This window comes from Pontibacter sp. LHS2 (assembly GCF_058932845.1).
In genome coordinates this window covers 346,030-402,244 of the sequence record NZ_JBZYWG010000002.1, presented here as the reverse complement: position 1 = coordinate 402,244, position 56,215 = coordinate 346,030, and the positions used below count along the sequence as shown (strand labels likewise).

The 56,215-nt window shown below is 49.8% G+C and carries 56 protein-coding genes and 1 tRNA gene (2 of these 57 running past the window's edge); 22 read left to right on the top strand and 35 right to left on the bottom strand.

Going from position 1 to position 56,215, the window contains the following annotated elements; translation table 11 throughout:
* A protein-coding gene (locus tag AC5FX6_RS10440; protein ID WP_493596995.1) for a LytR/AlgR family response regulator transcription factor crosses the window boundary here: on the top strand, window positions 1-681 show its 3' portion. It extends 60 nt beyond the left edge of the window; the window shows 681 of its 741 coding nt (coding positions 61-741); its start codon lies off the left edge, out of view; the stop codon is at window positions 679-681.
* Between the two features lie 190 nt (window positions 682-871).
* A complete protein-coding gene (locus AC5FX6_RS10435; RefSeq protein WP_493596994.1) occupies window positions 872-1,906 on the top strand; it encodes a hypothetical protein in 1,035 nt (344 codons plus the stop codon).
* A 15-nt stretch (window positions 1,907-1,921) separates the two neighbouring features.
* Here the strand turns inward: AC5FX6_RS10435 and AC5FX6_RS10430 are convergent, their stop codons facing one another.
* Window positions 1,922-2,296, bottom strand: coding sequence for a cupin domain-containing protein (locus AC5FX6_RS10430; protein WP_493596993.1), 375 nt, complete (start codon window positions 2,294-2,296; stop codon window positions 1,922-1,924).
* 107 nt (window positions 2,297-2,403) lie between these two features.
* Between AC5FX6_RS10430 and AC5FX6_RS10425 the strand changes: the two genes are divergently transcribed.
* Both AC5FX6_RS10425 and AC5FX6_RS10420 read left to right on the top strand, forming a co-directional pair.
* Window positions 2,404-2,787 (top strand): hypothetical protein, encoded by a 384-nt coding sequence (locus AC5FX6_RS10425; RefSeq protein ID WP_493596992.1) that lies wholly within the window; start codon window positions 2,404-2,406, stop codon window positions 2,785-2,787.
* A 184-nt stretch (window positions 2,788-2,971) separates the two neighbouring features.
* Window positions 2,972-3,502: a ferritin gene (locus AC5FX6_RS10420; RefSeq protein WP_493596991.1), complete on the top strand. Its 531-nt coding sequence runs from the start codon at window positions 2,972-2,974 to the stop codon at window positions 3,500-3,502.
* Window positions 3,503-3,583: 81 nt separating this feature from the next.
* Here AC5FX6_RS10420 and AC5FX6_RS10415 read toward each other — a convergent pair whose 3' ends face one another.
* Together AC5FX6_RS10415 and AC5FX6_RS10410 are read right to left on the bottom strand one after the other, a co-directional pair.
* Entirely contained in the window at window positions 3,584-3,868 is a 285-nt protein-coding gene (locus AC5FX6_RS10415) for a (2Fe-2S) ferredoxin domain-containing protein (protein ID WP_493596990.1), read from the bottom strand.
* Between the two features lie 362 nt (window positions 3,869-4,230).
* On the bottom strand, window positions 4,231-5,013 hold the full coding sequence (locus AC5FX6_RS10410) for a hypothetical protein (RefSeq protein ID WP_493596989.1): 783 nt from the start codon (window positions 5,011-5,013) through the stop codon (window positions 4,231-4,233).
* A gap of 161 nt (window positions 5,014-5,174) precedes the next feature.
* Here AC5FX6_RS10410 and AC5FX6_RS10405 point away from each other — a divergent pair, with 161 nt between their 5' ends.
* A complete protein-coding gene (locus AC5FX6_RS10405; RefSeq protein WP_493596988.1) occupies window positions 5,175-7,646 on the top strand; it encodes a S9 family peptidase in 2,472 nt (823 codons plus the stop codon).
* A 100-nt stretch (window positions 7,647-7,746) separates the two neighbouring features.
* Here the strand turns inward: AC5FX6_RS10405 and AC5FX6_RS10400 are convergent, their stop codons facing one another.
* Complete coding sequence (locus AC5FX6_RS10400; RefSeq protein ID WP_493596987.1) at window positions 7,747-8,514, bottom strand: peptidylprolyl isomerase; 768 nt, start codon at window positions 8,512-8,514, stop codon at window positions 7,747-7,749.
* Between the two features lie 416 nt (window positions 8,515-8,930).
* Between AC5FX6_RS10400 and AC5FX6_RS10395 the strand changes: the two genes are divergently transcribed.
* A complete protein-coding gene (locus tag AC5FX6_RS10395) occupies window positions 8,931-10,151 on the top strand; it encodes a S8 family peptidase (protein ID WP_493596986.1) in 1,221 nt (406 codons plus the stop codon).
* Between the two features lie 57 nt (window positions 10,152-10,208).
* Here AC5FX6_RS10395 and AC5FX6_RS10390 read toward each other — a convergent pair whose 3' ends face one another.
* Window positions 10,209-10,712, bottom strand: a complete 504-nt coding sequence (locus AC5FX6_RS10390; protein WP_493596985.1) for a GNAT family N-acetyltransferase — start codon at window positions 10,710-10,712, stop codon at window positions 10,209-10,211.
* Between the two features lie 129 nt (window positions 10,713-10,841).
* On the opposite strand from AC5FX6_RS10390, the gene AC5FX6_RS10385 reads away from it, so the two are divergent.
* Entirely contained in the window at window positions 10,842-11,840 is a 999-nt protein-coding gene (locus AC5FX6_RS10385) for a zinc-binding dehydrogenase (protein ID WP_493596984.1), read from the top strand.
* Window positions 11,841-12,023: 183 nt separating this feature from the next.
* On the opposite strand, the gene AC5FX6_RS10380 is transcribed toward AC5FX6_RS10385, so the two are convergent.
* Entirely contained in the window at window positions 12,024-14,222 is a 2,199-nt protein-coding gene (locus AC5FX6_RS10380; protein ID WP_493596983.1) for a S9 family peptidase, read from the bottom strand.
* Between the two features lie 126 nt (window positions 14,223-14,348).
* On the opposite strand from AC5FX6_RS10380, the gene AC5FX6_RS10375 reads away from it, so the two are divergent.
* Complete coding sequence (locus AC5FX6_RS10375; RefSeq protein WP_493596982.1) at window positions 14,349-14,600, top strand: acyl-CoA-binding protein; 252 nt, start codon at window positions 14,349-14,351, stop codon at window positions 14,598-14,600.
* 46 nt (window positions 14,601-14,646) lie between these two features.
* Here the strand turns inward: AC5FX6_RS10375 and AC5FX6_RS10370 are convergent, their stop codons facing one another.
* From AC5FX6_RS10370 to AC5FX6_RS10355, 4 genes are all read right to left on the bottom strand, one after another.
* Window positions 14,647-15,069 carry a putative signal transducing protein gene (locus AC5FX6_RS10370; protein WP_493596981.1) on the bottom strand — a complete coding sequence of 141 codons (423 nt, stop codon included), beginning with the start codon at window positions 15,067-15,069 and terminating at the stop codon, window positions 14,647-14,649.
* A 29-nt stretch (window positions 15,070-15,098) separates the two neighbouring features.
* The gene (locus tag AC5FX6_RS10365) at window positions 15,099-15,323 is read right to left on the bottom strand and encodes a CDGSH iron-sulfur domain-containing protein (RefSeq protein WP_493596980.1); all 225 of its coding nucleotides are present in this window, start codon (window positions 15,321-15,323) and stop codon (window positions 15,099-15,101) included.
* A gap of 138 nt (window positions 15,324-15,461) precedes the next feature.
* Entirely contained in the window at window positions 15,462-16,262 is an 801-nt protein-coding gene (locus tag AC5FX6_RS10360) for a hypothetical protein (RefSeq protein ID WP_493596979.1), read from the bottom strand.
* Window positions 16,263-16,496: 234 nt separating this feature from the next.
* Window positions 16,497-18,935 carry a GAF domain-containing protein gene (locus AC5FX6_RS10355; protein WP_493596978.1) on the bottom strand — a complete coding sequence of 813 codons (2,439 nt, stop codon included), beginning with the start codon at window positions 18,933-18,935 and terminating at the stop codon, window positions 16,497-16,499.
* A gap of 240 nt (window positions 18,936-19,175) precedes the next feature.
* Here AC5FX6_RS10355 and AC5FX6_RS10350 point away from each other — a divergent pair, with 240 nt between their 5' ends.
* Window positions 19,176-19,808 carry a hypothetical protein gene (locus tag AC5FX6_RS10350; protein WP_493596977.1) on the top strand — a complete coding sequence of 211 codons (633 nt, stop codon included), beginning with the start codon at window positions 19,176-19,178 and terminating at the stop codon, window positions 19,806-19,808.
* A 91-nt stretch (window positions 19,809-19,899) separates the two neighbouring features.
* Here the strand turns inward: AC5FX6_RS10350 and AC5FX6_RS10345 are convergent, their stop codons facing one another.
* Window positions 19,900-20,175 carry a hypothetical protein gene (locus AC5FX6_RS10345; RefSeq protein ID WP_493596976.1) on the bottom strand — a complete coding sequence of 92 codons (276 nt, stop codon included), beginning with the start codon at window positions 20,173-20,175 and terminating at the stop codon, window positions 19,900-19,902.
* A 158-nt stretch (window positions 20,176-20,333) separates the two neighbouring features.
* On the opposite strand from AC5FX6_RS10345, the gene AC5FX6_RS10340 reads away from it, so the two are divergent.
* From AC5FX6_RS10340 to AC5FX6_RS10325, 4 genes are all read left to right on the top strand, one after another.
* Window positions 20,334-20,948, top strand: coding sequence for a deoxynucleoside kinase (locus tag AC5FX6_RS10340; RefSeq protein WP_299987013.1), 615 nt, complete (start codon window positions 20,334-20,336; stop codon window positions 20,946-20,948).
* A 114-nt stretch (window positions 20,949-21,062) separates the two neighbouring features.
* The gene (locus AC5FX6_RS10335) at window positions 21,063-22,730 is read left to right on the top strand and encodes a DUF8614 domain-containing protein (RefSeq protein WP_493596975.1); all 1,668 of its coding nucleotides are present in this window, start codon (window positions 21,063-21,065) and stop codon (window positions 22,728-22,730) included.
* Between the two features lie 5 nt (window positions 22,731-22,735).
* Window positions 22,736-23,191, top strand: coding sequence for a hypothetical protein (locus tag AC5FX6_RS10330; protein ID WP_493596974.1), 456 nt, complete (start codon window positions 22,736-22,738; stop codon window positions 23,189-23,191).
* 229 nt (window positions 23,192-23,420) lie between these two features.
* A complete protein-coding gene (locus AC5FX6_RS10325) occupies window positions 23,421-23,642 on the top strand; it encodes a hypothetical protein (protein WP_493596973.1) in 222 nt (73 codons plus the stop codon).
* Window positions 23,643-23,806: 164 nt separating this feature from the next.
* Here the strand turns inward: AC5FX6_RS10325 and AC5FX6_RS10320 are convergent, their stop codons facing one another.
* The 5 genes from AC5FX6_RS10320 to AC5FX6_RS10300 all read right to left on the bottom strand — a co-directional run bounded on the left by AC5FX6_RS10320 (window position 23,807) and on the right by AC5FX6_RS10300 (window position 28,496).
* Window positions 23,807-24,946 (bottom strand): NAD(P)/FAD-dependent oxidoreductase, encoded by a 1,140-nt coding sequence (locus AC5FX6_RS10320; RefSeq protein WP_493596972.1) that lies wholly within the window; start codon window positions 24,944-24,946, stop codon window positions 23,807-23,809.
* A gap of 2 nt (window positions 24,947-24,948) precedes the next feature.
* Window positions 24,949-25,206: a hypothetical protein gene (locus tag AC5FX6_RS10315; RefSeq protein ID WP_493596971.1), complete on the bottom strand. Its 258-nt coding sequence runs from the start codon at window positions 25,204-25,206 to the stop codon at window positions 24,949-24,951.
* Window positions 25,203-25,856 carry an alpha/beta hydrolase gene (locus tag AC5FX6_RS10310; RefSeq protein WP_493596970.1) on the bottom strand — a complete coding sequence of 218 codons (654 nt, stop codon included), beginning with the start codon at window positions 25,854-25,856 and terminating at the stop codon, window positions 25,203-25,205. Before AC5FX6_RS10310 ends, AC5FX6_RS10315 begins: the two co-directional genes overlap by 4 nt.
* Window positions 25,857-25,913: 57 nt before the next feature.
* A complete protein-coding gene (locus tag AC5FX6_RS10305; protein WP_493596969.1) occupies window positions 25,914-26,861 on the bottom strand; it encodes an alpha/beta fold hydrolase in 948 nt (315 codons plus the stop codon).
* A 147-nt stretch (window positions 26,862-27,008) separates the two neighbouring features.
* Complete coding sequence (locus AC5FX6_RS10300) at window positions 27,009-28,496, bottom strand: APC family permease (RefSeq protein ID WP_493596968.1); 1,488 nt, start codon at window positions 28,494-28,496, stop codon at window positions 27,009-27,011.
* A 338-nt stretch (window positions 28,497-28,834) separates the two neighbouring features.
* Between AC5FX6_RS10300 and AC5FX6_RS10295 the strand changes: the two genes are divergently transcribed.
* Window positions 28,835-29,038, top strand: coding sequence for a hypothetical protein (locus AC5FX6_RS10295; RefSeq protein ID WP_493596967.1), 204 nt, complete (start codon window positions 28,835-28,837; stop codon window positions 29,036-29,038).
* On the opposite strand, the gene AC5FX6_RS10290 is transcribed toward AC5FX6_RS10295, so the two are convergent.
* The 4 genes from AC5FX6_RS10290 to AC5FX6_RS10275 all read right to left on the bottom strand — a co-directional run bounded on the left by AC5FX6_RS10290 (window position 29,035) and on the right by AC5FX6_RS10275 (window position 31,165).
* Window positions 29,035-29,511, bottom strand: a complete 477-nt coding sequence (locus AC5FX6_RS10290) for a hypothetical protein (RefSeq protein ID WP_493596966.1) — start codon at window positions 29,509-29,511, stop codon at window positions 29,035-29,037. The two genes, AC5FX6_RS10295 and AC5FX6_RS10290, sit on opposite strands and share 4 nt — an antisense overlap.
* Window positions 29,512-29,624: 113 nt before the next feature.
* Window positions 29,625-29,987 carry a Rieske (2Fe-2S) protein gene (locus AC5FX6_RS10285; protein ID WP_493596965.1) on the bottom strand — a complete coding sequence of 121 codons (363 nt, stop codon included), beginning with the start codon at window positions 29,985-29,987 and terminating at the stop codon, window positions 29,625-29,627.
* An 8-nt stretch (window positions 29,988-29,995) separates the two neighbouring features.
* A complete protein-coding gene (locus AC5FX6_RS10280; protein ID WP_493596964.1) occupies window positions 29,996-30,367 on the bottom strand; it encodes a DUF3221 domain-containing protein in 372 nt (123 codons plus the stop codon).
* Window positions 30,368-30,481: 114 nt separating this feature from the next.
* Window positions 30,482-31,165: a hypothetical protein gene (locus AC5FX6_RS10275; RefSeq protein WP_493596963.1), complete on the bottom strand. Its 684-nt coding sequence runs from the start codon at window positions 31,163-31,165 to the stop codon at window positions 30,482-30,484.
* A 410-nt stretch (window positions 31,166-31,575) separates the two neighbouring features.
* Here AC5FX6_RS10275 and AC5FX6_RS10270 point away from each other — a divergent pair, with 410 nt between their 5' ends.
* The 3 genes from AC5FX6_RS10270 (at window position 31,576) to AC5FX6_RS10260 (ending at window position 36,102) form a co-directional block, all read left to right on the top strand.
* Window positions 31,576-34,107, top strand: a complete 2,532-nt coding sequence (locus AC5FX6_RS10270) for a PIG-L family deacetylase (protein WP_493596962.1) — start codon at window positions 31,576-31,578, stop codon at window positions 34,105-34,107.
* 151 nt (window positions 34,108-34,258) lie between these two features.
* Complete coding sequence (locus AC5FX6_RS10265; RefSeq protein WP_493596961.1) at window positions 34,259-34,402, top strand: hypothetical protein; 144 nt, start codon at window positions 34,259-34,261, stop codon at window positions 34,400-34,402.
* Complete coding sequence (locus AC5FX6_RS10260; RefSeq protein WP_493596960.1) at window positions 34,399-36,102, top strand: sodium:solute symporter family protein; 1,704 nt, start codon at window positions 34,399-34,401, stop codon at window positions 36,100-36,102. The genes AC5FX6_RS10265 and AC5FX6_RS10260 overlap by 4 nt, the downstream gene beginning before the upstream one ends.
* 510 nt (window positions 36,103-36,612) lie before the next feature.
* Here the strand turns inward: AC5FX6_RS10260 and AC5FX6_RS10255 are convergent.
* The 12 genes from AC5FX6_RS10255 to thpR form a co-directional block, all read right to left on the bottom strand.
* The gene (locus AC5FX6_RS10255; RefSeq protein ID WP_493596959.1) at window positions 36,613-37,530 is read right to left on the bottom strand and encodes a class I SAM-dependent methyltransferase; all 918 of its coding nucleotides are present in this window, start codon (window positions 37,528-37,530) and stop codon (window positions 36,613-36,615) included.
* Between the two features lie 81 nt (window positions 37,531-37,611).
* Window positions 37,612-38,490, bottom strand: coding sequence for a DUF2911 domain-containing protein (locus AC5FX6_RS10250; RefSeq protein WP_493596958.1), 879 nt, complete (start codon window positions 38,488-38,490; stop codon window positions 37,612-37,614).
* Window positions 38,491-38,593: 103 nt separating this feature from the next.
* Window positions 38,594-39,118 carry a hypothetical protein gene (locus AC5FX6_RS10245; protein ID WP_493596957.1) on the bottom strand — a complete coding sequence of 175 codons (525 nt, stop codon included), beginning with the start codon at window positions 39,116-39,118 and terminating at the stop codon, window positions 38,594-38,596.
* Between the two features lie 162 nt (window positions 39,119-39,280).
* Window positions 39,281-41,101 carry an ABC transporter ATP-binding protein gene (locus AC5FX6_RS10240; protein ID WP_493596956.1) on the bottom strand — a complete coding sequence of 607 codons (1,821 nt, stop codon included), beginning with the start codon at window positions 41,099-41,101 and terminating at the stop codon, window positions 39,281-39,283.
* Window positions 41,102-41,412: 311 nt separating this feature from the next.
* Window positions 41,413-42,885, bottom strand: coding sequence for a sodium:solute symporter (locus tag AC5FX6_RS10235; RefSeq protein ID WP_493596955.1), 1,473 nt, complete (start codon window positions 42,883-42,885; stop codon window positions 41,413-41,415).
* A 52-nt stretch (window positions 42,886-42,937) separates the two neighbouring features.
* A complete protein-coding gene (locus AC5FX6_RS10230) occupies window positions 42,938-43,954 on the bottom strand; it encodes an MBL fold metallo-hydrolase (protein ID WP_493596954.1) in 1,017 nt (338 codons plus the stop codon).
* Window positions 43,955-44,114: 160 nt separating this feature from the next.
* Window positions 44,115-44,762 carry a hypothetical protein gene (locus AC5FX6_RS10225; RefSeq protein ID WP_493596953.1) on the bottom strand — a complete coding sequence of 216 codons (648 nt, stop codon included), beginning with the start codon at window positions 44,760-44,762 and terminating at the stop codon, window positions 44,115-44,117.
* Window positions 44,763-44,867: 105 nt separating this feature from the next.
* A complete protein-coding gene (locus AC5FX6_RS10220; protein WP_493596952.1) occupies window positions 44,868-45,371 on the bottom strand; it encodes a hypothetical protein in 504 nt (167 codons plus the stop codon).
* A 2-nt stretch (window positions 45,372-45,373) separates the two neighbouring features.
* Window positions 45,374-47,209, bottom strand: coding sequence for a M61 family metallopeptidase (locus AC5FX6_RS10215; RefSeq protein ID WP_493596951.1), 1,836 nt, complete (start codon window positions 47,207-47,209; stop codon window positions 45,374-45,376).
* A 58-nt stretch (window positions 47,210-47,267) separates the two neighbouring features.
* Entirely contained in the window at window positions 47,268-47,912 is a 645-nt protein-coding gene (locus AC5FX6_RS10210; protein WP_493596950.1) for a class I SAM-dependent methyltransferase, read from the bottom strand.
* A gap of 17 nt (window positions 47,913-47,929) precedes the next feature.
* Complete coding sequence (locus tag AC5FX6_RS10205; protein ID WP_493596949.1) at window positions 47,930-48,421, bottom strand: CinA family protein; 492 nt, start codon at window positions 48,419-48,421, stop codon at window positions 47,930-47,932.
* Between the two features lie 34 nt (window positions 48,422-48,455).
* The gene (thpR, locus tag AC5FX6_RS10200; RefSeq protein ID WP_493596948.1) at window positions 48,456-49,028 is read right to left on the bottom strand and encodes an RNA 2',3'-cyclic phosphodiesterase; all 573 of its coding nucleotides are present in this window, start codon (window positions 49,026-49,028) and stop codon (window positions 48,456-48,458) included.
* 92 nt (window positions 49,029-49,120) lie between these two features.
* On the opposite strand from thpR, the gene AC5FX6_RS10195 reads away from it, so the two are divergent.
* The 5 genes from AC5FX6_RS10195 to AC5FX6_RS10175 all read left to right on the top strand — a co-directional run bounded on the left by AC5FX6_RS10195 (window position 49,121) and on the right by AC5FX6_RS10175 (window position 54,280).
* Window positions 49,121-49,828 (top strand): phosphatase PAP2 family protein, encoded by a 708-nt coding sequence (locus AC5FX6_RS10195; RefSeq protein WP_493596947.1) that lies wholly within the window; start codon window positions 49,121-49,123, stop codon window positions 49,826-49,828.
* 124 nt (window positions 49,829-49,952) lie between these two features.
* Window positions 49,953-50,034, top strand: a tRNA-Leu gene (locus AC5FX6_RS10190).
* Between the two features lie 176 nt (window positions 50,035-50,210).
* Window positions 50,211-53,087 carry a hypothetical protein gene (locus AC5FX6_RS10185; protein WP_493596946.1) on the top strand — a complete coding sequence of 959 codons (2,877 nt, stop codon included), beginning with the start codon at window positions 50,211-50,213 and terminating at the stop codon, window positions 53,085-53,087.
* A gap of 125 nt (window positions 53,088-53,212) precedes the next feature.
* Window positions 53,213-53,593 (top strand): GxxExxY protein, encoded by a 381-nt coding sequence (locus AC5FX6_RS10180; RefSeq protein ID WP_493596945.1) that lies wholly within the window; start codon window positions 53,213-53,215, stop codon window positions 53,591-53,593.
* A gap of 126 nt (window positions 53,594-53,719) precedes the next feature.
* A complete protein-coding gene (locus AC5FX6_RS10175) occupies window positions 53,720-54,280 on the top strand; it encodes a SixA phosphatase family protein (protein WP_493596944.1) in 561 nt (186 codons plus the stop codon).
* A gap of 2 nt (window positions 54,281-54,282) precedes the next feature.
* Here AC5FX6_RS10175 and AC5FX6_RS10170 read toward each other — a convergent pair whose 3' ends face one another.
* From AC5FX6_RS10170 to AC5FX6_RS10160, 3 genes are all read right to left on the bottom strand, one after another.
* A complete protein-coding gene (locus tag AC5FX6_RS10170; protein ID WP_493596943.1) occupies window positions 54,283-54,714 on the bottom strand; it encodes an RDD family protein in 432 nt (143 codons plus the stop codon).
* Window positions 54,715-54,811: 97 nt separating this feature from the next.
* Complete coding sequence (locus AC5FX6_RS10165; RefSeq protein WP_493596942.1) at window positions 54,812-55,315, bottom strand: methylated-DNA--[protein]-cysteine S-methyltransferase; 504 nt, start codon at window positions 55,313-55,315, stop codon at window positions 54,812-54,814.
* Between the two features lie 106 nt (window positions 55,316-55,421).
* Window positions 55,422-56,215, bottom strand: the 3' portion of a protein-coding gene (locus AC5FX6_RS10160) for a c-type cytochrome (RefSeq protein ID WP_493596941.1). The gene runs 214 nt beyond the window's last position; only the last 794 of its 1,008 coding nucleotides appear in the window; its start codon lies beyond the right edge, outside the window — the gene reads right to left on this strand; the stop codon is at window positions 55,422-55,424.

Here is a 56,215-nt window from a genome sequence, read left to right as displayed (position 1 = left end):
TTTGTGGAACGCCTCGACAACTTGGAACTGGTATGCCGCTGCAGCAACGCTGTGGAGGCTTACAACTGCCTGCAGACTGAGCACATCGACCTGATGTTCCTGGACATCCAAATGCCTAAACTCACAGGTATAGATTTCCTCAAGTCTATACCTAATCCGCCGAAGGTGATCTTTACGACTGCTTACCGCGACTACGCCCTCGACAGCTACGAGCTCAACGCCGTGGACTATCTGCTCAAGCCCATTGCTTTCGACCGTTTTCTGAAAGCCGTAGGCAAGGTGACACCCGCCGAGCCCAAAGGTATAGCTCCGGCGTCTTCAGTATCTATTACTCATCCCGAACCAGATTACAAAGAAGCTTTTATATACCTGAAGGCCGATAAGAAAATGGTAAAGGTGATGCTGGCGGATATCCTTTACATTGAAAGTCTGAAAGATTATATCCGGGTTAAGACTGATACGAAAGAGATCATTTCGTACCAAAAGATATCTTTTCTGGAAGAAAAACTGCCTACCGATAAGTTTCTGCGCATCCACCGCTCTTTCATTATCTCCCTCGATAAAGTGCAGGCCTTCTCTGCCACCACGGTCGACGTAGGCAAAGCTGAGATACCAATCGGCCGCCTCTACAAAAACGAAGTGCTCCAAGTGCTGGGGCAGAATAACCTTCTGGAAAGCTAGTTTGAGTTAGAAAGTTAAAAAGGTACGAAGGTAAAAAGTCGGAGAGGGAGGTAGGCTATACCTGATCGAACGGACATAGGAATAGCTGAGAGACACAGCAGAATTTTAGAATTTCCGTAAGCAGGTATAATTTCCTAAATCGTAACTTCAAACTTTCTACTTCTCCAACTTTCTAACTTTCAGAACCTCATTGAACTCCATCTCTAAAAAGAAGCAGTTTTATCAGATTGCTACTTGTCTGCGCAATTACCTGCATGAGTATGACCGGGAGACGAAACTGCCCGTTCGCTACGAAGACCTGATCCACTATACCGACGCTTTTCCCTACTATGATAAGAAAGGGCACGACACGCTGTGGGAAACAATCATGTTTGACCAGCAGGCGCAGGCCGAACTGAACACAGGGCTGACCCAGATCTACGCCTTGCTCAAAACAGATGGGGATATGTCGGTGATGGAGCACCTGTACGTCTCTCGGATCGACTACTGCACTTTTGGCAATTCCAATCCTTTTCGGGTGCAGATCATGAACCAGCTCAACGACAACTACGATTACTTTTATGTAAAACGAGCCGATGCCTCGCGTATCTATGGGCTGGAGCTGGAGTATATTCTGTCGCCAAACCGCATTAACTACCTCGTGGACGGCGATACACTTATTGAGGAGCACATTGCAGGTATACCGGGCGACCTTTTTATAAAAGAATACCTGAACAGAAAGGGCACGAACAAGGTGCGCATTGCCAAAGAGTTTGTGAAGTTTAACGAACGGTGCTTCGTGCGCCTACTCGGCGATATGCGCTCTTATAACTATGTGGTGGATATCACGCCGGATTTTGAGGACGAGCAGTACCGCGTGCGTCCCATTGACTTTGATCAGCAGTCCTATGAAGGGCGCAAGTCGATGTACTTGCCGCAGTTCTTTAAAGACAATAATGTGATCGTGGACCTCGTGCTGAAGCTGCTCAAGCCGGATGTGGTGAAGCAGTACCAGAACGAAGAGCGCACGCTAATCTTCAGGCGCCTGCGCACGGCCCGCTACCGCCTCAAGGACCTGATCGACTGCATGCGCAACGACACCATCTCCACACCAGAAAAGATAGCGCAGCTAAAGCAGGAGCTGGCCCAGCATCATAATTCAGATGAGTTTCTCAAATGCGAAGGTATGGGCGACCTGGTGCGGCTCAACCTTAAAACCATTATGAAAAAGGCCAAGATCAAATAGCAGCCATACCTGACGCTACAAACGCTCCAGGTCAGTGCGGGTTCGTTCGCTGTCGGTCAGGTTACCCGTGTTGACAGTGGTGGCGGGCTCAAATAGCAGCACTTCTGCTTCTTCATGCGCTACCGGTCGATGCTCGACACCGCGGGGTACGATCAGGAATTCTCCTGGATGGACCGTGACCGTCCTGTCCCGGAATTCCATATCAAAGCTACCCTTCACGACCAGAAAAAGCTCGTCTTCATGCTCGTGGTGGTGCCAGTCAAAGGCGCCCTTGAACTTTGCCAGCTTGACTTGCTGTCCGTTCAGTTCGCCGGCTATGCGTGGATTCCAGTGGTCAGGGATAAGCGCAAACTTATCGGCAAGGTTGACTTTATCTATTCTCTGAGTCATGGTATAGCTAATTTGAGTAAGGTGACAAATATCAGTTAAATTTATTTGGACTGATTCTAAATAGGGCTTACCTTTGTGTCATTCGTAAAAGAAATAAGCACCAGCCCATGATAACAGCTACAGCAAAGCCCGGACAAAAGACGACAGCAGCAACTGATTTAGTTGAAATCTATGCAAATGAAGCCGGAGCTGTATTTCAGTGTGATCGCAAGAACTGCCTGATGCTTCACTTTGCCGGTACGCTTAATGTGCTCAAAGTAGACACTTTTCTGCGATTGAAGCAAGCCGTTGCCAGCATTGATTTGGAGCAGATGGCGGCCAATCCTTCCCGCTCCTCTGATTACGAGATCGTGTCGGTATGTGGCTGTGACCGCTGCTTTATCTTATCGCTGACCGAACTATACGCCCTGCGTGATTTATTGGCCGGCGCCAAGTTCAGCCTGGAACTGAACCGCATGCTGCACGAGTGCCTGACGCCACTCGAAGCATAAGTACAACACGAGCTATACCTGCAAGCACAGCCTTTAAGCTGTGCTTTTTTTATTTAGACTTCTTCCATATTTCATCTCACATATCCATTTTCAGAACATTATACTTACCTTGATGGTAAGAATAAAGGACGCATGCTCTATTAGGAGTGTGCCTTGGATTTAGAACAAAAAACACCCAATACCTATGAAGGATTTACTAAGGTTAAGAACTTCGCTTACCGAAGAAATAGAAAGAATACTGAATGAGCAGATCAAAATGGAGGCTGAAGCTTCGTCCATGTACCTGGCCATGTCGGCCTGGTGTGATCGCAATGGCTTCGACTTCAGTGCAGGCTACTTCAAGAAGCAGTCTGATGAAGAGCGTGAGCACATGTTGCGTCTCTTTAAGTATGTTTCTGATATGGGTGGCCGTGCCGTATCCCCGGATATTTCGGGCATTCAGATCGAATTCGATTCTTTCAGAAGCGTGTTTGAGCAGGCGCTACAGCAGGAGATCGCCGTAACACAGTCATTCAACCGCATGGCCGACAAGTGCATGAAGACAAAAGACTTCGTGACTTTCACGTTCCTGCAGTGGTTCCTGAACGAGCAGATAGAAGAAGAATATGTAGCCCGCCGTGCGCTCGAGCTTTTCGATGTGATAGGTGAGGAGGGAACTGGTCAGTATGAGATCGACAAGCGTGTGCCAAAAATCACATACGAAGACACTTACTAAGGTTACTCAACCCTTTTATAAAAAGCAAAAGCCTTTGGATTCGCTCCAAAGGCTTTTTTTTATTGGCTATGTTTTTTACGCTTATACCTGTTCGTCTGATTTCAGGATATGCTCCTTAAAAGTTTGTTTGGCTTGCTCTTCCGTAGTGTGGTGTAGCCACACATTGTCAGGTTGAAAACTCATGACTGGCGCGAAATCGCAGCGGTCAGTGCATTCAGTCTTCACTACTTCCACTTTTCCTTTCAAGCCCATGTCCTTGATCATATTGCGGAGTGTCTTGCCAATATCTTTGCCGCCTTTTTTCTTGCACTTGCTGCCTGTGCATACATAGATGACCTTGTCCGGTACGTTAAATCCTTTGCTCATGTAATCATATAAAGGTGCTTCACCTTAAAGAGGAAAAGCTGGTAAATAGTTTCAAGAAACTCGATTGTCGCTGTTTTGTGATGGCTTAACTTCAACTTTGTTTCAGCATCAATTCAATTGCTGAATGTGCTTAGGTGACAACGACCGCTCGCGTAGTTAGGTACACTTCGTTCGAAGGATGCTGTCAGTCTGAATGTAAAGGCAATTTAGGAATTTAATTCTTATCAATTAGCGACATCAGTCACGGAGAAAGTCATTGTACCTCCGTTTTGAGTTTGATGACCAGGACTTACAATCAAGTATGATTTCATCGACAGCATGTATCTGGTCCAGTATTTGGGTTTTCTTTGTTAATCTATAGCTTACTGATTGTCTCTGTTCACCAGCATGACTTTTCCCTCGCTGCTCGGGATAATTTCTGAGAATTTTATGCCGCCGTCCTGACGTTGAAAGCCGCCTTTTCCGGGTTGTCCCGACTGTCCCTGTCTGCCGCCGGTCGTTTGTACTCTGATACTGTTTTTCTTGACTGCTTCGTTATTGAAGATAGGAATAAAACCGTCCGTGCTGTACTGCAAGGTGATATTGCCCCCATGACCTCCACTGCCGCCCATAGTCGCATCAGAGCCGGCTGTGCCCGGTTTTCCCGGAATTATGACTGTCGTAGTAGTGGTTTGTTTTGTGACAGGGTCTGTTACAGTGCGTACTTCGGTACGTTCCTGTGCACCAGGGTCTCCGTTTCTTCCATCTGCACCCCTGCCACCATCCCCACCACTTGTGTCGATAAGCAAACTGCCCAGGTCGGCGAAGTGGATCGATATTGTCAGATCGCCTCCATTTTCCCCGTTGCTGCCTGCTTGCTCACGGTTACCTTTTTTGCCATTGGAACCTTTGGAAGTAATCACACACTTTTGAGCTATGTAAGCTACTTTGGCCTCCAGCACACCATATCGGGAAGGGTCAAATGAGAGGGTAGCCTTTTCATGCATGACCAGCGTGTCTACCAACACAATATTGTCTGGGCCTGCCCTATAGGTCTCGCCTTTTGCTATAATCAGTTTTGAAATGGGGCGCTGCTGGGCTATAACTGAGGAAAAAGAAAACGTAAATAGGGCGCAGGCGATTAGATAAAGTAATGTTTTCAGCATAGTATTAAGTTAAGGGTATATATGGTATATTGTATAGTATTCACTGGGTACACAGCAATAAAGCAGAAGTGCTTTTTGCAGTGTCAGTTACACAGGTTTAAACCATACACCACACTAACTGTCTAACCCCTCAACAAACCTTATCTAACCTTAAAAGAAACATGCACTTGAACACCTTGAGAACCTCGAAGCGGCTGGCTGCTTCGCTGTTGAGCCTGCTTTTGCTTGCTGGCTCACCGGCTCCGTCAGCATTCGCACAGGCAGGCAAAGACGCCACTACCGGCTATCAGCGCCCACCCGAAACCATTGCCTCTATCATCGATGCGCCCTCTACGCCGGGTGTCAGCATCAACTCCAAAGGGGACTGGATGCTATTGCTCGAGCGGGCCGGTTACCCTAGCATCGAAGAGCTGGCGCAGCCGGAAAGCCGTCTGGCTGGTCTCCGCATAAATCCTGCCACAAACGGACAGAGCCGCGCCTCTTTCATCAACAACATTAAAATAAAGCAGGTGAACAGCGGGCAGGAGTTTGAGGTGAGCGGTATACCTCAAAATGCTCAAATCTCCTATGTGACCTGGTCACCGGACGAAAAGCAGATCGCCTTCACAATTACCAAGGCCAACGGCATCGAACTGTGGGTGGCAGGTATAGCCGACCGTCAGGCACGCAAACTGACTGAAGCTACACTGAACGATGCGTATAGCGGTCGTCCGTTTTCGTGGTTACCGGATAGCAAAAGCCTGCTGGTGAAGTTTGTGGATGAGAAGCGTGGCGAAATGCCAAAGGCCAACCTGGTGCCGGCTGGACCCAACATCCAGGAGAACATCGGCAAGGCAAATCCTTCTCGTACCTACCAGGATCTGCTCAAAAACAAGTACGACGAGCAGCTTTTCGATTACTACATGCAGACCCAGTTGAAGCTGGTAAGCCTTGACGGAAAGCAGCAGCCAGTAGGGCAAGCTGGTATCATCAAGAGCGCCGATGTGTCGCCAGACGGTCAGTACCTTTTGGTGGAAACAATTCAGAAGCCTTACTCATACCTGGTGCCGCACTATTACTTCCCTTACAATGTGGAGGTATGGAGCCGCGATGGAAAGGTGGTCAAGCAACTGGCGCAGCTTCCATTGGCCGAGGACATTCCGATCGGTTTTGATAACGTAGCAAAAGGCCCTCGCAATTATGACTGGCGTCCTGATAAGCCTGCAACATTGTATTGGGCTGAAGCGCAGGACGGTGGTGATGCCAGCAAAGAAGTAGCCGAGCGTGATGTGGTGTTTATGCTGGATGCGCCTTTCTCCGGAAAGCCTGCTAAACTGGCTGGAACCAAATATCGCTATCGTGGCATGCAGTGGGGCAACAATGACCTGGCCCTGGTGAATGAGCGTCTCTGGAAAACCCGTACCGAACGAGTGCTGCGTGTGAACCCATCAAAGCCAGCGCAGGCCGGCACCGTGCTAATCGAGCGTTCTTACGAGGATGGCTACAGTGATCCGGGCAGCCCTGTATACACCAAAAACCAGTATGGCCGCAGTGTACTGTTGACTGATAAGAAAGGTGACAACATCTACATGATCAGCGAGGGTGGCTCTCCGGAGGGCAACCGTCCGTTCCTGAGTGAGTTCAACCTGAAATCTAAGAAAGCGAAGATCTTGTTCCGCTCTGAGGCTCCTTATTATGAGCGTCCGGTGGATATTATTGACCTGAACAGCAAGCGCATCATCACTCGCCGCGAGTCGGAGCAGGAGGTGCCCAACTACTTCGTGCGCGACCTGAACAAGAAGCAGCTGACGCAGGTAACTAAATTCCCGCATCCGTACCCGCAACTGCAGGGTGTACAGAAAGAGCTGCTGCAATACGACCGCAACGACGGCGTGAAGCTGACAGCTGTGCTATACCTGCCGAAGGATTACAAGAAAGGTGATGGACCGCTGCCAATGCTGATGTGGGCTTATCCGCGTGAGTTTAAAAACGCAGCTGCTGCCGGTCAGGTAAAAAGCTCGCCGTACGAGTTCACCCGCATCAGTTCCGGTTCGCCGCTGTTTTGGGTAACGCAAGGCTATGCCGTGCTGGACCGTACGGATTTCCCGATAGTAGGAGAGGGCGAGGCCCAGCCAAACGACACCTATGTAGAGCAACTGGTAGCCAGCGCCAAAGCCGCTATTGATAAAACGGTGAGTATGGGTGTGGCTGATCCGAAGCGCATTGCCGTGGGCGGACACTCTTATGGTGCCTTTATGACCGGCAACCTGCTGGCGCATTCCGATCTGTTTGCAGCAGGTATAGCCCGAAGTGGCGCTTACAACCGTACGCTGACGCCATTTGGTTTCCAGCAGGAGGAGCGTACTTACTGGCAGGCGCCAGAGGTATACAACCGCATGTCTCCCTTCTCAGCTGCCCACAAAGTGAAAACTCCGATTCTGCTAATCCACGGGGAGGCCGACAACAACTCAGGTACATTCCCGATCCAGAGCGAACGTTTCTACAATGCCCTGAAAGGCCATGGTGCCACGACGCGTCTGGTGTTCCTGCCACATGAAAGCCACGGCTATGCAGCCCGTGAGTCGATCCTGCACATGCTGTGGGAAATGGATACGTGGCTGAACACTTATGTGAAGAATCGTCAGGTGCAGTAAGGTATAGCCATACCTTTATTATAAAACAAAATGCCCCGGCCATACAAGCCGGGGCATTTTGTTTATAGTATCTTTGCAATTACTGATGCCTGCTTGTAAGCTATTCGTTTATCGTTTTAATTTTGTGCGGCACAATGGTGAGTGGCCACTTTTGACCGTCTACTGGTTCCTCTGAGATCTTGTCTACCACGTCCATGCCTTCTATCACTTCTCCAAATACCGTGTACTCCTGATCCAGGGCAGGCTCACCTCCTATAGTAGTATAGAGCTCGATCTGCTGCGGTGTATACTTTATATTGTGCTTGGCTTCGTAGGCTCGTAGCTCCTGTAGTGTTCTGGGTTCACCCTGCACAATGTAGAAGTTGTGTGAAGACGACTCCTTGTCTGGATTACGCTCGTCACCGTAGCGGGCCATAGCCAGTGCGCCGCGTTTGTGAATGTAGTTCGGGTTAAACTCCTGCGGTATTTTATAAGGACCCTGCTTCATAGTGCGGTTATCCGAGTCACCGCCCTGCACGGCAAAACCCTTTACCACCCGGTAAAACTCTCCCTGATCATAGAAGCCTGCTTTGGTGAGGCGTACGAAGTTGGCGCGGTGCAGTGGAGTCTCAGGGTAGAGCCGCAACTTAATGTCGCCATGGCGGGTGCTGATAAGAATCAAACTGTCAGCGTGCTCTTTTTCATATGCGGTTAGTACTTCTACTACATTTTCTGAGGTGAGAGGCTCGAGTTTGACCTCTGTGCTTGTCTCACGTACCTCGGCCGTAGCCTGTTCTTCAGTTTTAGGTTGGCAGCCTACTATACCTATAAGGAAGACAATCACCAAGCGGAAGGGCATGGAAAAAAGGACTTGTTCTGATTTTTTCATAAAGGTTAGTGTTAGTGCTTCTGTTAATATAGTGAATTACAGTTATAAAGTGCAAATAAATTGTACTGTATAGTTGTTAATTTAGTATTAAAATTTAATTTTTTAAGGATAGTGCTTTGTGAATGTAAACCTTGTATTCAGAGTCACGTATAACGTCGGTTTTGAATATAGTGAGATTGATTATTCTTTAAAAATACCTCTTACTGCTGTATATACAGGAAAAAGAGTGCTGATTTTAGTGCAATTTAAATGTTGTAACAACGTGCGGGTTTTAAATAGTGTTAGGTGCTTTTTCAAAAAAAGTGTGCAAAAAAATTATACTTTTATTTGGATATATAAATCCTATTCAATAGTTTAGTTTTCACTATCCTTATAATAAACCTTAAAACTTTAACTAACCTAACATTTTTACACGTATGAAAAACACCTTACGCGTTAAGAACGTCCTACGTTCTGTACTATTTGGGGCAGCTCTCTCTACTGCCGCAGTTACATTTACCTCTTGCGACTCTGAGGCTCCTGAAGCAACTGAAGTAGCAGAGAATTTACAGACCTCAACTCAGAATGGGGCGATCATTAAAGGTCAGTACATTGTTGTATTTAAGAAAGATGCTAACCTGCGTCTGGATGGTACTGCAACGTATGCGCAGCGTGTAGGCGCAGTGCGTGAAATGGGCCAGGAATTATTTTCTTCTAACGGTATTGCTAACGCTACTATTGAGCAGGCCTATGGTCAGGCGATTATCGGTGTGGCAGCCAAACTGACGGACGGACAGGTAGAAGCGCTTCGCCGTGACTCACGCGTAGCCTATATCGAGCCGGATAGAATCGTGATGCTGGCGAAGCCAGGAACAGGTGGTGGCGGTTCTACAGGCCAGGTTGTACCTTACGGCATTGCCCGTGTGGGGTATGGTGACGGCACCGGTAAGACTGCTTGGGTGATTGACTCAGGTATTGACCTGACGCACCCTGACCTGAATGTGGATGTAAACCGTAGCAGAACTTTCTTCACTACAGGTAGAGATGCCAGCGATGCAAATGATGGCAATGGTCACGGTACACACGTAGCAGGTACGATTGCAGCTAAAAATAACTCGATCGGTGTGATAGGTGTAGCCCACGACGCAACTGTTGTAGCTGTTAAAGTGCTCGACTCACGCGGAAGTGGTTCTTACTCCGGTGTAATCGCTGGTGTTGACTATGTGGCTTCGGCCGCTCAGTCTGGCGACGTGGCTAACATGAGCTTAGGTGGCCCAACTTCTCAGGCATTGGATGATGCTGTGATTGCTGCTGCCAGCAAAGGCATTAAGTTTGCCCTGGCTGCCGGTAACGAGTCTACACACGCCAACAACTCGTCTCCAGCACGTGCTAATCATGCAAATATCTACACAGTTTCTGCCATGAACTCTTCTGACTCATGGGCAAGCTTCTCTAACTATGGCAACCCGCCGGTAGATGTATGCGCACCTGGTGTGAGCATCAACTCTACCTGGAAAGGTGGTGGTTACAACACGATCAGCGGTACGTCTATGGCGTCTCCGCACGTAGCAGGTCTTCTGTTGCACGGTCCGCTTAAGACAAGTGGTTTCGTAAAGAACGATCCGGACGGCAACCCAGATCCAATCGCGGTGAAATAACCTGATCTGTTAATGAAGGTGATACAAAACGGGCAGCTGAAAGGCTGCCCGTTTTTTTTATGTGAGCAGTTTACGCATCACATAGTCGTTCATCCAGTAAGGCCCGATCGGGATGTCTTCTTCCAGGTATACCTCATAGCCGCATCGCTCATAGAAAGTCTTCGCCTTGTTGTACCTGTTCACATTGAGATCCAGGAAACGCGCACCTATTTCTCTGACCCGTGTCTCCATTTCTTTTAGCAGCTTTTGACCTAACCCTTCGCCCTGGCGGGTAGGGAGCAGGTATATCTTGTTCAGTTTGTAGCTGCGCTCTTGATTATCTTTTTCAGAATAGGCGGCAAAACCGATCGGCTCCATCTTATCAAACAGCAAAATAAAAGTCTGCCCTTCCTGCATCTGGCGTTCCAGCGCTTCAGTGGTATAGATCACGTCAAACATAAACTGAATCTGCTCAGGCGAGAGAATAGAGCGATAGGTGGGCTCCCAGACAACCTCCGCTAGGCGATGAATAGTAGGTATATCGGATAGAGTTGCTTCTCTGAAATTGAAATTGCTGCTCATATGCTGTTTAGGTTACGTTGCAAACAACGAAGATAGGCCCTGCCGTATAAAATGCCAATGTCTGGCCACACAGGTTTTCGGCTAAAGGCAGAAATTATATCTTTGTGTGCATACCTTAAACGATATACTATGAGAGCCATCTACCTTGAAGCGATCAACAGTCCTTTTGTGATGATCGAGAAAGAGAAGCCTACAGCCGGACCCGGTGAAGCCATTGTGCAAGTGAAAGTCGCTGCTCTGAACCACCGCGATGTTTGGATACAGTACGGTCGCTACTTTACCAAAGACTACCCAGCCATACTGGGTTCTGATGGAGCCGGTGTTGTAACTGAAGTAGGAGAGGGAGTGGACGAAAGCTGGGTTGGACAGGAAGTGGTAATTGACCCATCCACTGACTGGGGGGATAATCCGCATGCACATAGCAAGGACTATAAAGTGCTGGGTATGCCACAAGACGGTGCCTTTGCGGAGTATGTCAAAGTGTTGGCATCGAATCTGCACCTCAAACCTGCTCACCTGAGCTTTGAGGAAGCAGCTGCGCTGCCACTGGCTGGGGTTACGGCTTACCGTGCCATGTTTACCAAGTGCAATCTGAAAGCTGGAGAGCGGGTGATGATTACTGGTGCCGGCGGAGGCGTAGCCCTCTTTGCGGTGCAGTTTGCAGTAGCTGCGGGAGCGGAGGTATGGGTAACATCCGGCTCGGATGAGAAGATCGAAAAGGCCAAACAGCTGGGTGCAACCGGCGGCATTAATTACAAGAAAGAAAACTGGGGCAAGGAGTTGAAAGCCGAAGTAGGCGGGTTCGATGTGAGCATTGACGGCGCCGCAGGCGAAGGTTTTGTACAGCTTGTGAAGCTGGCGAAACCAGGTGGGCGCATTGGCATTTACGGCGGCACGACAGGTATGATCGGGCAGATCAACCCGGCTGAGATATTCTGGAAGCAACTGGCGATTCACGGCAGCACCATGGGCACCAACCAGGACTTCGCTGAAATGATCGCCTTCGTGGAAGAGAAAAAGGTGAAGCCTGTAGTAGATATCGTGTTTCCACTTGAAGAAACGGAGCAAGCCATGCGCTACATGGAAGCCGGCAAGCAGTTCGGCAAGATTGTGGTGAAGGTGAGTTAAGCTGATGCTGTGATGTGATATGAATCATTTTTGTCATCTCGACGATAGGAGAGATCTGGATTGTATCAATACCTTATCAATAGTTCAGATTCCTCACTTAATTTCGAAATGACAGTTATAAATTAAAAGCCCGCTGCAATACTAGTTGCAGCGGGCTTTCTGATTTTATTTCTTAACTCTTAATTATTCTTCGATCCCGGCCAGTTTCAAGAAGAAGGCGTACTGCAAGGCTGTTTCACGGTATGGCTGGAAGCGGCCTGAAGCGCCGCCGTGACCTGCTTCCATGTTAGTCTGGAAGAGGAGCAGGTTGTCGTCGGTCTTCATCTCCCGCAGCTTGGCCACCCACTTGGCCGGCTCAAAGTACTGTACCTGTGAGTCGTGCAGACCAGTTGTGACAAGCATGTTCGGATAGTCTTTTGCCTCTACGTTATCATAAGGCGAGTAAGAAAGCATGTAATCGTAGGCATCTTTGTTGGCCGGATTACCCCATTCGTCAAACTCACCAGTGGTAAGTGGAATGCTAGTGTCGAGCATGGTGGTGATCACATCTACAAACGGAACAGCCGCATGCATGCCTTTGTACAAATCAGGGCGCATGTTGGCAACAGCACCCATTAGCAGGCCACCGGCACTGCCACCTTGTGCAAACAGCTTGTCCGGGTTGGTATAGCCTTGCTTGATCAGGAATTCTGACACGTCAATAAAGTCGGTGAAGGTATTTTTCTTCTTCATCAGTTTACCATCCTCATACCACTGACGGCCCATCTCCTGACCCCCACGAATGTGCGCGATCGCATACACAAAACCACGGTCGAGCAGGCTGAGACGCACAGAGCTAAAGCCTGGGTTCATGCTGATGCCATAGGAACCGTAAGCGTACTGCAGTGTTGGGTTGTTGCCGTCGAGTTGCAGCCCTTTGCGATACACCAGCGAAACCGGAATTTTGGTGCCGTCTTTGGCGGTGGCATAGATGCGCTTGGCTTCGTAGTTGTTTTTGTCGAAGTCACCTACCACTTCCTGTTCTTTTAGCAGAGTTCTTTGCTTTGTCTCCATGTTATAGTCAAACGTGGAGCTTGGCGTTGTGAGGGAGCTGTAACCGTAGCGCAGTACCTTGCTGTCGAAATCCGGGTTGATGCTGATGCCAGCGGTATAGGCCTCTTCACCGAAGTCTACATAGTAATCGGTTTTAGGATCATTCCATTTCTTAATGCGGAGTTGGGTAAGCCCGTTTTTGCGCTCCTCCAGCACCAGGTAATCTTTAAAGATCTCTGTGCCTTCCAGGAAAGTGTCAGCACGATGCGGAATCACTTCTTTCCAGTTCTCCTTAGTGGTTTTGCCAATTGGCGTCTTCATCAACTTAAAGTTGGTCGCGCCGTCTTTGTTGGTGCGAATGTAGAAGCTGTCGCCGAAGTGGTCTACACCATACTCCAATCCACGCTCACGCGGTTGTATGATCTTGAAACCGGCTGTTGGGTTTGCGGCATCCACGAATCGGTACTCCTGCGAGAGCGTGCTGCTGGAGCCGATGATGATATACTTATCTGATTTGGTCTTGTATACAAAGGTGTTGAACGTCTCGTCGGCTTCGTGGTATACCTCCTTGTCCTGTGAGGTAGGAGTGCCCAGGGTATGCCGGAAGATCTTAAAAGAGCGCAGCGCCGGATCTTTCATGGTATAGAACACCGTCTTGTTATCGTTGGCCCACACAGCTCCGCCCGTGGTGTTAGGTATACGGTCCGGTAATATTTCGCCGGTCTGCAGGTTTTTGAAGCGAATGGTATACTGACGGCGGCTCACGGTGTCTTCCCCGAAGGCAAGCAAACGGTTGTCCGGGCTCACGTTCATGCCAGCGGCAGAATAGTAGCTCTTGCCTTCGGCACGCTCGTTAGCATTGATCATCACCTCTTCCTTCGCATCCAGACTGCCCTTTTTGCGGGCGTAAATCGGATACTCTTTGCCGGCTTCAAAACGGGTATAGTAGAAGTAGCCGTTTTTCTTGAACGGCACTGACTCGTCGGTTTGCTTGATACGGCCTACTATCTCGTTAAAGAGCTTTTCCTGTAGCGCTTCCGTATCAGACATCACCTGTTTGGTGTATTCGTTCTCGGCGTTCAGGTAGGCGATCACTTCCGGGTTCTCGCGCTCATTCATCCAGTAGTAATTGTCGATGCGGGTATGGCCGTGTGCTGTGAGTTCTTTCGGTTTCTTGGCAGGGCTAGGTGGCTGTGGCTGATTGGCCTGTACTGCCGTTTCAGCAGTCTGCTCGGTTGTGGCAGTCTCTGTTGAAGTGCTAGGTTGGCTTGAACTGCAACTGGTACCCGCCAGTAAGCAGGCAGAGAGCAATAGTGCCGGAGCAGTCGCACTGTTTTGTGTTTTTTTCATAGTGAGTATCTGTTAAGTCGGTATAAAAATAAGGAAAATCCCGAGAAGATAAACATAAATAAAAGTTATGCATGCAGCGTATATTTTTATACCTTGGCATTACTTAAAACAAAAATCTGACACACTATGGCAACACAGGAAGAATTTGAGCAGGCAGTGGCCCAATCTAAAGAGCTAACCGAGCGTCCGTCCAATAACATCTTACTGCAACTCTACAGCTTGTACAAGCAGGCAACGGAAGGAGATGTGAATAATGAACGACCGGGCGGCTTTGATTTCAAGAACATCGCAAAGTGGGATGCCTGGAAGAATCTGGAAGGCACCAGCCCAGAGGATGCCCGCGCACAGTACGTGCAGTTGGTAAACAGTCTGAAGTAAGATACAGGTATAGCAAGTATAAAAAAAGCGCCCCTTGGGGCGCTTTTTAGTTTTCTTTCCAGGTATAGCCGCAATCATGGCAGCCATACCGTCGGCTTACAAAGGGTAGTGTGATGCCAAGTGTGCCACCGAAAAACCCCCGCGCTGAAATGCTCTTTGAATCACAGAGCGGACAAGCCTCCGTATCCTGGTATACCTGAGGTGGAACTTCCAGCTCTATGTTCTCGTCGAGGATGTACTCGCTCGTGCCGCGTTCGATGCGGCCCAATAGTTCCAAAGCTTCTTCTACATCGCCTTCTGTTACCTGCAACTTCACGCCGCCCACAGCCAGTGAGTAAAACGGCTGTGCCGCAATTATCTGCTCGTCCCCCAGAAAGCAGAGAATTCCCTCCGCTTCAAGACGGCCTTTCAGAATATGGGCTTCAGTTGGTTGGCTGAAGGTGGCAACAGTGATCAGACGCTCCGCCATGGTATACAGGTTATGTTAGGTCAGGCTGTTTACTGTTTTTTAGGCGGCAGGTCAAAGGCCTCTGCGTCGTGCTCGAAGTGCCCTTTATGGGAACCGTCACAGAAGGGTTTGTTCTTCGACAGACCGCAACGGCAGATCGAAACGAGCTCCCGGCCGCCCAGTCCGTACACATTACCGTTCTTGTCCACGATCTCAAATTCTCCCTCTATTCTCAGAGAGCCATTGTTGTTCACTGTTATTTTAGTCTTCGCCATTGTCTTGTGTTAAGTACGATAACAAATATAGTCTTTTGACAGCACATTTGCCAGCAGCTATGTTCTGGAAATGGGCTATAAACGACACAGCCCCCGGACTTCGAAGTCCGGGGGCTGTGTCTCTGAGAAGTGCCAGTGTTAGTTACTGTACACGTAGTTGAATGTTTGGGACTTGCCGTTTGGCAGCGTTACTGTCTGGCTGATCGGCATGCCACTGTCGTCATACTTGTAAGAGTAAGAACGCGTGAATGTTTTCTTGCTGTTGTGCACTTCCATAGAAGAACGCACCAGGTTGTTTGGGCTGCTGGCTGTGCCTGGCTCTGCAAAAGCATGCAGTGGGTTCAGGTTAGCGTCGAAAGAGTTGGTTGTAGTAGAGTACAGCTTAGCAGCTCCTGAACCATCAACTACAAACTGCTTCTCCTGAGCATAGTTACCGTTTGGCATCACGTTGTACGTCGTGAAAGACTTTAGTTTGCCTTTGTCCTCAGTGCCTTCATAAACAGACTTCTTGCTCAGCTTGTTGGCAGCATCATACGAGTAGGTTGTGTAGTTTTGGTACTCCGGCTTGCCACCCATAAAGTAAGTCGCAACTGATTTGCTCAATTCACCTTTATCGCTGTAGGTATAGTGCTGCTCTGTGAGTACAGTTTGGCTTTTGCCAGCGAAAGTTGTGCTCTTGATCAGGCGGCCCTTGTTGTCACGCTCATACTTATCGAAGCTCTCTACCTCACCAGTTTCCTGATTGTAGTGGTTTACCTGTGTAAGCTGCTTGCTCACTACTTTGAAAGATGTAACCTCCGCAGAGTCTAGCATGACATGTGACAGGGTACCCTGATCAAAAGAAGGCTGAGCAGACTCGTTGTCGTTCTTTTCGCAAGATGATAGAGCTACCACGCCAAATACAAGCATGGCGGGTAAAAAACGGTTTTTCAATTTCATTTGGCTAAAAGTTGAAAAGTGAAAATAAATAAACAGCACAGGGCGCTTCCCCGGCAGTCTCAGGTAAAACGCCCTTTCCTTCAAAATAATTGCACAGATGTAAAGAAAATCACAGATGTACCTGTGATTGGCAGAATGTTACAAATTTAACTTGATTGTAAATGGTTGATATTTAGATATTTGATCGTTGTGTGTATTGAGTAAAAAAGTTGTGATTTATATAAAAGTGCAATTTTAGTTCAAAGCAGCAGTCTGTGCGATCTGTAACAGCTCGTCTCCGGCATCTATGTCATGGCGCAGCTGCTCCTGGAAATTGATCGAGATGCGTAGTGCTCTTAGTCCCTGTACCCCTTGCAGTTCCTCTATCTCCAGATCCTCTATTTCAGGTTCTATGTAGCCTTCCGCCTGCAGGAAATCAATGTAGCGGCGGTACTCCTGTGCTTCCCGTTGCTGCGTGTACACAATGGCTACTTTGCCAGGTTGGGTCAGTCGCTCGTCCGTGCCGCGGAGGGTGGCCTTGTCTATGCGTTTTTTGATGATCTCGTAACGAATGTTGTCAGCACCCTCAACATCAAACTTCTTCTCGTCGAGTCGGAAGCGGATACAGATCGGATTGCTGTGCACGAGAATCAACTGTGTAATCTCGAGTGGCAATTTCAGGTTAGCACGCAGTTTGTGTATGCGGCGGGCAATCTCACAGGTAAGCATTAACTGCCACAGGCGCATGTTTTTCAGGTATAGCTCCTCAAAGTTGCCTCCGCTCAACAGCGAAGCACCAATGTAGATGTTATACTCCAGCCCATCTGTTTTATATTTCTCAAAGTAATGCGGGAAGATCTGCTGTGCTTTTTCCTCCTCCCGGTCCAGAAAACCTGAAATGGTGTCGTTAATCAGGTATAGGCTCTCCTCGTATGCACGTCGCTTATTGTACACCACACCGTTCGGATTGTTGGTCGCCTTACGATAGGCATCAATAGCCGCCTGGGTGGAAGGGTACTTGTGGGAAAAGTGATTGAACAGCGGCTCTATCTCCGTGCGCAGAAATTCCAGCACGATGGCTTCGTCGCCGGAGCTCAGTTCATGCACCAGGTTTTGAGAGTACTTGTCGATCTTGTACACCAACTCATCCAGGATTGAGAGCGGCAGCATATCTTTAGCGGCAAGTATCACTTCCTTGGCCAGCACCAGTTGGTCGAGCAGGTCGCCCTGTATGGCCTTGTTGCGCTCAGACGCTGAACTGCGAATGTCCGACACGCCATAAAGCGGGTAAATATCTCGGAACACGATCGGTTCGATCTCGGCTGGTACGTTGCGCTCCATTTTATCCAGCAGGTTAATGGCTGCCTGTGTGAAGCGCCACTCCACTATCGGGTGGATAGCGGTATACTTCTCCTTGATGATGTTCTGAATACTGCTGCGCAACTCCTCCAGCATCCGGTTCAGCGCCAATGCAAATAGTGGCAGAATCTCCTTTAGCTTAATAGTAGAGAGCGCATTCAGTTCACCAGGTATAGGAGAGGCCAGCTCCAGCATCCCGATCGTTTTGCCTTCATAGTGCAGCGGTGCGATGATCAGGTTGCGTACCCCTGTTTTGATGAGCTCCCTTTCCAGTCTGCCCGGCTCCTCCAGTTGCTCCAGATCATCCACCACAATGGTGTTGCCTTTGGCAAGTACGGGGGCGTAAATCGAGTCGGTGAGGTCTTCGAGTTTGATAGGCGAGCTTTTGGTGAGCACCAGGCCGTTCCAGGTTTTGCGGGCATAATTGGTGTCAAATTCCTGCAGGGCAGGGAAGGAAGCCAGTCCTAACTGCAATCCCGGTAAGCCAAAGAGCACGCGCAGTTTTTGCTGCAAACTCTCAAAGCCCTCCTGCGAAATCACAGAGTCCTGGTCGAGCAGGTCGAAGCGCAGCGATGAGATGGTTTCTTCGTTGGTAACATCCGTGAAGTCATAGATGGCAAAGCCGCTGAACTCGAAGTTGTCGGGCGGAAGTTTCTGCATCCAGAGATCCAGGTCATTGTAGCGGTTTATCAGAAAGTTGATTTCCTGCGCACTCAGCTTCTTGATCTCTCCCTTGGCTTTCACTTTCATGAACTTCAGGTCGACACTCAGCTTATAGTGCCGGTCCAGTTTAGTAAACTTGTCCTTGATACTGAAAATAAAAGGCTCGTCCACCACAAAGTTCGCGTTGTAGAACTTCTCCAAAATTAAGGTATAGGCCGAAAGCGTCTGACGGAAAAGCAGGGTTTTGAGGTCGAGGTTGAGCTTTTCGGTATAATTACCGCCCCCCAGAAGGTTTAGCTCCTCCAGTCGTGGAGTGGCGTAGAAGCTGTCAAAGTGAAACGGAAGCACCGTAGCCCGCAAGTCGTTCTCCCAAAGGGCGCTCGGGAAGATATCCTCCATCAGGATATCAACCGTGTCGATGTACTTTTCAATAATAGACACATCCTCGATCGGCTCCAGCAGTTCAGGATTTTTGCGCAGCAGACCGGCCAGCTCGTTTACACGAGCCACGTTGCAGTTCGGGTCGGTCTCGATCTTGTTCTCCCAGTAAGACACAAGCGGCGACAGACTGAGCGTAGCCTTGAACGGAAACCGCTCGGTACTCAGAATTATTTCGTCCCGGTTAGGTATAGAAACAACGGTTTCGTGGAAGTTGTCCCTCGTTTTACGCATATAAGTTTTTCGGTTTGAATGGGGGAAGAACGTGTGTGGCACAATCCCAGGTACAGTGCAGGCGAAATGCCTGTCCTTGCTTTAAACGTAAGCCACTGTAAAAAGATAGCAAGTGGGGTGTTATAACTGGTGCAGGTATAGCAAAGAATTAAAAATATAGCTTGAATACGATATTCTGGCATAATATTTAATAGAAGAGTGGTGTTAAAAGAGTATGCAGTAACCTAATAAAACCAACCTATGAAGAAGATACTTATAGCTGTTTGGATGCTTGTAGTTACTTTGAGTTCGCTAAGCGCACAGGCGCAGACCAAATCGAAACTGGAGCAGGATCTGGAAGATTTTCGTGCCTGGATGAACAAAAGAGTGAATCAGGGCGATAGCGTAACAAGGGCTGAATGGCCGGTTATTAAGCAAGAATTCAGGTCACGGACCCAAAGCCTGGAAAGGCAGCGCGGCCAGATGAGCGAAGCTTCGAAGCAGGAGTACGGCGAGCTGAAAGACCGCTATAATGAATGGGAAGCCGAGAAGGAGGAGCGTTACGGACAGCCACTGAGCCGCGAGACGGCCGCTACCTGGGAGCGACGCCTGGCCGGCACCAACAAGATCGGACAGCTGAAGGCCAATCAGTTGCGCGGCACTTTTATCAGGTTCATGGAAAACGTGCGGGCGCAGCGCACCGACTGGACCCTGCGAGACTGGGACTACGCCGAGCATGTATACCTGCTATTGAGCGACCGCAAGCAGCAAGTTCTTGAGCAGATGACCAACAGCGATAAGCTGAAGGTGGCAGCCCTCCAGGTGGAGTTCAACACCCTGCGCAAGAGCCGTGACGCCAAAGACAGGTATAACCAGATGCGGGAGCAGCGGTAGCTATACCTGGCCTGATCAAGCCAGCCCCCTTAAGACAGCGAGGGCGTGCAGTATCAACTGCACGCCCTCGCTGTTCTTGATTAATACGTTTCTAAATAGCATTCTGGCCTTTGGTGCCGCCAGACTGGTCTTTTTTGTCGTTTCTGCCTTGGTTTGGACCCTTGTCCTGTTGCTGATCGCTTAGGCTGCGGTTGCCTTCCTGTCCGCCTTTGTGCTTCGCTTCCGGCTTTTGTTCAGACTTGTTTTTGTCTTGATTGTGTCCTTTTGTCATAGCTTTCTTAAGTTTGATTTCACCCTTAAGTTTACGAAGCAGGGCTGGTGGAGTTGAAGCAGAGCCATCTTGCAGGTATAGCTTTGGGAATGACATATACCTTGATATGTGAAAAATTGGAGTGTTAATCGGTCCTACGTGTAGTAAAGCGCGATGTGTATAACCTCGTGGGTAAGTTTCAGAATTTGGCGGCGTCATCCACGAAAAAAAGTTTTAATTTTACAGCCGGTTTTTTCACCACTTATACCATTACCATGCACATTGCGATCGTCGGCAATATTGGCGCCGGCAAAACCACCCTGGCCACAAAACTTTCCCAGCATTTTAAGTGGGAGCTATACCTGGAGGCAGTAGAGAACAATCCTTACCTAAAGGATTTTTATGAAGATATGGAGCGCTGGGCTTTTCACCTGCAGGTATTCTTTTTGAACAGCCGCTTCGGCCAGGTGCAGCAGATCCAGTCTAAAGACGGTCACGTGATTCAGGACCGCACCATTTACGAGGATGCTTTCATTTTCGCTAAAAACCTGCATCAGTCCGGGCTGATGACCACGCGTGATTACGAAAACTATTTTGCGCTCTTTCAGTCTATGATCAGCATGGTGAAAGCGCCTGACCTGATGATCTACCTCAAGGCCGATCTGCCTAAACTGATCGGGCAGATTGAGAAACGCAACCGCGACTACGAGAACAACATCAGCATCAACTACCTGCGTAACCTCAACGAGCATTACAATAACTGGATGAGTACCTACGACCAGGGTAAACTGCTGGTGATCGATGTGAACAACATGGACTTCGTTGCTAATCCAGAGGATTTGGGAAGTATTATTGAACGTATCAATAGTGAGTTGTTCGGCTTGTTTTAAGACAAGTCTTACAACTCGCATAGGTATAAGCCGCTGCTCTGATAAAGGGTCGCGGTTTTTTTCTTTTCCCCCAAATCCTGTATATTCCGTCCTTAATAGATAACCTTATAAGACATGAAATCACGCCACCTAATACTAGCCTCTGCCGTGGCTGCCATGACGGCCGCCTGCACGGGTAGTACCACCAACGAAGCGCAAACAACTGAAACGGTGCAGACCGATGCTGCTGCTACTGACCTGCAGCAAAAGCTGGGCATGTACACCACTGTGCGCCTGACAGCCGACATGAGTAGTCTGAGCGAGAAAGAGCGCCAAATGATTCCGTTGCTGATTGAGGCCGGTAACATCATGGATGAGCTGTTCTGGTACGAAGCTTATGGTAAAAGGGACTCTCTGCTGAATGCGCTGACAGATGATGCCGCTAAGCAATTTGTGAAGATCAATTACGGCCCCTGGGACCGCTTGAATAACAATGAGCCTTTTATACCCGGTGTGGGACCGAAGCCAGATGCGGCTAACTTTTACCCGCATGATATGACGAAGGAGGAATTTGAAAAGGCTAACCTAAAGGATAAGGCCAGCCAGTATACCTTCCTGCGTCGAGATGCTAGCGGTAACCTGATCACGGTGCCTTATCACGTGCAGTTCAAAGAGCAGGTGAAGCGTGCTTCTGATTTGTTGCGTCAGGCGGCAAACCTGGCCGAGGAGCCCGGTCTGAAAAAATACCTGACCCTGCGTGCCGATGCCCTGCTCAACGATAACTACCAACCAAGCGACCTGGCCTGGATGGACATGAAGAACAACCGCATCGATGTGGTGATCGGCCCAATCGAGACCTACGAGGACAAGCTGTTTGGCTACAAAGCCGCGCACGAGGCTTATGTGCTCATCAAGGACATGGACTGGAGCAAGCGCCTCGAGAAGTATGCGGCCTTCTTGCCGGAATTGCAGCGTGGCCTACCCGTAGCCGCCAACTACAAGAAGGAAACACCCGGCACCGACTCCGATTTGAATGCATACGACGTGGTGTACTACGCTGGTGACAGCAACGCCGGCAGCAAGACGATAGCTATCAACCTGCCTAACGATGAAGAGGTGCAGCTCAAGAAAGGTACGCGCCGTCTGCAACTCAAAAACGCGATGCAGGCTAAGTTCGACAAGATCATGCTCCCGATTGCAGATGAACTGATTGCTGATGATCAGAAACAGCACGTTACCTTTGATGCCTTCTTCGCCAACACCATGTTCCACGAAGTGGCGCACGGTCTCGGCATCAAGAACACCATTAACGGTAAAGGTACAGTGCGTGAAGCCCTGAAGGAACATGCTTCGGCACTGGAGGAAGGCAAAGCCGACATTCTGGGACTGTACATGATCACACAATTGCACAAGAAAGGCGAATTAAGTGGCAGCCTCGAAGACTACTATACCACATTCATGGCAGGCATCTTCCGTTCGGTGCGTTTCGGCGCAGCCAGTGCACACGGTAAGGCCAATATGGTACGCTTCAACTTCTTTAAAGAGAACGGCGCTTTTGAACGTGATGCGCAAACCGGTCAATACCGTGTGAACTATGTGAAAATGGGAGAGGCCATGGATAAGCTGTCCGAGCTGATTCTGACACTGCAGGGCAACGGTGACTATGCCGGTGTAGGCAAACTGCTGAACGAGCAAGGCCAGATCAGTGCTGAGCTGCAAGCCGACCTCGACCGCCTGAGCCAGAAGAACATACCGGTAGACGTCGTGTTTGAGCAGGGAGTGGATGTGCTCGGGTTGAAATAAGAAACATGGAGTTACTGCACTGGAAACAGGAAAACCTGACTTCCCGGAAATTTATCCTTATAGGGGACAGTGGACCAGTAGGCGAGCTGACCTTCAGAGGCTGGACAAGTAACGATGCTGATTTCAGTTCAGAGCGGATTAATCTCTATTTTCAGCGGCAAGGCTGGCTTGAGCATGACGTCACCATCCATTTCAAAGAAGAGGTGATAGGTATGAGCAAGACCTCAGGCTTCGGAAAAACTACTACAACCTTGGTCACCGGAGAGCAGTTCACGCTCCATGGCAAGCCGCTGGACAGTAGCAGAGAATTGATGGACGATGCTGGTAATGTCCTCATGCGCTTTGAGCAAGGTAGCTTTACAATCACAAGTGGTCAAGTTTCCATTGCCGCGGATATTCCAGAGCTTACCAAGCTTCTGCTGGTAGCCACCGGCCTTTACTTTAAGCACCTTGGCCAGTAGTGTAATTGCTCTTGTTGATTCCTAACTTTAGCAGATTCAACTATATAAGTATTTGATATTCTGAATAAAAAGCCCTGCTATTTGGCAGGGCTTTTTTGTTAGTCTAGCATTTGTGGGTTTGCTGGCGCTGAGGGCAAATTGTGGAAAACTGCTTCTAAATATAGACAACTTAAAAAGAGGCTTGGGAGTAAGATAGTTTTCCAACTCACTTTAAATCAAATATTTAATTATGAAAAATTTTGTAAAATCCTTCTACGATTTTAACAGAGACAGTCCGCAGGAGCGCCAGGAACGCAACCAACTATACCCCGAACTGGCCAGATTCCACATTGCCCTTCGCGAAGAGATGAGCGAAGAAGAGTATCAGGAATTTTATAGAGCGGAGAAAGACGCCGCCAGAAACCTGATTATACCTACCCCTAACCCCTCGACTCAATGGATGCGAATGTAACGCGTACTGACAATAGCAATTGAAAAAGGTAAACCACGACTGGTTTACCTTTTTTGTTTTTGCCTACTCAGGCTCAGTGTTAAATGCGTCTACCTTGATGACTTCATGCTATAAGGCTTTGTAAAAGGTTCTCTTAGCATCATGAAAAGGAGTGATTATACCTGTTACAATTTCTCCAGCACCAATTCGGCCCCATCTTCACCTACCAACGATCCAATCGCTACCCCCATGCCGCCCATGCGCACTGCACAACATACATGCTCCGATACTGACTGCACGACGGTAGTCTTACCAGGACCTACCCCCATGATACCACTCCAACGCTGCTCCACTTCGTAGGGTGTGCCAGGCAGGATAACTTCGCGCAATAGGTCGTCCAGTTTATTTTGTACCAGTTCGGTTAGTCCCATTTCGGTTGTTTCCTCAGTTTTGAAGTCGAGGTTGCGGCCGCCGCCGAACAGCACCCTGTTGCCGATGTTGCGGAAATAATAGTAACCGCGATCATAATGGAAGGTGCCTTTGAACTGCAGATCAGGTATAGGCTTGGTGATAAGGACTTGCGCCCGGGCGGGTACTACCTGTAATTGTGGCAGTAACTGGCGGGCAAAGCCGTTCGTTGCGACCAGGGCTGCACGGGCAGGTATAGCGATGCCTTGTTTTGTGAGGGCGGTTATACCTGTGCTCTCTTCCTGCAGACTTTCAATCTCCAGTCCGTTCAGCACGATCACACCCAGGGACTGTACTTTCTGCGTGAGCGCCAGTATCATCTTGCCCGTGTCGATCTGTCCTTCAGCAGTGCTCTCGATCAGGTGCGCTACTTGCCTGAAGCCAAACGCACCGATCTTTTGGTCTGCCAGTCGGTATACATCCTGTTCGCCGATCACCTGCTGAAGCTGCTTGTTCAGGTATGGCAATCGTTCGAGACAGGCTTCATAGAGTGGTTGCTGGCTCTGCTCAAACAATTCGTAGCCGCCCCATCGGTGAAAATCAATGGCCTGGTCGCCAAGGTTGCGACGCAGGCGCTGCAACCCTCTCCAGCGGCGCTCCACCAATGCAAATACCTCCTCCTCGCTGTGGTGGCTCAGGTCGTCCAGTAGCTCAGAGGGGCTGCCGAAACAGGCAAAACCGGCATTGCGGGTACTGGCTCCAGTAGGCAGCAGGCCGCGCTCCACAACCAATACTTTCAAGGTAGGCTGCTGTGCTTTCAGGTATAGCGCCGCGTTCAGACCCACAATGCCGCTGCCCACGATGAGCACATCCACGTGACTGAAATACGATTCTTTTTCCCAGAAACTCAACTCCATGGCTACTCGTCTTCGCGGGTGTAGGTATGCTTATAATTGCGTGCTGTCGCCTCGTCGATTATCTCAAAACCGGTGAGCATGATCTCCCGCTCGCCACTGTTATAGCCGCGCACAAATACGCCTTCCGGACTTTCATAAATAGAGTAGTTATGCTGACCGAAAGGGTAAAGGTTATTGCTTCTGAGGGTCGTGGCATTGGTAAGGTCGGCCGTTTGACCGTCCGGCGTCTTAATGATGAATTTCTTTTTATCTGTTGTCATGTTTCGCAATCTTCTAAAATCTTATCCAAGATAGCACTTATCTCGGAAGCATGGCTCAAAACCATCAGGTGACCGGCTCTTTTTACTTTGATGATGCCCGGGTAGGTACTCATCGGCAGTATGCGGTCAGCGGTTCCGTGAATCATCACCGCGTTTTCATAGTGATCGGGTTGTTGCCAGTTAAGCAACTGCCCGATGGCCCAGCGCAGGAAGTGCGGGTCCGTTTCGAGGATCACCTGCTTGAGGAGTGCTTTTTCTGCTTGGGTGCTGGCCCCGAACAGCAGCGGACCAACAAAGTGAAAGCGCTTGAGCAAAGAGACGGGTATAAGGCGATGCATCCGCAGGAAGCCCATCAGGCGGTAATACCAGGGCAGGATTTTGCTGCTGGCAATGCTGGAGATCAGGATGGTTTTGCGCGGGTCCAGAAATTTGGCCAGCTCTATCGCCACTACACCGCCAAAGGACATGCCTATCAGCACGGGGTTGGGTTCGGTGATCTGCTCTGCCAGTCGCACTGCGTAGTCGTGCAGCGGCTCGTCTTCCTGAGGTTGGATCCAGCGTACGTATACCTTGTTCGCGCATTTGAGGTGCAGGAACTGAAACATGCGCTCGTCTGCCCCAAGGCCGCTGATAAAATAAACGGTGCTCATATAGCTGTGTTTCTACGGCTATTGGCCGTGTACGGCAGCAAAGCTACGGCTTTTCTACTAATCGAGCAGGGCGACCTCCTGGCTCAGAAATGACAGTACATCTCGTACGGTTTCCTGTGCCTGCTCTTCCATCGGGATGTGCCCGGCACCCGCATATAGTTTCAGTTGTGCTCCTCTTATACCTTGCTGAAACCGGCTTGCATCTGTAACAGGCACCCAGGCGTCGGCTTCACCCCAAAGGATGAGGGTAGGCGCCTGCACCTTCGCCAGCTTGTGCAGGTTGTCAGTGTCTACTGTATTCAGGCGATCCACGAAAGCGTTCCGATTACCCGCTCGGAGCAGCAGGTCATGGCTCAGGCTGATCGTCTCTGGTTTTAGCTTACTATCATCGCCGTACACTTCCTGGAGGCTTTTTTCCACAATAAACCGGGGTGTGACAAACTTCAGCGAATGCTTGAGCAGAGGAGTCTGGGCCATTCGGAAAGGCAGCGTGATGCGTTTGTCGTTGGCATTGGTAACGCCGGTAGGGGAGACCAGGATCAGCTTCCGAACCCGCTCTGGATGTGTGGCAGCAAAGTCGTAGGCGATCTGACCACCCAGGGAGCTGCCCCCTATATGCGCCTGCTTAATATCCAGGCTGTCCATGAAGTACAGGACCAGGTCGCGGTAATAGTCGATCGAGTAGGAGCCGGAAGCATTGGGGCCAGTGAGGCCGAAACCAGGCAGGTCGAGCCGTAGCACCCGGTACTGCTTGCTGAGCTCAGCAGACCAGCCGTCCCATGTGTTGAGCGATGCCGCCGTGCCATGCAGCAGAATGATCGGTATACCTTGCCCTTCGTCTCGGTAGTGCAGGTCGGCACCGGCTATTTTCACGAAATGGGAGGAGGGTGTCGTATACCTGGCTTTCAGCTCATCTGCAGGTATATCCGCTCTGATCATCAGCGCTAATGTGACGAGGAGTACCAGTATAGCTGCTATTGCTATACGCTTTGCATTGAAACGCATGGGCCGGAAGTATAAAGTGTGATTGCTTGTACTAAAATATAAAATTGTTGAATTGATTTTGCGCCAGCAGAAAAATTTTTAGGCAAAACAAAAAAGCAGCCTGCCATCACCTGACAGACTGCTTTTCAGTAGTTTGATAAGACTATACTACAATCCCGACTCCTTCTTAAACTTGCTTCCGAAGAAATAATAAACCGGGATTCCCAGTGCCACGATGATCAGGCCTGGCCAAGTATAAACGGGCTTATAAATAAGCAGGATCACGCAGATGCCAGAAGACAGAATCACATAGAGAGCTGGCAGGATCGGGTAGCCGAATGCTTTGTAAGGACGCTTCAGATCCGGACGACGCACGCGGAGCACAAACACGCCAATGATAGTAAGGATGTAAAAGAGCATCACCGCAAAGATCACATAGTCAAGCAGGTCGTTATACGTACCGGAAAGGCAAAGAAGAGAGGCCCAGCCGCACTGTAACCAGAGTGCCGCAGCTGGAACGCCGTTTTTATTCAGATGCCCCATCTTCTTAAAGAACAACCCGTCTTTTGCAATGGCATAATATACACGAGCTCCTGAGAGTATAGCACCATTGTTACAGCCAAAGGTGGAGATCATGATCAGGATGGCTATACCGATGGTGGCCGGATAACCACCGATCACTTCTGCTACTGCCGTCGCTACGCGGTCGTTGGAAGCATACTTGATGCCCTGCGCCATCACGTCGGTGGCATTCGGGTCGCCGTTGAGTGGCAGCACGAGCAGGTATACCAGGTTGATGATCAGGTAGAGGCCCATCACAATGGCACTGCCTATTACCATGCTCAGCACGATGGTGCGCTTCGGATTCACAATCTCATCACCCGAAAATCCGATGTTGTTCCAGGAGTCAGCTGAGAAGAGCGCGCCTACCATGGCTATGCCAATAGCGGTAATCAGTGCCATACCTACAGGTGGTGCTTCGCTGGTACCTGTGGCCGCTGCGGCAGAACCCCAGAAGTCAGAAAAGTTGGCCTGCACCGCCGTATCGTTGATCCCGAAAAGCAGCCCGAAAAGTATCAGGCCGAACAGGGCGATCAGCTTGGTGCTGCCAAAGATATTCTGAATCAGTTTGCCGCTCTTCACCCCGCGAGAGTTGATATACGTCAGGTATAGGATACTTACAATAGCCAGTAGCTGGACTGACGTGAAGTTAAAGCCCCCCAAAGAGAACAGCACATTGTCTTCGCTGAACCAAGGTATAAGCACCCCGGTAAATCGGGCAAACGCCACGGCCACAGCTGCAATCACTCCTGTTTGAATCACAAGGAAGAGCGTCCAGCCGTAGAGGAAGGCCACCATTTTATTGTAGGCTTCTTTCAGGTACACGTACTGGCCTCCCACTTTTGGGAACATAGAGGACAGTTCGCCATAACTGATGGCACCCACCATTGTCAGGAAACCCGAGAGTGCCCACACCAAGAGCATATTGCCCGGACTTACCACCGCCCTTGAGATATCGGCGGTCACTATGAAGATGCCCGAGCCGATCATACCGCCGGTCACGATCATGATAGCGTCAAAAAGGGTGATCTCCCGTTTAAATCCGCTCTCTTTTTCTTCTTTCTGTATTCTTTCTACTTCTTCTATATCCTGCATAGCAGCTGTCTTGAACTTGCATTATCAGCCTTCGGTCCGTCTTCTGGCATCAGCTGAAAGACAAAATTAAACCTAATTTTTTGTGATAAGGCAAATGGAGGGCATTATATGCAGGAATGGCGAAACGGAGTAATTATATATAACTATACCTGGTAATAATTGCTCTTTTTTGCTCAAAAATAATGTGGTCGTTCATCCGATTTTTCAGGCACTTCACGGATATTTAAAGGCCCTTGGTATAAAATAGTAGTAAATGAAGCAACAGTACCTTGCATAACAAAGTACTATAGAATAACTTTGTTACAGTAAATAATTGATAACCACTAAATATTAAAGCCATGAAAGTATTATTCTTAATCGCCGCCACTGTATCATGCTTCGGTCTTGCACTGCAACCAGATACCAAAAACAATCAAGTAGTAGAAGCAGCTGTTGCCAGCCATGTTGAAATGGAGGTAGAAGAGCCCGTGATGACCGTGCTGCTTGATACTGTAGTGATCACACCTGTTGCCCCTCATGCGGTAGCTGCCAATGTTCGTTAAGCCATGGCAGCCCGCTGGTCGGCAGCTGCTTTATCATCCTGCTCCAGGAGCCACTCCTCGGCAAGGTGTCGCTCATAAAAGTTTTTCATGGAGAGTTGAGAGCTTACCCGCTCTTCAAGTTCTCGGGCAGCGATCTTGCTGAACATGTTAAAGGAGTAAACATGCGCCATGTAGCGCAATCCTGCTTCCAGCGTATGTGGCAGCCACTCAAACTGGAGCCAATCATTGGCTTCCTGCCAGTCACCGGTTACCTCTGTCTTGTCGTTCAAAAACTTCGGACAATGGTCTTTTCTTAAGAGTTCGAGATAGGCTTGCGCGGCGCATACAACATCATCTGCCGTGATATGACCTTGCCACTTGGCCTCTATGTAGTCTTTCTTACGCTGAATGGTCACGTATACATCGCCCATCATGTGGCGAAGTTCGATTGGTGCAGGCAGTGAGGTTTCAGGACGAGTGATTTTGGCAGCCATAAAGTAAAATCAGTTGTTTGAGCCTTGTAATGTAAGCAATTTGTACCCCTCAACTGCGGGGTCTACCATAATTTTGAGTGGACAACACTCACATGAGGGTGAAAAGTCCTTTTTCAGGAAGTACCTTCCTTCTGCTCAACTCCAATAAACACCCCTTCTTCTCGTAGCTCTACCGGGTGCATAACCGCCTTGCGTGTGCGGAATTCACACTCCCGCCCATCTCGCATGCTGTATCTGTAGCTGTGCCAGGGGCATATCACTTCATCCAGGTAATTGGTAGTGCCTCTGCTGAGGGAATAGCCCAGGTGCGGGCAACCGTCGTCAAGGGCGAAAAAGCCTGTGGCGGTATGCGCAAAGCAAATTGACCTGCCATCCAATACTAGTTGTTTAAGTTTGCGCAGGGGTACCTGTTCACGGGCTTGTGATGCGCTATCAAACACTTTGTGCCAGGTATAGCGCGCTTGGTCCTTTTCCATCTGTCCTGCTAGTTACTTACCCTGATGGCCGCTGCATGGGCCTGCACCGGAAATGATTCCATCACCTCCTCATCAAACCAAGCCTCTACTAACTGCCCTTCGCGCAAATGCTCCAGGCGAAGCGTGGCTCCCTCCATATTCTCTATGTAAGTTTTGGCATCAATGCGGAGTGTCGCCTTGGTATGGCTGGTCTCCACACCTTCCACAGACTCGACCAGTACAACGGCCACGCCTTCTTTCTTCTTGGAGTTGGTTTTTTTGATGTTGGTGATGTTGCCCCGCATGTCGGGCTGCGTGCTGGGGATCTGGAAGCCATCCTGTGTCTGGCACCCGGCCAGCAGACAAGCTACCAGGGGTAGTATGCTGAAGTATCTTCTCATAGTTATAGGGTCGTCTCAAGCCCCAAGCCTTACATAAGGCAGGGCATGCTTTTGACATTTGTACGCAGGAGGGAGATGATTAGTAATAGCTCGCAGCGCATTTTTATTTGTGCCTTAGGCTACCCGCATAAATTGGTCGGATAACTCTCTGCGCAGGTTCTCGCCTTGTGTGTAATAAGAGAGAAAGTCCGTGCGGCGGCAAGTTGCCAGGCGTGGCTCCTGACGTAAAGTAAGTCTTGAGCGTTTGCCAATTGTGAGTAGGCCGATCCCTTTGCGCTCGCAAAGTTTGGAAAGATAGTCCGCCATGGAATTGCCGCGCCAGCACAGGCTGCTAACCTGTAAGCCTAACCACTGATGGTCGGCAGGCTGTTGCTTCAGCTGATCCACAGCAGCTTTCAACTGCTGCTCCATGTAACGCTTACGAAACCTGGAATGCACATAGAAGCCAACTACAGCGAGTAGAGCAGGGATGGAGGCCAGTGCCACCCAATTCCCGGATAGATAGCAAAGATAAGCTGAGGTCCCAAAGATAGCGGCGGCAGTGAAGTAGCGGGCTCTGCCCAGGCCCTTTTTCTTATAAGTGCTCAGCAGGCGTGCCAATTTGTTAGAAGCAGCGGTGTTGAGGGATACGGCAAAGAAGCAGTTGTCGTGTTTCTGATAAGCAAATAGCGCATCGGCAAAGGTGCCATGCTGGGTTGGGACCTGCTTGTTTATGACTAAGCCAGATTTTTTTTCATGTTTGGCATAGTAAGTACCAAGAAATTCAATCGCCTGGTCCCCGATTCTGTTTTCTGCCATTTGCGTCAGATGTTTGTAGCCTTCAAATATATTGTTTCATAGATGGGGCTATCCAGTAACACTGATGAGCCTTAGGCAGGATGCGGTAAGTGTCTTCCACTTTTTTACAAATATAGTAAGCACAAAATATAAAGCTAAAAATTTAATTATTTTTTTTTAAAATTTGCTTTAACCTATAGTCTTCTTGGCTAAGTCCTGACTCGTCATATTACAACCCTATATCATCTGATTTTGAGCCATACCATGTATGGCTGACTTAAGTGCAAAATAATTGTGCCCATTGTTATATGTCGGGTTATGCATACTTTCTGTCAGGTATAAGCCGCTAAAACTGGCTCGGATGAAGCAAATTTTTTAGATTTACAGCACGGTGTTGACTGCTTATTTTCAACACTCCTTTAAACGAAACTATGAGAAAAAGTTTTTCGCTCTTATTCGCCTTATTAGGACTGCTAGCCGTTAGGTCCGTTCAGGCGCAGGCACCTGCCAAACCACACGCAGCTGAGTTACTGCAAGATATTAAAAAACTGAACGTGCTGGGCACGGCACTTTACCTGGCGGCGCATCCCGATGACGAAAACACCCGCTTCATTGCCTATCTCTCTAATGAGAAGCTGTACAACACCGGCTACCTGTCCGTGACCCGTGGTGATGGCGGGCAAAATCTCATTGGTCCTGAAATCCGGGAAGGGCTGGGTATCATCCGTACGCAGGAACTGCTGCAAGCTCGCCGCACAGACGGAGGTAAGCAGTTTTTCACCCGCGCCAATGACTTCGGCTATTCTAAAAACCCGGAGGAGACGTTTGCCACCTGGGACAAAGAGAAAGTACTGCACGATGTGGTATGGACAATCCGCAAGTTTAAGCCCGATGTGATCATCACACGCTTCTCCCCAAAACCTTCCGAAACGCACGGGCACCACACTGCATCAGCTATGCTGGCAAATGAAGCTTTCGAAGCGGCTGCCGATCCGAAGCGATTCCCGGAGCAGCTCAAGCATGTGCAGGTATGGCAAGCCAAGCGTGTACTCTGGAATACCGGCGTATGGTCTTTCCGCAGCCAAAAGGAGTTTGAAGACTACGGTTCACAGCTTTTGAAAATAGATGTAGGCGGTTATAATCCTTTGCTTGGCAAATCCTACCCGGAGATCGCTGCCCTGAGCCGCAGTATGCACAAGAGCCAAGGCTTTGGTGCTACAGGCACACGGGGTATCACCATGGAGTATCTGGAGCATACAAAAGGTGAGCGTGCCAAAGAAGATTTGTTTGAAGGGATAAACACAACCTGGAGCCGTGTGAAGGGCAGTGAGAAAGTGGCGGCTCTATTGCAACAGGCCGTTACCGAATTTAAGCCAGAGCAGCCCGCTGCCGTAGTGCACACCTTGATAGCCGCCCGAAAGGAGCTAGCCAAGCTGCCTGATAGCTACTGGAAGCGCATCAAAACAGAGGAGCTGGAGCAAGTAATCAAGCATAGCCTGGGTCTATACCTAGAGGCAGTGGCCACGGAGTATGCGGTGACGCCGGGCGAACGCCTGAACTTGCAATTAGAAGCCATCAACCGCTCAGCTATACCTGTTCAACTGGTAGGTATGCGTCCTTCCTTTGCGGACAAAGACAGCGTACTCAACAAGAAACTCGCTCCGAACGAAGTACACCTGATTCCTTTCAGGATGCAGGTTCCGGCATCGGCACAACTTTCGCAGCCTTACTGGCTACGGGAGGAAGGAACGCTGGGTCTTTTCCGGGTAGATGATCTCCAGCAAATTGGGGCGCCGGAAAACCAGCCAGCCGCTGAGGTACAGCTTGACTTGCTGATCAGTGGAGAGCCTTTCCGCTATACCGTGCCGGTAGTGTACAAGCGCAATGATCCGGTGGATGGAGAACAGTACAGACCGCTTGCCATTACACCACCCGTGTTTGTGAACATCTCCGAGAAAGTGCTGATGTTCGCCTCGCAGGAGCCAAAACCGGTGCATGTGCTGGTGAAGTCGGGCAAGGCAGGTATAAAGGGCAGCCTGGCCCTGCAATTGCCTAAAGGCTGGAAAGCGGAACCAGCGCAGGTGCCTTTTGATTTGGAGCAAAACGGAGCAGAGCAGTTGGTACGCTTTATGGTGCATCCGCCCAAAGGACAGCAGGAAGTAGAACTGAAAGCAGTGGCAACAGTAGGTGGCAAAGCCTATACCCGTGGACTCAATGTAATCCAGTACAGCCATATTCCTACACAGACAACCTTCCCCGAAGCCGTAACCAAAGCGGTACGACTCGACCTGAAGCGTAACGGCGAGCAGATCGCTTACCTGATGGGTGCCGGCGACGATATCCCTGCCAGTCTGCAACAGATTGGCTATAATGTGACCCTGCTTAAAGACGAGGATATTACAGATCAGAATTTAAAGCGCTTCGATGCGGTTATCCTTGGTGTGCGGGCCTACAATACCGTGGAGCGTATGAATTTTTACCAGCCACGTCTGCTCAACTATGTACAGCAAGGCGGTACCGTAATCGTTCAGTATAACACCGGACACAGCCTCAAAACAAATACAGTTGCGCCTTATCCATTGAAGATATCGAGCCAGCGGGTGACGGTGGAGGATGCGGAGGTACGCTTCCTGAAGCCGGGTCACCGTGTGCTCAACGCTCCTAACAAGATCACCAAAAAGGACTTTGAGGGTTGGGTGCAGGAGCGTGGTCTTTACTTCCCGAGTGAGTGGGGCAGCGAGTTTGAAGCCGTCCTATCCAGCAACGACCCAGGCGAGCCAGCCCGCGACGGCGGCCTTCTGATTGCGCGTTTTGGTAAGGGGCACTTTGTGTATACCGGTTACTCCTGGTTCAGGCAGTTACCTGCCGGTGTGCCGGGTGCTTACCGCATCTTTACCAACCTGATCTCGCTTGGCAACGGGCAGGGCGCCCAGGGAAGCAGTGCTGACAGTGCAGTAAAATAAGCAACCAGCATAGCCAAATGCTCTGTGAGCCCCCTAAGCCAGATATTTTGAAAAGCGGGATTCGGAGACAACGATCACAGCTAATTACAAGTCACGTGCCTGAAAAGCCATGCTACTTGAAACGCGCTCCGAAATACGGATAAATAAAACCATGAAAAATACGGATAGCAAACCCACTGAGGAGCTCGACAAGCCACCCTTTTTCAAGACCTGGAAAAGCATGTACTGGCTGGTGTTGGGCAATCTCGCTTTTCTGATCACCCTGTTCTACATCATCACCCGCATCTATTCATGAGGTTACTCGACTGGATTGTACTGCTCGGCACGCTGGGCTTTATTGTGAGTTACGGCGTCTGGAAAACGCGTGGAAGCAAAGACATAGAAGGTTACCTCAAGGGCGATAATAGCATGAAGTGGTGGACCATTGGGCTTTCCATCATGGCAACGCAGGCGAGTGCCATCACTTTCCTGTCTACACCCGGACAGGCTTACGAAGATGGCATGCGCTTCGTGCAGTTCTACTTTGGTCTACCGATTGCCATGGTCATTATCTCGATCACGGTTATCCCTATTTTCTACCGGCTTAAGGTATACACGGCTTATGAGTATCTGGAGAGCCGCTTTGACCTGAAGACACGCTCCTTGGCTGCCTTGCTTTTTTTGATACAACGCGGACTAGCTGCCGGCATCACAATTTATGCCCCAGCTATTATTCTGTCTACTATTCTGGGCTGGAACCTGACGGTGACAAACTTGCTGATCGGCATACTGGTGATCATCTACACCGTATCGGGGGGAACCAAGGCAGTGAGCGTGACGCAGAAGCAGCAAATGGCCGTGATGATGGGTGGTATGCTTGTGGCTGGTTTTATGGTGGTGCGGTACCTGCCTGAAAGCGTGTCCTTCGGTGATGCGATAGCCGTGGCTGGTAAGATGGGCAAAATGAACGTGGTGGATTTTTCCTTCGACTGGAACGACCGGTATAATTTCTGGTCAGGCATGACGGGAGGTCTGTTTCTGGCGCTTTCCTACTTCGGAACTGACCAAAGCCAGGTGGCCCGTTACCTGGGCGGAAAGTCAGTAGGGGAGAGCCGCTTGGGCCTGTTGTTCAATGGACTGCTGAAAATCCCGATGCAGTTTATTATTCTCTTCATCGGCGTAATGGTATTCGTGTTTTACCAGTTCAATCAGCCGCCGCTGTTCTTCAACGAAGCCGCCAAAGACAAAGTATACGCCACAGATTTTGGACCGGAGATGCAGGCACTCGAAGAGCAGCACACGACACTTTTTAATCAAAAGCAGGAAGCAGTGCACGGCTTGGTAGCCGCACTACGAACGGATGATGAAAATGCCATTGCCGCTGCCCAAACCAGGGTGCAAGGTATAACCGACGCCTCTAAAGTAGTCCGGGATGATGCAAAAGCACTTATCGCGAAAGCCACTCCGGAGGCCGAGACCAAAGATACTGACTATGTATTCATTTCGTTTGTGATGAAATACCTGCCAGCTGGACTGGTAGGTCTGCTCCTGGCTGTGATCTTCTCTGCCGCCATGTCCTCTACGGCATCTGAACTCAATGCGCTGGCCTCCACTACAGTGGTGGACATCTACAAACGCTCCCTCAAAAAGGAGAAAGATAATTTCCATTACCTGCGGGCATCTCGCGTGTTTACAGCCGCATGGGGTACTTTGGCAATCATCTTCGCCACCTACGCCTCCCTGCTCGATAACCTGATTCAGGCCGTCAACATCATCGGATCGATCTTCTACGGTACTATACTGGGTATTTTCCTGGTGGCATTCTACGTGAAATACATCAAAGGACACGCCGTATTCATTGCAGCGCTCATGGCTGAAGCAGTGGTGCTATACTGCCACTTCTACACGGATATCGCCTTCCTGTGGTTCAATGTGATTGGCTGTGTGGCGGTAGTGGTATTCGGGGCGATCCTTCAGTTCTTTATAGGCCAGAAGGATGATAGATTGTATGCTTAATGACTTGGTAAAATTCTATAGTGCGAACGTACTTACGAAAGGAATAGACTTAATTACAATATACCAGAGGCAGGTATAGCAAGACATTCTTGTACCTGGGCAACAAAGCAAATCACCTTAGCCAAGTGCACATTTTGGCGCTCCACTGTTGGGGGTGAAGGGGTCCCCCTGTCAAGAGCGTTCAGCGAGTGGGGGTAGGGGCCCTCGATTTGGAGCGTCTTGATTTTTTTGCTTACTGGGGGTAGGGGCCCTCGATTTTTTCATCAAGGAAAAAAGTAGGTGCCCGCCGCACAGGCGAAACTATAGAACAAATTAGGGTGCTATACCTACAGCCGCCGCTACGCCAGTTACAAATAGGCCCCATGTGCTACCACAAGTTACGCTATCGCTAAACTTGCGGGGTACAATAGTGTAAGTAGACAAGCTGAACCTGACGCAGGGGCCAGAGGCCCCACCATAGCAGACACGAGCGAGGACGCTCGGGCCAGAGCATGATGCATCAGGTATAGCTTAGCCCCGCGGCTTTTGCCCCGCCACAATATAAACCAGACTGCCGCCAGCTGATACATACTCTTCATTGAGAAGCCGCTGCTTAAGAGCGATCTTGTTGTAAAGCAACCGCTGCCAGTAAGCGTCGAACTTATCTTTGTCGCCACCACCGGCCATAAAATAGTTCAGATTATCCTGGTAGTCATAACCCATGGAATCGGAGTCGATCCATTGCAGCATCTGCTCTACGCGCAGCATTTTTTCCTGTGTGTCATAAGGCGGAATTATCGAAAGTGCTTTGTCCGAGATCCATACCTTGATGTTCTCAAGACCGGCTTTCAGGTATAGGTCCGGTATAACATCACCCAGTGAGTTGAAGCCCTCGCCAAGTCGCTTTTTGCCTTTCTCGATACGCAGCTTTATCTCCAGCACTTCCAGTGTGCTCTCCACATCAAAGTCCGTTTCGCCGTAACGGTCAAACATAAGGTTGGGTACGAGGTTGTTCGGCTCCAGGGCGAGCACCCAGCCGCCGGGCTTCGTGATCCGGATCATTTCGTTAATTACCTCTTTCGGGTCCTTCACATGAATCAACAAGGTCTGGCAAAGGGTAATGTCAGCCAGGTTATCAGGTAAAGGAATGTTGGAGGCGTTGCCTACCCGGAAGTCGTAGGAGATGTCATTGTGCAGGTAGATGCTCTGAGCTTTCTGTTTGGCTTCCTGAATGTACTCATGCTCAAAATCGACGCCGTATACCTTGGCGCCCGGTGGCAGGTGCCGTGAAAACATAAAGCCCATCATGCCTTTGCCACAGCCTATGTCTACCAGCGTGCCGGTATAGGCTAGGTGCAGGCGGTGGGCCAGCAGTTCTAAGTAGTCGTCGTTCCACCAGTACTCACGGGCCGGACCTAAGTGATCTTCTGAATGTTTCTTCTCTTCCAACAGGTATAGATTATATGGTAAGCTAAAAAAGAAAGCCCCTGCCAGAGCAGAGGCTTTCGGTAAAAAGCAGGCAGGTATGGCCTACTTCATTTTCTTCCACTCAGCTATGGCTTTTTCATTCATACGCACATAATCGTCGTTGTTTGCCTTCTTAGCGAGATCCATTGATTGCTCAGCGGTCTTTACGGCGCCTTTGTAATCTTTCAGTTTCGCTTGTATCTTGGCTTGTGCGTGAAGGTTCCAGAAGCGCGGCTCGTTGGCATTGGCTTTTTTCATCCACTCCAGTGCCTGCTTCATGTCCTTGTTGTTGTCAAAGTAGTAGTTCGCTGCCGCTGCATATAAGCCTGCAGGCACGTCTTTACCGTTTACGACACGCTCCTGAATCTGAGCCATTACCTTGCTATCCACTTCGGCTTCGATCGTGAAGCTAGCGATGGTTTTGTCCCAAAGGATTTCCAGATCAGCGCTGTTGGCTTTCAGGTTGGCAAAGTTGATTGTGAAGGTTTCAATAGATCTTGGGTTGGTCTGTGGCTTCACAGTAAAGCGCAACTGGTCATTCTCCTGCTTGTATTGTGCCACGTTTCCACCAAGCTTGGTGTCTTTGTAAAGGATGATGGTCCACTCATTCTGGTTTGGAATGGTTAGTAGCGCATACTCACCGGCAGGTACTTTGTTTCCCTGAATAGTAACATCTTCGGCGAATTTAAGAGTAGTAGAGTTGTTGGCACCTGTGCGCCATACTTTGCCAAAAGGCACAATGTCACCACCGTACACGGAGCGTCCCTTCATAGAAGGGCGGGAGTAATCCACAGTTACGTCAGTAAGTCCGATTTTCTGGGTTACAGTAGCTGATGGGCTGGCTGCCGGCATAGCTATACCTTGTTGCTGGGCCTGAACTGTCACGGCTGTACCGCCTAGCAGCGCCGCTGACAAAAGCATGCTGAATAAGATCTTTTTCATTGTTTTATATTTAAATATTATTGATGGTTTGCGACTCAAAAATACTGAAAAATGCCGACTAATCCCCTTAACCGTTTCTTTAGGAATAAGTTTTGAGGATGCCTTAAAAACTTCGCCCTACACTGAAGCCAAAGCGTGGAATGAAAGCAGGTCCTGGTGATTTAATGTTGCTTTCTGTCGATAGAAAAGGGGTAAAGCCAACACGCACTACAAGTCCGCCGGTTGGGTTTTGATAACGGAAACCGATGCGGCTGAAGTACATGTTCTGCAGCAGGTCCGGTTCGTTGGTAAAACGGCGGGTATAGCCCAGCCCGAACTCAAAGTGTTTCTGAAAGCGACCGATCATACCCAGCGCTTCGACGGGCACCACCGGATAAAAGCCCGGTTCCTCTGAAGAGAAGAAGGTATTGCTGGCTACACCTATCCTAAGCGCCGCCTTGAACATGGACTTCTGATACACGATACGATCAAAGTTGACCGAGAGCAGGTCGCCATTACCGCCTAATTCACCATATACTGCATTGCGTGCCCTAAAAGAATCACGATAATTTTGGGCCGAAGCCGAATAGCTAAGTACAAGCAACAAGCAGAAGAGAAAGGCTCGGGCGAAAGCGCTGATTAAGTGCATAAAAAGGTTTAGGAGCGACTGGCGCAGGTATAGATAATATATACGCTGCAAATTAGTGATTTATTAGGATATATTAATGTTGAATTATGGGTAGGCTCCAAAAACGAAGGCCCTGTCAGCTAATCACTAACAGGGCCTTCGTTACCTTGAATGCAGAAAATCTTAACTCATTTCAAATTGAAGTCTCAGCAGATTCGCATAAATCCCGTTGTCATTGATCGACAGTACCTCGTGTGATCCTTCCTCAACGATCTCCCCTCCATCAATTACCAGAATCTTATCAACCTTGCGGATCGTCGCCAGGCGGTGTGCGATCACAATGGTTGTACGGTTTTTCATCAGTTCATCCATGGCTTGCTGCACCAAATGTTCTGACTCTGAATCAAGAGAGCTGGTCGCTTCGTCGAGCACCAGAATAGCCGGGTTTTTCAGTATAGCGCGGGCTATGGCTACACGCTGGCGCTGACCGCCCGATAGCTTGATGCCGCGCTCGCCTACCAAGGTGTCCAGTCCTTCCGGGAAAGACGAGATAAAATCATACGCATTGGCTTTGCGGGCTGCTGCTATGATTTCTTCCTCTGTGGCTTCCGGACGACCATACGCAATGTTCTCGCGGATCGAACCGCCAAAGAGCAATACCTCTTGCGGTACGATGCCCACATTGGCACGAAGCTCGGTCAGACTCATTTGGCGGATGTCCTGCCCGTCTACGGTGATGCTGCCCTGGCTTACATCGTAGAGACGAAGCAACAGCTGCACAATAGTAGACTTACCGGCACCACTTGGACCCACCAAAGCGATCTTCTCACCTGAGTTGATGCTGAAGTTGATATCGCGGAGCACCTGAATGTCCGGACGGGTAGGGTAGGAGAAGGCCACTTGGTTGTAGCTGATATCACCGCGTACCCGTCTGATCTCGCTCAGGGGACGGAGGGTCTTGTCAGTCGATTCTTCTGGCTCGGCCAAAATTTCCTGTATGCGTTCTGTCGCACCTAAGGCCGATTGAATCTTGCCATAAAGTTCACCCAAACCACCCACGGAGGCACCAATGAACACGGTATAAATGATAAAGGAGATGAGTTCACCAATGGTCAGGTCGCCGTTCTGTACGAGCGTAGCACCGTACCAGATCACAAGGATGATGCCGCCAAACAGGCCTACGATTACGAAAGAAATGAAAGCACCACGGTAGTTCGCCGCTGATAGGGCCGCCTTAACGGCTTTGCTAAGCGAATGTTGGTAACGACCGATTTCGAAGTTCTCGTTTGTATAGGCTTTCACCGTGTTGATTGCCTGCAGTGTTTCCTCCACGATCACGTTGGTGTTGGCCAGTTCGTCCTGTGTTTTCTTGGAGAGACTCTTGATCTTGCGACCGAAAACCAGCGTGAGCGCTACCAGCACCGGGAAGGTCGCCAGCATGAACATGGACAGCTTGATGGAAGTCCAAAGGATGATAATGATACCTACTAATAGGGTCGTGATCTGACGGAAAAGCTCCGCAAGCGTGATCGACATGGCATCTTGCACCTGCGCTACATCGGTAGTGATGCGGCTGGTAATCTCGCCTACTCGTCTTTTTTCATAAAAAGGAATTGGCAGCATCATGAACTTGCTGTAAAGGTCGCGACGAATGTCGGCCACGGCGTTCTCACTTACCTGCGCAAAGAAGTATACCCGGAAAAAAGAGAAAATACCCTGTGCCAGAATCACGGCGAACAGGCCAAGGGCAATCATGTCAATGTCTTCGAGGAACCAGTCGGCGTTGCCGGTGGAGGAGTCAACCAGCTTGCCGGTGAGCAGCGGAAAGATCATGAAGGTCAGACTGGAGAGGACCAGAAAGCCCAGACCAACTATGAATTTAAACTTGTAGGGTAGTACGTAGCTAAAGATCCTGATGCCGCGACGAAAGCTGTCTTTGCTGATCTTCTTTCTGCCTTCTTTCTCCTGCGTGCCGTCGTTTAGCCCGATTCCGCGTTTTGCCATTAATGAAATCTATACTTTATAATAGAGGGTTGCTGGTTTATAACAGCCAAGTAGCACTAAAAATGCCACGTCCCCGAAAAATCTTACAAAGGTAAGTAAAGTATGGGATATAGCTGCCTTATTTGCGTTGTGAGGGTTATCATTAATCTGATTCTGGACATATCATCCCGTAAGTGTAGCGTTAGTACAGCTTGTGGGTGTGTGAGGTCAGTTTAAGATTGGCGTAGCGGCAGCGAAGTCCCCCTTGGGGAAGGGCCCTCAACGGAGAAGAGGGAGGGGGATGACAATCGTGCACGAAAATGCTGTCAATCCTAGGGGGTAGGAGCCTTCTCTAACTCTGTATATTCTGATCCGGATGAAATACTCCACAACCCCACAAAGGTCAGAAACCCGTTCAGAATTAATACTTCAAAGCCAAAGGTATAGCCATTAAGCCACTCAACAGAATTGGCGCTGATGATGTAGGTGAGCATAGGAGCTACCAGGCAAATAGCTGGTACAAAGCGGTCGCGAACCTGACGACGGGTGTAGAGGCCGAAAGTATAGAGTCCTAGCAGTGGCCCGTAGGTATAGCCCGCCACTTGGAGCAGTGTCGAAATCAGGCTTTGGCTGTTGATCTCGTTTACGGCCAGGATCACGAGCATCATGATTACCGAAAAGCCAATATGCACGATGTAGCGCAATCGCACTCGCTCGTGCTCACTTCGTTCTTTAAAGTTGAGAAAGTCCACACAAAATGAGGTGGTGAGCGAAGTGAGGGCAGAGTCAGCAGAGGCGTAGGCAATGGCGATAATGCCCAAAATAAAGGCTATACCCACCACAGCCGGAAAGTGGTTCAGCGCCAGAAACGGAAATACATCGTCGCCTTTACCAGGCAAGGCTATGCCTTTGGAAGAAGCATACAGGTATAGCAGCGCACCCAGCGATAGAAACATCACATTTACGACCACTAGTATCACACTGAACCAGAACATGTTCTTCTGCGCTTCACCAATATTCTTGCAACTTAGGTTTTTCTGCATCATGTCCTGGTCAAGGCCTGTCATCACGATCGTGATAAACGCACCGGAGAAGAATTGCTTCAGGAAATAGGTGTTTTCTTTGTATTCCCAATTGAAAACATTGCCATACTCACTGGCGGAGATCGTGTCAACCATGCCCTGAAAGCCCAGGTTCAGTTCATCCGAGACCACCCAGATACTCACCCCAACAGCCAACAGCATGGCCGTGGTCTGGAAGGTGTCGGTCCAGATGATGGTTTTCATGCCGCCCCGAAAAGTATAGGCCCAGATCAGCAGAATGGTAATGCCCACGGTAACCGCGAAAGGTATACCCATCTCATTGAACACGGCCAGCTGCAGCACACTGGCTACCAGAAAGAGGCGTATAGCTGAGCCTAGCATGCGGGAAAGCAGAAAAAAGCCGGCTCCTGTTTTGTAAGACCAGAAGCCGAAGCGCTGGTCCAGATAGGTATAGATGGAGACTAAGTTAAGACGGTAATAAAGTGGGAGTAATACAGTCGCGATGACCACATAGCCAGCCAGGTAACCCAGCACAAGCTGCATGTAGGTGAACTGCAGGTCACGCACCATACCCGGCACCGACACAAAGGTCACACCCGACAGGGTCGCGCCGATCATACCAAAAGCCACCACATACCAGGGCGATTTGCGGTTCGCCAAAAAGAACGTATCAGAATCAGTACTCTTGCCTGTCAGGAAAGAGATCAGGATCAGGATGCCAAAATAGCCGATGATCAGGCTGAGAATAAGCGTTGCAGACATGTGGGTTGCCGTCGTGAAGCTGCAAATATAGCACAGCCTGCTGGTTTTCGGACTATCCTAACTCCTGCAGCAACACAGGTTCCCCGATGGCAGGTATACGAAGGCCCTGCATCATGCCCGAAGTAGCAATTTGCTCCAACAGTCGCACCGGCTCACCCGCAGGCTCGTCTGACAAGTCGAAGGTGCCATAGTGCATCGGTATAAAAGTGCCGCCTCTCAGTACATTGTAGGCCCGCACTGCTTCATGTGGGTTCAAGTGACTCTTCTGCATCAGGAAGCTCGGACGGTAAGCTCCCACCGGCATAATACAGATATCCATCGGACCAAAGAGTTCTTCTATCTCCTCAAAGTGACCGTTGTAACCAGTATCACCGGCAAAATAAAGCTGCATCGTAGGCGTCTTGATCAGGAAACTTCCCCAGAGCACCTTGTTCATATCGAACATCCCGCGGCGGTGCCAGTGCGATGCCGGCAGGAAGTAAATCTCTATACCTTGCGGCGTGAGGTCAAACTTCTGGTACCAGCCCGCTTCCTGATAAGGCAATTCCGGCTCAGCACTACGCAGCAGATCGCCGGCATGCAAGGGAGCAAGCGCCTTCATCTCGGAGTTCTGTCGGTACAGTGTTTTAAGGGACCGCTCGTCGAGGTGATCACGGTGACCGTGCGAGAGCAACACCAGGTCTATACCTGTTAGTTGTTCAGGAGCGCAGGGCAAACCAATGCGGCGCTTGATCATGGGCAGGTCATAAAACACCGGGTCGGTGATCATGGTCAGTCCGTTGACCCGAATCAGAAACGTAGCGTGCCCCAGCCAGACCACCATATCGTCGGTCGAATGGATGAAATCAGTTCCGTACTCAATAGGAGGTATGTAGTTGTCGGCTTTTTTCTCTTCACGCTGCGGGTTGCGGGAGGTTTTCCAGCGCAATACCTTGCTCAGCTTAGGCGTGTAGAGCTCACTGCCATTTGTAAACTGTCCATTGATGGTCTTGTTACCACGATAGTCTGGCTTCACCACATCCAGTTTGTCGTTTTTCAGATGTCTTACTGTTTCGTTCTTCTGCCTCAAAATCTGAATAAGCTTGTTTTCAGGAAATATTAACACGATAACGCACACGAAAGTTGAAACGTGTACTGAAAATTAAATAAAATACGTCAACAGGTATAAAAAAACGCCTTCTCCATACAGAAAAAGACGCTTTCAATTTTAATCGATACAAACAGGTCTGCTACCAGAAACTACCGCCTCTGCCCACAGACATTGGGTGCTGAAAAGGACCGTAGAACGGAGAGGCACCATTGGAATAGCGCATGGCGCCCGTTACTGAAAAGTGCTCGGTTATTTTATAGGTCGCCCGGAAGTCCATTCCCTGACGGCCCGGGTTCATAAAGTTCATGTAAGCCGGGTTTTGAGCCGGAATGTTTGAAAAGTCTTTCCATACGCTGCCACTTAGGATCAGGCGATCATTTACCAGATAATCGGCACCCACGTGAGCGATATAATGGTTGCTTGGGTTAGTACGCATCAGTGCAGTGCCTCCATCGTTTGTTGGCACGGTGTACTGGCCCGGCATCACCGACATGTAGGTCAGGCTACTGAACACACGCAAACGCGGATTGAGCTGATAGCGAACCGTTGGCTCCAGATAAGTCGCGCCAAAACCACTGCCAAAGCTGGCGCCAGCGGCCAGACTGTAGCTGATGCGCTTGGCGGGCATTTCAAATTTCGTAGGCCTCTCCTCAGAGGATGGTGCGGGCTGGTCTTGCAGGGTAGGGGCCGGGGCCGCTTCCAGACTGGCTTTCTGGCCTGTCTGTGCCATGGCGCTACCCGCAAAAAGCAGGCTGCAGGTCAATATGGTGCTCAAAAATATTTTCACGTGAAAACTCTCTTTTGAATGTGGTACTAAGTTACAGCGCAATTGCTTCAGAAACAAACGAATGTCTATTTCCAAACGGGCACACAGGTCTTTTGTTGTCAGCGGCTATACCTTGTTTTTGCTTTGCTGCCCAGGTATACGTCTGCCCAGAAAAGCCAGCCAGAAGCTGAGGCCCAGTAATAGCAGGTATTTCAAGGTATAGGTTGTTCCCACTGACTCTGAGACAAGCCTTCCGGGAGCAAAAAGTATGCCCTTAAGAATGGACGTGTTTAAAATACCTCCCAAGGCCATCAGGATGGCGATTGCAGCTATTATCAGGGTATGCTGCACACCAAGCTTCTTCCTGCGCACGGCTATAAGCGAAAGCACCACCCCAAAGAGCGCTCCGGCATAAGGCGCATACTCCTGAACCAGCACAAACTTGCTGATTCGGTCGGTACTCAACTTATACATAGCGGCGCTTGCCTCGAATTTGCTTAAGTCGCTTGTTTCCAGGTATAGCTCTGTCAGCGGCATGTCATAGATGTAACTCAGTGCGATAAACGCATAGGTGGTCAACAGCACGATCAGGGTGTGCAGCAGGATAACCTTAAAGTTTATGCCTTGCATGCTTACTTGACCTTTGTTTCCAGCCAGGCTTGACGGAACTGCTGCATAGCGGGTGTCAGCTCCTTGCCAGCCTCTTCAAATGGAACGATCTCCAGTGTAGGGGTTTCCACCATGATCAATGTAGCCTTTCTCGGAGTGCCGTTTCGCAGGAAGGTTACAGGAACGCTATGGGCTGGTTTCAAGCGTTTCTTGATCTTCTCCATGTCTTTGGCGCTGGTCACTTTCTTGCCATCCAGTGTCAGGATAACGTCGCCGCGGTTGATGCCAGCTTTATACAATGGTGATGTTACTGCCGTGCCGGTGAGGATTTTAGCTCCGGACTTGCTGTATTCTAATGTGGCAGGTCCCATACTGGCGCTGCCCGGGTTAGCTTGACGCAATTGCAAACCGGCTTCAGCCAGGAGTGCGGCGTAGTCAGGCAGTTCGCTTCCGAATACCTGTCGCTTGAAAAAGTCAGCAGCCCAGGCGGTATCTTTCGTGACCTCGGCCAGGGTCTGTTGCAGGTCACGCATGGTATAAGGCCGCTCTGTTTGGCCGTACTTCTGCCAAAGCACCTGCATGTAATTGTCCAGTGTGGTGTTGAAGTCACGGCGAAGCGTGAGGTCCAGCCCCAGCCCGAGCACACTGCCATAGGTATAGTAAGAGATAAAGGTGTTGTGACGATTGTGCGGATCCACGGAGCGGGCAGCATCTACAAAAGGAGCCTGCATACTCATCTCCACCAGGCTGTGGTAGTGACGACCCGGAGAGAGGAGCACATAATTGAGGTCGCCTGCCAGATCACTGCTGTACTTTTTCAGGTCGAAGATACCTGTGCGGCGCATGGTGAGGTCACCGTAATAGGTTGTAAAGCCCTCGGCCAGCCAAAGTGCCTCCGACATATTAGCCTGCTGAAAATCAAAAGGCTCCAGACTGGCAGGACGCAGGCGCTCCACATTCCAGGCATGGAAAAACTCATGCGATACCGTGTTCAGCAGCGGGTTCATGGAAGTGAGCAACGGACGTGAACTGGTCAGGATAGTCGAATTGCGGTGTTCCATGCCATCGCCTACTGCCTGGGGCATGTAACAGGCTATGAAGGTATAGCGGTCAAAATCAAAGTCCGGCAGCTTCCCGAAAACGGCTTGCTGTTCTGTTACGATCTTTTTGGTGCTGGCCACATAGCTGTCAAACGAACTCTTCGTGCCTTGGTGGTGCATGGCAACCTGTATGGTCTTGCTTTTGGAACCATCCTGTACCTGCCACTCTGCAAAGGCGAAGTCGCTTAACTCGGTAGGGCTGTCCATCAGGTACTGAAAGTTAGGGGCGCGGTAAGTCGAGTCGTTCAGGGACTGTAGCTGTGTGGCTACTTTCCAGTTGCTGCCTTGTGGAACGCGAAATGTCACACGGGCGGGTACCTGCTCAAATCCCCGGGCATACATAAGCGTAGCCGGCATGTTCAGGTGCGCATGCGACTCGTCAATGCCGGTATAAGTACCGTCAGCATGGTCGCCAAACAAGGTATAGCTCAGCGTGACTTCTCCCTGGTGGCCGCTCACATCCCATTGGTGCGGGTTAGAGCGGCTAATGCGGAGTTCCTGCCCTTTGCTGTCGGTGGCTTTTACGCTGTACACGTTTTTGGCAAACTCGTGCAGCGCATAGCGGCCCGGTGAGCTGCGGGGCATCAATACCTGCAGGGTGTCGCTTTTTATACCTGTAAACGTCACGCTGATCTGTGCCTCGTGGTGCACAGCGTTCGGGAAAGAAAGGTGATAGCTAACTTGCTGCTCTTGTGCCAGCAGCGGCGTCAGCGAAAGCGACAAAGCAGTGCACAGAGCACCAAAAAGTCTCGTGGACATAAGAGGGTGTTTGGTTCGAAAATAAAAGTAGGGATTTTATAGCTGTCGTGCAAAGGAGCTATACCTTCCGGTAGACCTTGGCTTGCACCAGTCCGCCATAAAATGAAGTTGCCTGTAACTCCTGCAAGGGTAGTCTGGCGAAATGGCGATCAAAATCAGGCAGGCAGGTAGCGCTTACCTGGCTTACTTTCCCAAAGAAGGTATACATGCTCCTTAATAACAGCTGCTGCCAGAGAGGAGCCGGCATTTGCGTTGGCCAGAAATCGCTGAATAGCCATAGGCCATCAGGGCGCAGCGCAGTAAAAAGTCGGTCCATCAGGTATACCAGCCGTTCATCAGGAAAAAGGTCGAGCAGGAAAGGTGTAAGGATGACGTCAAAGGTATCGCCAAGCTGCAGGCTGTCTTCTGTGCCAAGGCGGAAAGAAATCGTTGAAAGTGCGGATGGGGCTCTTTGCTCAATACGCCGCCGGGTCATTTCCAGCATTTTCTCCGAAGCTTCCAGGTAAGTGACTCCCACCAAAGGGCTATACCTGAGCAGCTGCTCCAGCAACCAACCGGAGCCGCCTCCAATCAGCAGTACTTTCGCATTTGCAGGTATAAGCGACAGGTATTCTACCTGCGCCCGCCTCAAGGCATTGCCAAACACTAATCGGGAAAGGCCGTCATAAACCGGGGCAATGCTATCGAAGTTGGTGTTGCTCACCCAACAAAGTTAAACTATTACCGGTCATAATGCTCTTCTACAATTACTTTGAGTTTCTCGAGCACGTATTCTGTGAACTGCTTGAGCAGACTTTGGCTGTTGCCTTTGAACACCTCCCGGAACTCTTCCGCTTTGCCATCATAGAGGAAGGATACGAAAATGGTGCCCACCGGCTTCTCAGAAGTTTCTGAGCCTCCTTCACCGGCAAGTCCTGTTGTGGCCACACTGATGTCGGCGTTCAGCGCTTTTTTCAGTCCCATCACCATTTCGTTTGTTACCTGCTGCGACTCGGCCGTGTAAAGGTCCAACGTCTCTTGTTTCACACCCAGCAGTTTTTTCTTGGCTTCCACATTATATACCACCAGGCTGCCAATCAACACATCGCTGCTGCCTTTGGCTTTAACCAGTTCAGATGATAGCATGCCAGCTGTGCAACTCTCTGCAAAAGCAATGGTCAAGCCATTGTCCTTTAGCATCATGCTCAATTCGGTGAGTTCAGTTTGATTCATAAAAATTATGTCTTGTTCATATGCAGGGTGATTCTCATACTGTTTTGCCCTCCGCGTGGTTACCTGTCAGCGGGTAGTGCTGCAGAATGCTGTAGCGGGGATGCGGGGATCCTAGCTCGGAATGCCAGACTGCGATCTCGTTCACGTGCAGTGTCACTGGGGTTTCAGGATGAAAAGCTTCCAGGTGGTGAGGTACCGGGTGATCTTTGCGAAAGCGGGCAAGCGTGACATGCGGTTTGGGCTCACGATGGAGGGGTGGCTTCTCAGAAAGTGCCTGTGTGAGGCTGCTGCTTAACTGAGCAAAAGCATCGTGGCTTCCGAAGCGGGCCCAGATCAGGCGTGGGGAACGGGGTTTGGGACCAGGCTCTATGGCCTCCAGGTGCAAGTCGAACGGGGCAAACTGCTGCGCCATGTGTGAAGTGACGTCTTTTATAGCCGGTAACTGACTGGCAGGCACATTGCCGATAAAGTAAAGTGTCAGGTGCAGGTTATCAATCGGTACCTGCCGGATGGCCTCATTTTTATACCTGCCAGTCTGCTCTGTGAAATACTGTTTGAGTTCGTCAGGCAGTGGTGCTGCGATGAATAGTCTGGTAGTCTGGCCCATGTGCTATCGTATCAATATTATATGGCTTCGCATACGTAATTACAGGCGAGGCGTATACATAGCCTATATTTGATACAAGACCCGAGATATTCATGATACGACACTATTATAAAAAGCTGGCAGCAGGCTTTGCGTTGTTTACCCTCGAACTGATCTTTGTGATGGCTGTCTTTCTGGCCTGCGTGTTGGTTTTTCTGTATGTGAGTGCGGAAGTGGCTTCTGCTGCTGGTCCCATCAAGTTCGATGAAGCCGCCTTTGCGGTGGCTGCCGATATGCAGAGTACTGGCTTTACCCGTTTTATCGAGATCATCACTTTTTTCGCCTCCCGCCATTTCATGACGGCCGCCGCCTTGCTGCTGATTGCCTACTTTCTGTTTGTTCGTAAGCACAGGTGGTATTCGCTCAAAGTACCGGTGGTGGCGCTAGGCAGTATCTCGCTCAACCTGGTACTGAAGTTCTTCTTTGACAGGCAGCGCCCTGATATGCCTTTAGTAGACGCTTCCGGCCTTAGCTTCCCGAGCGGACACTCCATGATCGCTGCCTCATTCTATAGTCTGATCATTTATCTGACCTGGCGTCACGTAGAATCCAAGCCGCTTCGAAATTTTTTAGTAGCTCTGCTTGTAATTTTTATTTTACTTATCGGCTTTAGCCGGATTTACTTGCGGGTGCATTATGCAACAGATGTGGTGGCGGGTTTTGCTGCTGGTATTCTGTGGGTTATCATCGGTATTGGGTTGCTGCGCCGTATCGAAAAGTATACCCGTAAAGAGATTGCCCCGGTGGTAGAGGAAGATTGATTTTCAGGTTAAGGAATTTTTTTTCGGGTGGACTATTGCAGATAATAATTTCTGTTATACCTTTGCAATCCCAATCTACAAGGGTTAAAGGGTTTTGGGAAACACATTTTGATTAATACCAGCTGCGCACGTGGCGAAATTGGTAGACGTGCAGGTCTCAGAAGCCTGTGCCTTCGGGTGTGGGAGTTCGAGTCTCCCCGTGCGCACTAATCCAAAATGTAAAAAAGCCGGCTGCAAAGCCGGCTTTTTTGTTTTTATGCCTTTCTGGAGTGATTTCCGATTTAAGTAAAGTTTAATCCAGCCAACAATTCACAAATTCCTTTGTGTTAAGGAGCAGGCCTCTTAATTTAGAGTGTTCAACCGCCTTTCTAAATCCGAAACTATGTCTCGCCTGCTTGCTGCCTGTTATTGCTATACCTTGTTGCTCTTTGCTATACCTGCTTTTGCGCAGCAGCCTGATCAGGTTAGTGAAGTAAGAACCAGGCTGGAGAATAAACGACGTGTCTTGCGGGAGACTGGTATACGCCCCTTGGCTGAGAGAGCAGACCGCATGCTGGACTTAGGCATGTGGCAGGAGGCTGAGCGGTTACTCAAAACAGCTGCGGCCTCACCTGCAGTTAATTTATCTAAAGCACGGCTGGCCATGTTGCGGCACGAATACCAGGCTGCGGAAATCCTGGTAGGGCAGGTACTCAAACAGGAACCCGCAAACAGAGCAGCCTTACTCTTGCAAACCGAGTTACAAATTCAGGCATGGGAGCTGAAAGAGGCGCTAGCCACTGCCCAAAAACTGCTACGCCATAATTCAAAAGATGAAGAGGCAGCCTTGCTCGTGGGACGTATCCTGATGTTGCAGAAGAAATACAACGAGGCCCTGGCACAGGCGCTAAAAGTACAACGCTGGAACCCGAACAATGCTGCCGCTTACCTGCTGGAGTCAGATGTGCTTTTCTGGGACCAGAAACCGGAAGAAGCTGAGAAACCACTTGTCAAAAGTCTGACCCTTGACCCATTTGATGCAGATGCCCGTTTTAATTACGGCTATGCTATCTGGCGCCGGGTCGATGCCACGCAACTCAACGCCATGGCCGCGCAGTGGGAACTGGCGCTGGAGCTCAACCCATTACACTATGTCACGCATTGGCACTGGGGCAATGGCCATACCAACCTCACCTATGCCGACTATGCCCAGCCGGAAGACGAAGCCGTGCGCAAAGCCCTGCAACCTGCTGACCAACTGATCTCCCAAAACAAACTGCAGGAAGCCCTGAAAGAGATTCGGAAAGTACAGCAAGCTTACCCGGCTTCAGTGCTACCAGATATGCTGCGCGGCTCTGCCTATTACATGGCCTTCGATCAGCCGCGACAGCCGCGACTGGACTCAGCCGAAGTTATTTTCCAACGCATCCTCCGCAACAAGCAACACTATGGTCCGGCGCACAATGCCCTGGCCGCTGTCATCAAACAGAAACAGCTCGTATACCTGGCCGCCTATGATTCACTCTCGCAGGTGATCCGGCAGACGAAGATCAAAGACCCTGTCAACTTTGCCCGTGTGTTTCCGGATGTAACCTACTACCCGGGAGAGACGGTGCAGAAAATGGTGTGGTCGCAATTATATGCCAGCACGGTATACTTTCCTTTTCTATCGCGGCAGGGAGAGAAATTCGTGATACCGCCTTTGCATGTGGACCTGGCTATTGCCATGAATTCACCGTTCTTCCGGCAGGCCACTACTTTTGACAACCGCCAGTGGATGGACATCCGGGGAGTAGGAAGCGGAGCAGCTGCTATTGAGTATGTGATTCGAGGCTCATACCTGGAGCGCAATGTGGTGCTGCACGAATATGTGCACCTGTTCCATGGGCGGGTATTCACAGATGCTGAAAACCGGGCTGTTCGTCGCCTGTATCATACTGCCATGAAAGAAGGGCGTACCCTCGATTACTATTCGGCCAACAACGAACACGAATACCTGGCCCAAACCTATCCGGCTTATTTCGAGCCCGTGAAAGTGCATCCGCTCAACCATAAGTCTATTAATACCACCAGTGACCTAAAGGCGAAAGATCCAGAGTTGTATACTTTCCTCAATAAGCTGGTAAAGCGACAGGAAGCCTACCTGGCCGGCGACAAACAAGCCATGGCCAGTAACTGGGCGCAGGTATACCTGAATCTGGCTGAGCGCGAAACTAGGGCGCAGAATTACCCAAGAGCCACCGCTATGCTCGATTCTGCCCTTGTATGGGATGCAAACTACCAACCTGCCCTGCTGGCCTATGCCGGCCTGAAGCAGCGACAACTGGCGTTCAGCGAAGCACAGCAGTGGCTGCAGCGCGCACAGAAAGTGAACAAGGACTATGCGCCGATCTATACCGCGGAGGCAGATCTTTTAGAGGCGCGTCGCAGAGCGGGGCAGCTCACTGCACGACGGGCAGTGCAGGAGCAGCAATCGCGCTATGACCAAGCCTTGCTGCTGGAAGATGATTTACTGACTCGCGCCCGCATCAACCAGTCATTCCGGGAAATGTACGCTGCTTACGGACGACTTCCGGAGGCCATTGCAGTAGGGGAGCGCTATGTGCAGGAAGCCCCGACTATCTCTACCTACCTGCGTGATCGTCGGGATGAGACACAGGCCTATACGAGTTGGCTACGTGGTACGGCCGCCCCATCGCAGGAGGCAGAGCGTACATTAGCGGCTCTGGTGGCCCGCAAGCCGCAGCATTACGAACTGCGCCAGCAATATGCCGAAGTGCTGGCCACACAAGGCAAATATGCCGAAGCCATTGCTACGCTTGCCGAAGCGCAACGTATCCTTATGGCAGCAGGTACGCCCCGTCCGAGCTATGTAGTGCGCATGGCTGCCTGGCAATTACAACTGGGAGACAAAGCCGCCGCCCTGCAATTACTGGAACCTTTGAATAACGGCAAAGTGCGGGCACGCAGCGAGGCCACGCTATTGGCCAGGATTTATGCAGGTATGGGTAATACGGAGAAGGCGCAGGAAGAACTCAAGAAACAGCCCGTGCAGCACACGCCAGCTGAGCTAGCCGATTTTCTGTTTGCCTCCGGCAAGGTATGGGAAGCGGAAAAAGAACCAAAGCGAGCCCAAAAAGCCTACGAAGCCTCCCTCCGCGAAAACCCATACTTGTACGAAGCCCGCCAAAGTCTGGTAAGGCTACTGTATCAGGAAGGTAAGAACAGCCAAGCCGAGAGGTTGCTCGCGGAAGGGTTAGAGTTGGGATATAAGTTGTAAGGGGTATTGTCTGAATCAGGATTTACAGGATTTAAGGATTAACAGGATTTTTAAATCGATTTTAAAAGTTTAATAAGATTAATAAGATTTTAAATGGATTGAAGGTAGAACCGTAGACTTGCTTTATGGGAAATGATGAACTTACTTTCAGGATAATTGGATGCGCCATGAAAGTCCATAGGACATTAGGCAACGGATTTCAGGAGGTAATCTATCAACGATGCTTGGCAATCGAACTGCAGGCTGCAGGTATAAGTTATGAGCGGGAAAAGGAGCAAGCTATATTCTATAATGGCATTGAAGTGGGTAGCCGCCGAGCAGATTTCATTGTTGAAAGCAGCATTGTAATTGAGCTGAAGGCTTTAATTGACTTAGAAGATGTTCATTTAGCCCAAGCTAAAAACTATGTTGTCGCTTATAATTTACCTATCGGACTTCTTATTAACTTCGGGGCCACAAGCCTTCAATATAAAAAAGTATATAAAAGCAAAGCGAAAACATCATAATTAAAGCGTCAGGAGCCGGACTCCCAATCCAGTAAGGTATGGAGCCTGGCCACAACTTAATCCTGAAAATCCCTAAATCCTATAATCCTGATTCAGACAATTTTTAAACTTACTAAACCTCAACTCATGAAAAATCTCTTCCGACTCAGCTTCTTGCTTTTATTCATAGGCATGTTCAGTGCCTGCAATTCCGGCTCCGCTACTTCTGATCAGCAGATCGAGGAGATCGAGACTGCCAAGGAGGTGACGACGGTATACCTGGTTCGCCATGCCGAAAAAGATACGACGGATGCATCGAACGAAGATCCGGAACTGACAGAGGCGGGGCATGCACGGGCTGAGGCCTTGCGGGCTTTGTTGGAAGGTCAGGAAGTGGATGCTTTGTATGCCACGAAGTATATGCGCACCGGTCAGACGCTTTATCCTTTGGCCAAGGAGCGAAATATGGAAGTAGTACAGTACGAAGGACACGATTTTGAAGGTCTCAAGGAGCTTATTTTGCAGCAGCATCGCGGCCAAACGGTTGTAATAGCGGGTCACTCGAACACCCTGTTGCCTATAATCGAAGCCTTTGGTGCAAAGAAGCCCTTTGAAGAGATCGCAGACAATCAGTATCGCTATATTTTCAAGCTAACTGTTCGCCCGGATAATACCGCTAGTGTAGAAGTATCTGAATTCGGAGCTTAGGCTTAAGACAACACCCTGGTTTTACAGATGCGGTCATGAAACAGGCGGGAATAGGAAGGAGCTTTTGTTCCTGTCAGCGCTTGCATGATGAGCACAAAAATGCTGATAGGCTTAAGCAAATAGCGGAGACTGGCACATAAGAACGTAATGCGGTCACCGGAAGGGCCTACTACACGGAGCCCCAGCAAATGTTTACCAATAGAACCCTGCCAGGCAGCGCTTTCAGCACCTGCAAAGTAAAGCCAGCCCATAAGGATGTGTAACAAACGCTCCGACTTGAATAATAAAGCCTCCTCGTTGCTGCTAAAAGTAAAGTACTCGATGAGACCGATAATGGAAAGTAAAAAGATTGTGTCCAGGCAAAAAGCAAGTACCCGCGTACCCAACTGGGCATCGAGCAAATCTGGTTTTGCTTTTTGATAAGACAACTGCATACGTAATAAGATGTAAAAGCACCCTAACATAGGGTGCTTTTACTTTATACTGCATTCTTGCAAGTGGGTTGCAGTATTTTATTTATGATTTGAACTTTTAAAAGAGAGAGGTTTGTCGGGCATGTTGTAAAGCCCCTTCGTGACGTAAAAGCCACTCTTTACGCCACAGCCCGCCTGCATATCCGGTCAGGCTTCCATCGCTGCCAATCACCCGGTGGCAAGGCACTATGATGCAGATCGGGTTGCGACCGTTTGCTGCTCCAACAGCTCGTATGGCTTTCTCTCCCGAAACAGCCCTTGATACAGCCAGGTAGCTGGTCGTTTTGCCATGCGGTATACCTTGCAACTCCTGCCATACCTGCTTTTGGAAAGTAGTGCCTGCAGGGGCAATGGGTAAGTCAAAATTCTGCCGCTTTCCTTCAAAATACTCTTCTAACTGCTGTACACAGGCACTGATACTGGCAGGCAATTCCGGCACTGCCACAGATGGCACTGCCTCATCTTCACAAAATCTGACTTCCGTTATACCTTGGTCTGTTCCACTTATCCGGATCACCCCGAGAGGAGATGGCATGTAGGTCGTGTAGGTGCTGTCTTCCATAGTTTGCTTTGGGCTATACCTCAAATATAGAAATACAAACGCACGTTTGCCATCGAACTTCTAAAAGCTTGAAAGCAAACGTGCGTGACAGGTTTAAACGCAATAATTACTTGCTGGCAACAGCGCCTGGCGGTGTATAGCGCTCTACCTTGTTCGTGTTGGGCTCCAGTGACATCAGGTATTTATAGATCGCTTTTAAGTCTGCTTCCTCCATACCGGCATACATAGCCCAGGGCATGATGGTGTTGAAAGCATCCGGCGCTAGCTGAGCGGCAGTAGCCTCGGGTGCTTCATAGTTTTTGAAGCGTTGCACGAAAGCTTCTTCCGTCCAGTTACCTATACCTGTTTGTTTATCGGGTGTGATGTTGACAGAACGTAGCACAGCTCCATTCGGGAACTTAAATTCAAATCCGCCGGCTAAATATTTTCCTTCAATCGGCTCCCCTTTCTCCTGTGGCGTGTGGCAGTCTGCGCAGGCAGCTATGGTAAGCAGGTACTTGCCGCGCACCAATTCATCCTGCAGCGTGCGTTCATCGGTAGGAGTAGGCTTGCCGGAAGGGATCGTACGCAGGATCAGGTTCATCGGGAAGTCCGGCTTAGAGCTCGGTACCTGATATTTGATAGGGTCAAGTGATCGGATATACGAGACAATGGCGTAGGCGTCATTGGTGGTCATTTTGGCATACGACTTATAAGGCATCACCGGAAAGAGCGGATCACCATTGCGGCTAACCCCCGTCGTAAAAGCACGGTATACCTCACCGTCTGTCCAGTTGCCTATACCTGTCTCGGTGTCAGATGTGATGTTGCGGGCATAAAATACTCCCGGGAATCCCATGGAATGATCAAACACATCGCCCCCTTTGCCTTCCGTACCTGGAATAATGGGGCCGGAAAAGC

Excerpts from the sequence above, each read along its gene's own strand:
- AC5FX6_RS10205 (WP_493596949.1), bottom strand. The coding sequence starts at position 48,421 with ATGAATCAAACTGAACTCACCGAATTGAGCATGATGCTAAAGGACAAT.
- AC5FX6_RS10290 (WP_493596966.1), bottom strand. The coding sequence starts at position 29,511 with ATGGCTGCCAAAATCACTCGTCCTGAAACCTCACTGCCTGCACCAATC.
- AC5FX6_RS10400 (WP_493596987.1), bottom strand. The coding sequence starts at position 8,514 with ATGAAAAAATCAGAACAAGTCCTTTTTTCCATGCCCTTCCGCTTGGTG.
- AC5FX6_RS10235 (WP_493596955.1), bottom strand. The coding sequence starts at position 42,885 with ATGTCTGCAACGCTTATTCTCAGCCTGATCATCGGCTATTTTGGCATC.
- AC5FX6_RS10265 (WP_493596961.1), top strand. The coding sequence starts at position 34,259 with ATGAAAAATACGGATAGCAAACCCACTGAGGAGCTCGACAAGCCACCC.
- AC5FX6_RS10365 (WP_493596980.1), bottom strand. The coding sequence starts at position 15,323 with ATGGCGAAGACTAAAATAACAGTGAACAACAATGGCTCTCTGAGAATA.
- AC5FX6_RS10385 (WP_493596984.1), top strand. The coding sequence starts at position 10,842 with ATGAGAGCCATCTACCTTGAAGCGATCAACAGTCCTTTTGTGATGATC.
- AC5FX6_RS10410 (WP_493596989.1), bottom strand. The coding sequence starts at position 5,013 with ATGCTGAAAACATTACTTTATCTAATCGCCTGCGCCCTATTTACGTTT.
- AC5FX6_RS10315 (WP_493596971.1), bottom strand. The coding sequence starts at position 25,206 with ATGACAACAGATAAAAAGAAATTCATCATTAAGACGCCGGACGGTCAA.
- AC5FX6_RS10320 (WP_493596972.1), bottom strand. The coding sequence starts at position 24,946 with ATGGAGTTGAGTTTCTGGGAAAAAGAATCGTATTTCAGTCACGTGGAT.
- AC5FX6_RS10370 (WP_493596981.1), bottom strand. The coding sequence starts at position 15,069 with ATGGCGGAGCGTCTGATCACTGTTGCCACCTTCAGCCAACCAACTGAA.
- AC5FX6_RS10395 (WP_493596986.1), top strand. The coding sequence starts at position 8,931 with ATGAAAAACACCTTACGCGTTAAGAACGTCCTACGTTCTGTACTATTT.
- AC5FX6_RS10175 (WP_493596944.1), top strand. The coding sequence starts at position 53,720 with ATGAAAAATCTCTTCCGACTCAGCTTCTTGCTTTTATTCATAGGCATG.
- AC5FX6_RS10260 (WP_493596960.1), top strand. The coding sequence starts at position 34,399 with ATGAGGTTACTCGACTGGATTGTACTGCTCGGCACGCTGGGCTTTATT.
- AC5FX6_RS10215 (WP_493596951.1), bottom strand. The coding sequence starts at position 47,209 with ATGTCCACGAGACTTTTTGGTGCTCTGTGCACTGCTTTGTCGCTTTCG.
- AC5FX6_RS10310 (WP_493596970.1), bottom strand. The coding sequence starts at position 25,856 with ATGAGCACCGTTTATTTTATCAGCGGCCTTGGGGCAGACGAGCGCATG.
- AC5FX6_RS10305 (WP_493596969.1), bottom strand. The coding sequence starts at position 26,861 with ATGCGTTTCAATGCAAAGCGTATAGCAATAGCAGCTATACTGGTACTC.
- AC5FX6_RS10180 (WP_493596945.1), top strand. The coding sequence starts at position 53,213 with ATGGGAAATGATGAACTTACTTTCAGGATAATTGGATGCGCCATGAAA.
- AC5FX6_RS10405 (WP_493596988.1), top strand. The coding sequence starts at position 5,175 with ATGCACTTGAACACCTTGAGAACCTCGAAGCGGCTGGCTGCTTCGCTG.
- AC5FX6_RS10345 (WP_493596976.1), bottom strand. The coding sequence starts at position 20,175 with ATGTCATTCCCAAAGCTATACCTGCAAGATGGCTCTGCTTCAACTCCA.
- AC5FX6_RS10350 (WP_493596977.1), top strand. The coding sequence starts at position 19,176 with ATGAAGAAGATACTTATAGCTGTTTGGATGCTTGTAGTTACTTTGAGT.
- AC5FX6_RS10285 (WP_493596965.1), bottom strand. The coding sequence starts at position 29,987 with ATGGAAAAGGACCAAGCGCGCTATACCTGGCACAAAGTGTTTGATAGC.
- AC5FX6_RS10330 (WP_493596974.1), top strand. The coding sequence starts at position 22,736 with ATGGAGTTACTGCACTGGAAACAGGAAAACCTGACTTCCCGGAAATTT.
- AC5FX6_RS10340 (WP_299987013.1), top strand. The coding sequence starts at position 20,334 with ATGCACATTGCGATCGTCGGCAATATTGGCGCCGGCAAAACCACCCTG.
- AC5FX6_RS10360 (WP_493596979.1), bottom strand. The coding sequence starts at position 16,262 with ATGAAATTGAAAAACCGTTTTTTACCCGCCATGCTTGTATTTGGCGTG.
- AC5FX6_RS10380 (WP_493596983.1), bottom strand. The coding sequence starts at position 14,222 with ATGAAAAAAACACAAAACAGTGCGACTGCTCCGGCACTATTGCTCTCT.
- AC5FX6_RS10185 (WP_493596946.1), top strand. The coding sequence starts at position 50,211 with ATGTCTCGCCTGCTTGCTGCCTGTTATTGCTATACCTTGTTGCTCTTT.
- AC5FX6_RS10165 (WP_493596942.1), bottom strand. The coding sequence starts at position 55,315 with ATGGAAGACAGCACCTACACGACCTACATGCCATCTCCTCTCGGGGTG.
- AC5FX6_RS10415 (WP_493596990.1), bottom strand. The coding sequence starts at position 3,868 with ATGAGCAAAGGATTTAACGTACCGGACAAGGTCATCTATGTATGCACA.
- AC5FX6_RS10220 (WP_493596952.1), bottom strand. The coding sequence starts at position 45,371 with ATGCAAGGCATAAACTTTAAGGTTATCCTGCTGCACACCCTGATCGTG.
- AC5FX6_RS10280 (WP_493596964.1), bottom strand. The coding sequence starts at position 30,367 with ATGAGAAGATACTTCAGCATACTACCCCTGGTAGCTTGTCTGCTGGCC.
- AC5FX6_RS10170 (WP_493596943.1), bottom strand. The coding sequence starts at position 54,714 with ATGCAGTTGTCTTATCAAAAAGCAAAACCAGATTTGCTCGATGCCCAG.
- AC5FX6_RS10300 (WP_493596968.1), bottom strand. The coding sequence starts at position 28,496 with ATGCAGGATATAGAAGAAGTAGAAAGAATACAGAAAGAAGAAAAAGAG.
- AC5FX6_RS10245 (WP_493596957.1), bottom strand. The coding sequence starts at position 39,118 with ATGCACTTAATCAGCGCTTTCGCCCGAGCCTTTCTCTTCTGCTTGTTG.
- AC5FX6_RS10240 (WP_493596956.1), bottom strand. The coding sequence starts at position 41,101 with ATGGCAAAACGCGGAATCGGGCTAAACGACGGCACGCAGGAGAAAGAA.
- thpR (WP_493596948.1), bottom strand. The coding sequence starts at position 49,028 with ATGGGCCAGACTACCAGACTATTCATCGCAGCACCACTGCCTGACGAA.
- AC5FX6_RS10325 (WP_493596973.1), top strand. The coding sequence starts at position 23,421 with ATGAAAAATTTTGTAAAATCCTTCTACGATTTTAACAGAGACAGTCCG.
- AC5FX6_RS10420 (WP_493596991.1), top strand. The coding sequence starts at position 2,972 with ATGAAGGATTTACTAAGGTTAAGAACTTCGCTTACCGAAGAAATAGAA.
- AC5FX6_RS10425 (WP_493596992.1), top strand. The coding sequence starts at position 2,404 with ATGATAACAGCTACAGCAAAGCCCGGACAAAAGACGACAGCAGCAACT.
- AC5FX6_RS10390 (WP_493596985.1), bottom strand. The coding sequence starts at position 10,712 with ATGAGCAGCAATTTCAATTTCAGAGAAGCAACTCTATCCGATATACCT.
- AC5FX6_RS10250 (WP_493596958.1), bottom strand. The coding sequence starts at position 38,490 with ATGAAAAAGATCTTATTCAGCATGCTTTTGTCAGCGGCGCTGCTAGGC.
- AC5FX6_RS10375 (WP_493596982.1), top strand. The coding sequence starts at position 14,349 with ATGGCAACACAGGAAGAATTTGAGCAGGCAGTGGCCCAATCTAAAGAG.
- AC5FX6_RS10335 (WP_493596975.1), top strand. The coding sequence starts at position 21,063 with ATGAAATCACGCCACCTAATACTAGCCTCTGCCGTGGCTGCCATGACG.
- AC5FX6_RS10270 (WP_493596962.1), top strand. The coding sequence starts at position 31,576 with ATGAGAAAAAGTTTTTCGCTCTTATTCGCCTTATTAGGACTGCTAGCC.
- AC5FX6_RS10195 (WP_493596947.1), top strand. The coding sequence starts at position 49,121 with ATGATACGACACTATTATAAAAAGCTGGCAGCAGGCTTTGCGTTGTTT.
- AC5FX6_RS10430 (WP_493596993.1), bottom strand. The coding sequence starts at position 2,296 with ATGACTCAGAGAATAGATAAAGTCAACCTTGCCGATAAGTTTGCGCTT.
- AC5FX6_RS10295 (WP_493596967.1), top strand. The coding sequence starts at position 28,835 with ATGAAAGTATTATTCTTAATCGCCGCCACTGTATCATGCTTCGGTCTT.
- AC5FX6_RS10355 (WP_493596978.1), bottom strand. The coding sequence starts at position 18,935 with ATGCGTAAAACGAGGGACAACTTCCACGAAACCGTTGTTTCTATACCT.
- AC5FX6_RS10275 (WP_493596963.1), bottom strand. The coding sequence starts at position 31,165 with ATGGCAGAAAACAGAATCGGGGACCAGGCGATTGAATTTCTTGGTACT.